Below are 57,671 nucleotides of genomic sequence, written 5' to 3' on the forward strand. Positions count from 1 at the left end.
GCCTGCCGCCGTCGCGCACGACAACCCGCTCGGGCTATGGCGACGCGTCGATGGCGCGCTGGGACACGACTGACAGCTGCCGCAGCAACGATGCCTGAGGCGTGCCGGAGGAGGGTCCGGTACGCCATCTGCAGGCGCAACGTGGAGTACCGAAGCGCAGTGCGCTTCCATCGTCATAGGTGAGGAACGATGATGGCTATCGATTCAAAAACGGTCGGTTCAACGACGGTTCCGCGCAGGCGCTACCTGATCTTGCTGATGCTGTTCGTGGTCACCACGATCAACTATGCCGATCGCGCCACCTTGTCCATCGCCGGTTCCGCGGTCCAGGATGCGCTGGGCATCGACGCGTTGCAGATGGGCTTCATTTTTTCTGCGTTCGGTTGGGCGTATGTGGCCGGGCAGATTCCCGGCGGCTGGTTGCTCGATCGCTTTGGCTCGCGGCGCGTATACGGCCTGTCGCTGCTGATCTGGTCCTTGTTCACCGCGCTGCAGGGCTTTATCGACTGGGTGCCGGTGACCTGGGCGGTCACCATGCTGTTCGTGCTGCGCTTTCTGGTCGGCATTGCCGAAGCGCCCTCGTTCCCGGGCAATAGCCGCATCGTGGCGGCCTGGTTTCCCACTGCAGAGCGCGGCCTGGCTGCGTCGATCTTCAATTCCGCGCAGTACTTCGCCACGGTGGCGTTCGCGCCGTTGATGGGCTGGCTGGTGCACGCCTGGGGCTGGGAGCATGTGTTTCTGGTGATGGGCGCGGCGGGCGTGTTGCTGGCGCTGGTGTGGCGCAAGACCATCTATGCCCCGCGCGAACATCCCCGCCTGAGCGCGCAGGAGCTGGACTACATCCAGCGCAACGGCGCGCTGGTGGACATGGAGCAGGGCAACACGCCCGGCCGCCAGCCCAAGGGCACGCAATGGCATTACGCCAAGCAGTTGTTGTGCAACCGCATGTTGCTGGGCGTGTACATCGGCCAGTACTGCATCACCACGCTGACGTATTTCTTCCTGACCTGGTTTCCGGTGTACCTGGTCAAGGAGCGCGGCATGTCGATCCTGGAGGCGGGCTTCGTGGCGTCGTTGCCGGCGGTGTGCGGTTTCATCGGCGGCGTGCTGGGTGGCTATGTGTCCGACCGCATGGTGCGGCGGGGCTACTCGCTCACCGTCGCGCGCAAGACGCCGATCGTTGTCGGCATGTTGATGTCGGTGACGATGATCGGCTGCAACTACGTGCAGGCCGAATGGATGGTGGTCGGGCTGATGGCGCTGGCCTTCTTCGGCAAGGGCATCGGCGCACTCGGCTGGGCGGTGGTGGCCGACACCTCGCCCAAGGAAATCGCCGGCCTGTCCGGTGGCCTGTTCAATACCTTCGGCAATATCGCCGGCATCACCACGCCGATCGTCATCGGCTACATCGTCTCCACCACCGGCACCTTCGAGTGGGCGCTGGTCTTCGTCGGGCTCAATGCCTTGCTGGCGGTGGTGTCCTATCTGGTGGTGGTCGGCGAAATCAAGCGCGTGGAACTCAAGGCGCCGCCCGGCGGCCCGTCCATGCCCGTGCCCGCACCCGCACCCGCACCCGCACCCGCACCGCTGTGACCGTCCTGGGAGACTTTCGATGACTATCCACACCGCACCTGCAAGCATCGGCGCCACGCCGCGCATCACCGACATCCGCGTGGTGCCTGTCGCCGGGCAGGACAGCATGCTGCTCAACCTCAGTGGCGCGCACGCGCCGTACTTCACCCGCAATGTGCTGGTGCTGCGCGATTCGTCCGGACGCACCGGCGTGGGCGAAGTGCCTGGCGGCGCGGCCATCGCCGGCTTGCTGCAGGAGGCTGCGCCGCTCATTCGCGACCGCTCCATCGCCGAGTATCAGCGCGTCCTCAATCAGGTGCGCACTGCTTTTGCCGACCGCGACAGCGCCGGCCGTGGCCTGCAGACCTTCGATCTGCGTATCACCATCCATGCGGTGACGGCCATCGAATCGGCGTTGCTGGATCTGCTCGGGCAATTCCTCGATCAACCGGTCGCCGCCTTGCTCGGCGAAGGCCAGCAACGCGACGCCGTGGATGTGCTGGGCTATCTGTTTTTCATCGGCGACCGGCGCAAGACCGCATTCGATTATCGCGACGGCAGCGGTGCCCGCGATGACTGGGAGGCTTTGCGCGACCAGGAAGCCTTGACGCCGGCATCGGTGGTGCGCCTGGCCGAAGCGGCCTACGAAAAATACGGCTTCCGCGATTTCAAGCTCAAGGGCGGCGTGCTGCGCGGCGAAGACGAGATCGAGGCCATTGTCGCGTTGCACGCGCGGTTTCCGCAGGCGCGCATCACCCTCGACCCCAATGGCGCGTGGTCGCTGGATCAGGCCATCGCCCTGTGCCGCGACATGCACGGCGTGATGGCCTATGCCGAAGATCCGTGCGGTGCGCAGGATGGGTATTCCGGGCGCGAGATCATGGCCGAATTCCGTCGCGCCACCGGCTTGCCGACCGCCACCAACATGATCGCCACCGACTGGCGGCAGATGGGCCACGCCATCCAGTTGCAGTCGGTGGATATCCCGCTGGCCGACCCGCATTTCTGGACGTTGCAGGGCTCGGTACGCGTGGCGCAACTGTGCCGCGACTGGGGTCTGACCTGGGGCTCGCATTCCAATAACCATTTCGATATTTCGCTGGCGATGTTCACCCATGTCGCAGCCGCAGCGCCTGGGCGGGTGACCGCGATCGACACGCACTGGATCTGGCAGGACGGCCAACGCCTGACCCACGACCCCTTGCAGATCGTCGGCGGCCAGATCCAGGTGCCGGCAAAGCCGGGCCTGGGTGTGGAGCTGGACATGGATGCGCTGGAGGCCGCGCATCGCACCTACCAAAGCCTGAGCCTGGGCGCGCGCGACGATGCTGCCGCCATGCAGGCGCTGATCCCCAACTGGACCTTCGACAACAAGCGGCCCTGCCTGGTGCGCTGAAGCGCCCTCATGCCTGCTGCCGGAGCGCCGGCCGCAGCGCATGGCCGCCAGTTCACCGCAGGTGGAGAACCGAGCAATGAAAAGCATGATGGCAATCAGCGGCGCCGCGCTGCTGGCGGTCGGCGCGGCCGGGCGTGCGCGTGCGCAACAACCCGATGAGGGGTTCTGGAATGGCGCGACGGCCGAAGTCACCGCACTCAACTTCTATTACAACCGCGATTTCCGCAGCGGCGACGGGCAGGGCAAGCGTGCCGAGTGGGCGCAGGGGTTCGTGGTCGATGCCCGTAGCGGCTATACCCGCGGGCCGGTCGGCGCCGGCCTGGATCTGCTGGGGATCGGCGATTTCAAGCTCGATGGCGTGCGCGCCGAAGGCGGCACCGGCCTGCTGCCCAGCAACGACGACGGTACTGCGCGACATGCGCTGATGCGGGTGGCACCCACGCTCAAACTGCGCGCCTCGCAAACCGAAGTGAAGTGGGGCAGCTTCATTCCCAACGAGCCGCTGGTGCGCGCCAGCATCACCCGCATCATGCCGGAAACATTCCAGGGCGTGATGCTGGAATCCAAGGACGTGCCCAAGCTCGATCTGCTGCTCGCGCGCTTCACCAGCGCCTGGTATCGCGATGGCGATTCGCGCGTGCCCATCACCTTGACCAACAAGAATCGCCGTTTTCTGGGCACGCCGGATTCGGATGCGTTGAATCTGCTCTCGGCAACCTACAGCGTCGTGCCCGGCACGCAACTGCGCTATCAGGGCGCGGTGATGGAAGACATCTACCGGCAGCAGCTCTATAACCTGATCCAGACGCACACCTTCGGCAAGGACCAGCTGCGTGTGGATCTGCGGTATTTCCGTACCGATGACATCGGCCAGTCGCGTGCCGGGCCGATCGACAACCGCATGTTCAGCAGCATGCTGTCCTGGCGCACGGGCGGGCACGAATTCGGCGCCGGCTATCAACGCCTGTCCGGCCCCAGCGCCATGCCCTGGCCGGGCGGCACCGACGGCAATGTCTTCAACTGGACCTTCATCAACGACTTTCTCGAACGTGGCGAGCGCAGCTGGCAGCTGCGTTACAGCATCGATGGCAAGAGCATCGGCATCCCCGGTCTCAGCGTCATGGCGCGCTACATCAGCGGCGACCATGCGCAGCCGGCCACCGATGCCGGCGAAGGCCGCGAGTGGGCCCGCGATGTCTTGACCACCTATCAATTCCAGAGCGAGCGCTTCAAGCACTTGAGCGTCATCTGGTTCAACGGCACCTTCCGCTCAAATTACCAGCGCAATGTCGATGAAAACCGCTTGATCCTGCAGTACCGCCGTCAGTTCGACAGCCCCGACCGGTAGTGCACTCCACCCCACGCCTGCAAGGTAGCCCCACGATGTCCGCAACCCAGCACCCCACCTGTTGGCTCAGCATCCGCGCCCATGCGCGCGACAACGTCGCCATCGTCGTCAACGATGACGGCGCGCCGGCCGGGGCCACCTTCCCGGATGGGCTCACCGCCATCGAACACATTCCGCAGGGCCACAAGATGGCGCTACGCGACCTGGCCGCCGGCGCGCCGGTGATCCGCCTGGGCGCGGTGATCGGCACCGCCAATGCCGACATCGCACGCGGGGCCTGGGTGAGCGAGCAATTGCTGGCGATGCCCGAAGCGCCCGATCTGGCCGCGCTGGATCTGTCGCTGCAGCCGGCACCCGTACCCGCGCCCTTGGATGGCTACACCTTCCAGGGCTATCGCAACCGTGATGGCAGTGTCGGCACGCGCAACATCCTGGGCATCATGACCAGCGTGCAGTGCGTGGTGGGCGTGCTCGGCCACGCGGTGGAGCGCATCCGCACCGAGCTGCTGCCCAAGTATCCCAATGTCGACGATGTGGTGGCGATCAATCACGTCTACGGTTGCGGCGTGGCGATCACCGCGCCGGAGGCCATCATCCCCATCCGCACGCTGCGCAATATCGGGCGCAGCCCCAACTTCGGCGGGCAGGCGCTGATCGTGGGCCTGGGCTGCGAGAAACTCGCGCCCGAGCGCCTGCTGCCGGACGATGCCAGCGCCGACGACAGCGGCGTCTACCGTCTGCAGGAAGCCAGCCTGGGCTTTGCCGACATGGTCGGTTCGATCATGGCCATGGCCGAAGAACGCCTGCGCCATCTGGACCTGCGTCGGCGCGAAACCGTGCCGGCCAGCGAGCTGGTGGTAGGCATGCAATGCGGCGGCAGCGATGCGTTTTCCGGCGTCACCGCCAACCCGGGCCTGGGCGTGGCCGCCGACCTGCTGGTACGCGCCGGTGCCACGGTGATGTTTTCGGAAAACACCGAAGTGCGCGATGGCATCCACCTGCTGGTGCCGCGCGCGGCCAATGCCGATGTCGCCAAGGCACTGGTACGCGAAATGGCCTGGTACGACGCTTACCTGGCGCGCGGTCAGGCCGACCGCAGCGCCAACACCACCCCGGGCAACAAGAAAGGCGGGCTGGCCAACATCGTGGAGAAGGCGATGGGCTCGATCGCCAAGTCCGGCTCCTCGGCGATCAACGGCGTGGTGCCGCCCGGCGAGCGGGTCAAGGGGCGCGGGCTGCAGTATTGCGCCACCCCGGCCAGCGATTTCGTCTGCGGCACCTTGCAGGTTGCGGCGGGCATGAACCTGCACGTATTCACCACCGGGCGTGGAACGCCCTACGGCCTGGGCATGGTGCCGGTGATCAAGGTGGCTACCCGCAGCGAATTGGCGCAGCGCTGGTCCGACCTGATGGACATCGATGCCGGCGGCGTGGCGACCGGCGCCAAGACGCTGGAGCAATTGGGCTGGGAGTTGTTCCGGCGCTATCTGGACGTGGCCAGCGGCCAGCGCACCTGGACCGAGCAACACCGCCTGCACAACGATCTGGCCTTGTTCAATCCGGCGCCGATCACCTAGCCCTGCCGGTTTTCCGCAGTGCTAGGTGGCGCAGCGCTCAGGGCGACTGTTGCGCCGCCGCGCAGGGGGCGATGTTTCCGAGTCGGTAGGAACGATGCGGGGCTGCACGTCTCTCGGTGTCGTGACTGCCCCCGCGCGTCGTGACGACCGTGCGCCACAGGTCGCACCCCCGGAGCATCGCGGCGCCGCAGCGCTGCCGCACCACAGCGCAACGCACCTGGCGTGGCTTCGCCCGGACCCTCACCAACCCCTCTTCCCGCAGGAGAGGGGTCAGCGTTTCCAGCAGAACAGGGGGCTAGCTTCCAGTAGAAGAGGAGCGCGCCGTTCCCTTCTCCCCCCGGGAGAAGTTGCCCTGTAGGGGCGGATGAGGGCACGTGCGCAGCCTCGTGCTCCGTCGCGCAGCCTTCAGCGGCGCACACGCACAGCCTCACCAACGCCATCGCGCGCGCGGGCGAGAGCAAGCAGACACCAGCCCATTGCAAGATGCCCAGCCCACCGGGCAACACGCCGCTACGCCAGCGGCCAACGCCTGCGCGCCGTCACCGCTCACGCCCCCATTCGCCCGGCAATGGCAGGCGCCGATACAATGCGCGTTCGTTTTCAGTGTTGACGGAGTCGCCATGTCCCAGATCATCCATACCGACCAGGCGCCTGCCGCCATCGGCCCTTACTCGCAGGCAGTGCGCGCCGGCAACACGGTGTATTTCTCCGGCCAGATCCCGCTGGATCCGGCCACCGGCGAGATCGTACCGGGCGATATCGGTGCGCAGGCGCGCCGCGCGTTCGATAACCTCAAGGCGGTGGCCGAGGCCGCCGGTGGCTCGCTCGACAAGATCGTCCGTCTGGGTCTGTACTTGACCGATCTGGGTCAGTTCGCCGCCGTCAATGCGGTGATGCAAGAGTATTTCCAGGCCCCCTTCCCGGCCCGTTCCACCATCGAAGTCTCCGGCCTGCCGAAGGGCGCCGGTTTCGAAGTGGATGCGGTGATGGTGCTCGAGTGATCCAGCGCGACTGATCCGACCCGCCGTGCCACGCGCGCGCGTCGCCACGCCGAGCCTGGCCGTCGCCGGTCAGGCCCCGCTGTCCAGCCTGCCCGGGGTCGGTCCGAAAGTGGCCGACAAGTTCGCCGCGCGCGGCATCCTGAGCGTGCAGGACCTGTGGCTGCACCTGCCGCTGCGTTACGAAGACCGCACGCGTTTGACCACCATCGCGCAGCTGCAAAGCGGCGTGCCGGCGCAGATCGAAGGGCGCGTAGAGGCGGTAGAGCGTGGCTTTCGCTTTCGACCGGTGCTGCGCGTGGCAGTGTCGGACGTGTCGCAGGGCACGCTGGTGCTGCGCTTCTTTCATTTTCGCGCCGCGCAGGTGGCGCAGTTCGCCGTCGGCACGCGTGTGCGCGTGTTCGGCACACCCAAGCCCGGCCAGCATGGCTGGGAGATCGTGCACCCCAGTTACCGTGTGCTCGCGCCGGATGAAGACGCCGGGTTGGGCGACAGCCTGGATCCGGTCTATCCGGTACTCGAAGGCGTCGGCCCGGCGACCTTGCGCAAGCTCATCGGCCAGGCGCTGGAACGTCTACCACCCGACGCCGCGCTGGAATTGCTGCCGCCGTATTGGCTGCAGGACGAGCAACTGCCATCGTTGCGCGCGGCATTGCTGACCATGCATCGCCCGCCAGTTGGTACCGATCCGCAGCAACTGCTTGCCGGAGGACATCCGGCCCAGCAGCGCCTGGCGATCGAAGAGCTGCTGGCGCATCAACTCAGCCTGCGCCGGCAACGTATCGCATTGCAGCGCTTCCACGCGCCCAGCCTGCCCGGCAACGGCACGTTGGTGCAGCAATTGCGCTGCGCCCTGCCGTTTCAGCTCACCGGCGCGCAGCAGCGGGTGTTCGAGCAGATCGCGCACGACCTTGCGCAACCCTCGCCGATGCTGCGGCTGGTGCAAGGCGATGTCGGTAGCGGCAAGACCGTGGTTGCGGCACTGGCGGCAATGCTGGCGGTGGAGCAGGGCAAGCAGGTCGCACTCGCCGCACCCACCGAATTGCTGGCCGAGCAGCACCTCACCAACCTGCGCGGTTGGCTGGAGCCCTTGGGCATCCGCATCGTCTGGCTGGCCGGCAAGGTCACCGGTAAAGCGCGTGCTGCGGCGATGGCCGAAGTCGCCTCCGGCCAGGCGCAGGTGGTGGTCGGCACGCATGCGTTGATGCAGGAGGCGGTGGTCTTCCACGATCTGGCCTTGGCCATCATCGATGAGCAACACCGCTTCGGTGTGCATCAACGGCTTGCCTTGCGCGACAAGGGCGCTGGGGCCGGCAGCGTGCCGCACCAGCTGGTGATGACGGCTACGCCCATCCCGCGCACGTTGGCGATGTCGACGTACGCGGATCTGGATGTCTCGGCCATCGACGAACTGCCACCCGGTCGCACGCCAGTGCAGACGATCGTATTGAGTGCAGAGCGCCGCCCTGAGTTGGTCGAGCGTATCCGCGCCGCTTGCGCGGAAGGGCGTCAGGCGTATTGGGTGTGCACGCTGATCGAAGAAAGCGAAGAGCCCGAGAAGGGCGCGCAAGGTCAGCAAAGCGGTCCGCCACGCATCGAGGCGCAGGCGGCCGAAGTCACCTTCGAAGCCTTGTCTGCGCAATTGCCGGGCGTACGTGTGGCGCTAGTGCATGGCCGCATGAAACCAGCCGAAAAGCAGAAGGCCATGCTGGATTTCAAGCAAGGCCGCAGCGATCTGCTGGTCGCCACCACCGTGATCGAAGTCGGCGTGGACGTGCCCAACGCCTCGCTGATGATCATCGAAAACGCCGAGCGCCTGGGTCTGGCGCAGTTGCACCAGTTGCGCGGCCGGGTCGGGCGCGGCGCGGCCGCGTCCAGTTGCGTGCTGCTGTACCAAGCGCCGTTGTCGATGATGGCGCGTCAGCGCCTGGAGACCATGCGTCAGACCAACGACGGCTTCGTGATCGCGGAAAAGGATCTGGAATTGCGTGGCCCGGGCGAATTGTTGGGCACCCGGCAAACCGGTCTGGCCAGTTTCCGCATTGCCGATTTGGCCCGTGACGCCGGGCTGCTGCCGCGCGTGCAGGTGCTGGCCGAGCGGCTGCTGGATGAAGCGCCGGAGATTGCTGACCGCGTCGTCGCGCGTTGGATCGGCGGCGCGGTGCGGTATGCGGCCGCTTGAGCGACCGGGAATCGGGATTAGGGAATCGTAAAAGCAAAGGCCGCTGCGTCCTGTGCATCCTAGATGTTCGCGTGACCGTCCGATCCTTGCGAAGATGCTGCAACGAATCCCGAATGCCCACTCCCGAATCTCATGACTGACAAGATACCGCTGCTGATCGACACCGACCCGGGCGTGGATGACGCGCTGGCGCTGCTGATGGCCTTCAACGACGCCCGCCATGAGGTGGTCGGCCTGACCATCGCTGCCGGTAACGTGGGCCTGGAGCACACCGTGCGCAACGCCTTGAAGGTCTGCGAGATCGCCGGCCGCGCGGATGTACCGGTGTACGCCGGCTGCCCGCAGCCGCTGTTGCACCCGTCGGTGGACGCGGCGCACGTGCATGGCCTCGACGGCTTCGGCGATGTCGGTCTGGCACCGGCCAAGCGCGCTGCCGAGGCCGAACATGCCGCGTTGGCCATTCTGCGGCTGTCGCACGAACATGCCGGCAAGCTGCTGCTGGTTGCGCTTGGTCCGCTGACCAATCTTGCCCTTGCGCTGACCCTGGATCCGACCCTGCCGCAGCGCGTCTGTCGGCTGGTGGTAATGGGCGGCGCGTTGACCGGGCACGGCAATATCACCGCCGCGGCCGAATTCAACATCGGCTTCGACCCGGAAGCGGCACATATCGTGTTCCGCGGATTCCCGCAGTTCGACGTCGCCGATTGGGAAGCCACCATCGCGCACGGTCTGCTGCACCGGGACGTGGAACAGTGGCTGGCTGCCGGTGCCGCCCGCGCCCGGTTCTACGAAGAAATCTCGCGCAAGACCCGTCTGTGGTCCGAAGATAGCCGCGGTGAGTACTGGTATGCCGCCGACGCGCTGGCGATGGCTTTTGCCCTGCACCCGGAAGGCGCGCAGCGGCTGGAACAGCGCCCGGTCCACATCGAACTGTCCGGCACGCATGCCCGCGGGATGACCCTGGTGGACTGGAACCGGCGGGGAGGGGCGCCCGACAACGCCAACTTGCTGCTGGCCTATGACATCCAGCAGTTTTACGGCCTGGTTGGGGCGGCCTTGGCGGCGCACTGAGGCGATCTTGCGCCGGCTGTCCTGGCGGAGCTATAATACCCGGCTTATCCAGGCAGCTCGGCGCCAAGTCCATGAAAGATAACGTGCATCCCAACTACAAAGACGTCGTCTTTCACGACGTGACGTCCGATTTCAAGATCCTGACCCGTTCCACGATGAGCTCGAAAGAGACCGTGAAGTGGGAAGATGGCCAGGAGTATCCGGTCATCAAGGTGGAAATCTCATCCGCCTCGCACCCGCACTACACCGGCAAGCACAAGGTGATCGACACCGGCGGCCGTATCGACAAGTTCCAGAAGCGCTACGCGCGCTGAACTCGCAGGACGGGCTGTACCGACAACGGCCGCGCATTGCGCGGCCGTTGTTTTTTGGGCGCCAGATGCTTCACCTATAGGCCCCTGTGTTACACATCTACGACTTCTGTCCAAGCGACGGCCAAAATGCTGCTGTGCGATAATGGTGTGATCCGAGGCGATGCCTTGGACTTCCATCACGTGCCTGCCCATGTGGGATCAGGCGCCTTCCACTGAAGGAGCGTACACAGTGTCCGATCTTGATCAGGTCACGCTCAACGCCGGCGACAAGTCGGTCGTTCTGCCGGTTCTCAAGCCCACGCTTGGCAATGATTGCGTCGATATCTCAAAGCTGACCAAAGAAACCGGTCTGTTTACTTACGACTCGGGCTTCACCGCCACCGCCAGCTGCAAGTCGGCCATCACCTACATCGATGGCGACAATGGCGTGTTGCTGTATCGCGGCTACCCGATCGAACAGTTGGCCGAGAAGTCCAGCTTCCTCGAAGTCTCGTACCTGCTGATGAACGGCGAACTGCCGACGGCGGACGAATTCAAGAAGTTCGACCACGAAGTGACGCATCACACGATGATGCACGAGTCGCTGAAGAACTTCCTCGGTGGCTTCCGCCATGACGCTCACCCGATGGCCATGCTGGCCGGTTCGGTCGCCTCGCTATCGGCGTTCTACCACGACACCCTGGACCTCAACGATCCGGAGCAGCGCCGCCAGGCCGCCATCCGTCTGATCGCCAAGGTGCCGACCCTGGCTGCTGCTGCGTACCGGTATTCGATCGGCTGGCCGATCCGCTACCCGCGCAACAACCTGAACTACGTCGACCGCTTCCTGCACATGATGTTCGAAGTGCCGAGCGAGCCACTGGAGATCAACCCGGTTGTCGCCAAGGCACTGGATCTGCTGTTCATCCTGCACGCCGATCACGAGCAGAACGCCTCGACCTCGACCGTGCGTCTGGTCGGTTCGACCGGTGCCAACCCGTATGCGTCGGTTGCTGCCGGTATCACCGCGCTGTGGGGCCCGGCACATGGCGGCGCCAACGAAGCGGTGCTGAAGATGCTCGAAGAGATCGGCACTGCCGATAACGTCGAGTCGGCCGTGGCCAAGGCCAAGGACAAGAACTCCTCGTTCCGTCTGATGGGCTTCGGTCACCGCGTCTACAAGAACTTCGACCCGCGCGCCAAGATCATCCGCGAGATGACCCACAAGGTGCTGGGCGAGCTGGGCGTCAACGACCCGTTGCTGGAAGTTGCGCTGAAGCTGGAAGAAGCCGCGTTGAAGGACGACTATTTCGTGCAGCGCAAGCTGTACCCGAACGTGGACTTCTACTCGGGCCTGATCTACAAGGCGCTGAATATTCCGGTGGAAATGTTCACCGTGATGTTCGCCATCGCGCGCACCGCAGGCTGGGTGTCGCATTGGCTGGAACAGCAGGTCGACCCGGAAATGAAGATCGGCCGTCCGCGTCAGATCTACACCGGCTACGACAAGCGCGATTACAAAGACGCCGGACAGCGCTAAGCGCCAGCTGGCAGATGCTTGAATGAACGCCCCGCAGTGCGGGGCGTTTGCATTTGGGGTGACTGAGAACAGGCGATCTGCAAGCTAAGAGCGGCCCACAAAGCTGTTGCGCAGCCGCCAGGCCGGCGTGGCCGGTGCTCGAATCGGCATGTGCCGGTCGCGATACTAGGGTTGCCTGTGCGCCGTCCACGCCCACCTGACGACTGCTCGCTAGGTTCCATTAGCCGCTGTAAGCGCGATGCGGCCGCGGCTGTCGGCGGTGGTGCTTAGCGCGAAGGCATGGCGCCGTCGCGCTTGCGCTCAGATCAAACGAACGATCTGGAGCGGCATTGCGATGCCGGCCAGGAATCTTTGGAGGCGCCGCAATGATCGCCACTCAGCGCAGCAGTGGCGAGCCATCCGGGCTGTCCTCGTCGGTCAGCAACTGTCGCACCTGCGCCGCCGATGCGCGCGGCATCGGCTTCTCGTCCAGCTGCGACAGCGGCGCTTGGCGCAACGCGTCGTAGGGCAGCACGGTGAGATCGAAGGTGAGATCCTCGGCGCTGAACAGCCACACCGGAAACTCGCCGTTGCGCTCGCGATCCAGGCGCAACCGGCGTGTACGCGATTCGGCCGGAATGCGGTGTTCTTCCAGAAACCGCTGCACCGCATCGGCATCGTCGCTGTGCAACTGTAAGTGCACCGGCGCGTTGGCATCGGCGGTACCGTCTAGCACCGGGCCGGTCAGTCGCGGCTGGAAGGCGCTGAGAAACTCCAGCGCCCGCAGCGCGGCTTCGCGGCGTTGGCGCAGGCGCGCGCCGTGGGCGGGTCCGGCGAACAAGCGCTGGTATTGGCGCAACGCATCTTCGATCTCGCGATTGCGCGGCAGTGAGGCGTCGTCGTGAATGCCGAGCCGGCTGGCGGCCTTGAGCTTGGCTTGATGGAAATCGCGGATGCCGCCTTCAGCCATCAAGCGTGCGGCTTCGTGCGCCAAACGGTGGCGACGTTCCCGGGTTCGTGTATCGGCGTGCGCGCGTGCGTGATGCATGACCAGGCTCCCCTAATGAACCTGATCTGGACTCTACAACAGCTGCATGAAGACATGGCGAATGCGTCATGCCATTGCAACGATGCGATCGCGTAGCGGTAAGCGGCCGATGCTCCAGGGTGTGTGCGCGCTAGCGACGTGCAGTGGGCCTGCACGACCAATGCCGGGAATGCGGCGGCTGCCCCCCGTATCGGCAGACATGCAGCCGGCTCTCCAGTTCGGCCCGCCATCGGCGAAGTTGGCAACGGCCAGCCCCTTTTCAATCGGTAACCAAAAAATGGGGGAACCGAACAGCTGCGCTGTCACGATTCCCCAATCCAGATTCCCGAACCCGTGTCGTCAGAAAATATCGAACGCCTTCTCGTCCTGTTGTTCCTGCAGGCCATAGTCGTAATCCTGCAGGCGGTCCAGATCTTCGTTCTTCACCCATTCGACCGCGCCATTGATGGTGGCCTGGGTCATGCCCTCGGGCGGGTCATTGGCGGCGATCGGCTTGTCCTTGAGTGCGACGCGCATGTAGTCGATCCAGATCGGCAGCGCCGCTTTGCCGCCGTACTCGCGATAGCCGAGCGAGCGGAAGTCGTCGCGCCCCACCCACACGGTGGTGACGTAGGGGCCGCCGAAGCCCGAGAACCAGGCGTCGCGGTGATCGTTGGTGGAGCCGGTCTTGCCGCCCACGTCTTCGCGCCCCAGTACCTTGGCCGCGGTGCCGGTGCCGCGCTGAACCACGTCGCGCATCATCGACACCAGCTGGTAAGCGGTGCGCGCATCGATGGCGCGTGGCGCGATCTTGGTTTCGGCGATTGCCGCCGGTGCGGTTTGTGCCGGCGTCGGCGCCGCCTCGGTTGCCGGAGCCGCAGGCGGCGTGGCTGGCGCCTGGGCGCCGAAGTTGAACCCGTCCACTACCTGGCTCACCGGCGCGGCCGTACCGCCCTGCAACGCACAGGTGCGGCAGGCCACCGCAGGCACTTCCTTGAACACCACGTTGCCGTCGCGGTCTTTCACCTCATCCACGATCCAGGTGTCCACGCGCGATCCACCATTGGCGAACACCGCGTAGCCGCGTGCCACCGATAGCGGCGTCAGCGACGCGGTGCCCAGCGACATCGACAGGTTGGGCGGCAGCTCGGCTTCCTGGAAACCGAACTGGCTGATGTATTTGCGTGCAAAATCGACGCCGATCGCGTCCAAAAGGCGTACCGACACCAGGTTGCGCGATTGCACCAGCGCTTCGCGCAAGCGCATCGGGCCACGGAAACCGCCGCCATCGTTCTGCGGCGACCAGGTCTTGCCGCGGCGGTCGCGGAACACCACCGGCGCATCGAGCACGATCGAGGCAGGGTTGAAGCCCTTCTCGAATGCGGCCGCATACACGAACGGCTTGAAGCTCGAGCCCGGCTGGCGGCGTGCCTGGGTGGCACGATTGAACTTGTTGCCGGCAAAGCTGAAACCGCCAACCAGTGCGCGCAGGGCGCCGCTATTGGCATCCAGCGAGACCAGCGCGGCCTGCCCGCGCGGCAACTGGTCGATGATCCATTCGCCCTCTTTTTCGCCAGCGCGGATGCGGGTGAGGTCGCCACGGGTCAGCAGCTTGGCCGGGGTTTTGCCGGTCCAGCTGCTAGCGCTAGCCGGCAGGGTCAGTTCGGTCTTGTCGCTCTGCACGACCGTGACCCCGCCATCGGGATTGGTGCGCGCCACGATCACCGCGCGCAGGCCGCCTTGGGTGAACGCACCCGCGAGGTGCTTGGCCAGTGCTGGCGCCTCCGCATCGGCGGCCACATCGAAGTGCTGCTCTACGCCGTGCCAGCCATGGCGATGATCGTAAACGCGCAAGCCATCGGCGATCGCTACATCCGAACCGGTCTGCAGGGTCGAATCGATGGTCGTGGTGACGTGATAGCCCTTGTTGAGCACATCGCCGCCGTACTTGGCGATCATTTCCTGGCGCACCAGTTCTGCCACGTAAGGGGCGTACACCTCCACCGGCGGCTCGTGCGGCTTGGCATGCATCGGCACCGCCTTGGCGGCATCGGCTTCGGCCTGACTGACAAAACCCAGGTCGGCCATGCGCTGCAGGACGTAGTAGTCGCGACGTTCCTGCGCACGCTCAGGGTTGCTGATCGGGTTGCCGCTGGATGGGAACTTGGGGATGCCGGCCAGCGAGGCCATCTCGTCCAGGCTCAATTCGCTCATCTTCTTGCCGTAGTAGTACTCGGCGGCGGCACCGACGCCGTAGGCGCGGTTGCCGAAGAAGCTCTTGTTGAGATACAGCTCGAAGATCTCGTCCTTGCTCAGTTCACTCTCGATCTTGCGTGCCAGCAGGATCTCGGCAAGCTTGCGGGTGTAGCTGTATTCGGAACTGAGGAAGAACTGCCGCGCCACCTGCTGGGTGATGGTCGAGCCGCCCGGCACCCGCTTGGCGTCGGTACTGGCCAGCAGCCACACCGCGCGGGCGATGCCCTTGTAGTCCACGCCCCCGTGCTCGTAGAAGCGGGCATCCTCGGTTGCCAGGAAGGCCTGCTTCAGGCGCAGCGGCACGTCCTTCATCTGGATGGGGTAGCGCCGGGTCTCGCCATAGACGGCCATCAGGCGGCCGTCGCTGGAGTAGACGTACATCGGCTCCTGCAGCTCGACCTGCTTGAGCGACTGCACGTCCGGCAACTTCGAGGAAATGGCGTAATACAGGCCGCCGGCAGCAATAGCGCCAAGCAGTGCGAGCACGACGATCGTGGCCAGGATCCAGCCCAGCCAACGGCGAATACGGGGCATGTAAGAGAGATTCCGATTGCAGATTTCTTGGTCACAGAGTATAGATGACGCCGAGTTTGGCTGGGGCCGAACTCTGGGGATCGCAGAAGACAGGCACTGGGGTCACGTCGCCGGGTCATTGCCTAGCGCGTGAAGGGCTTGTCAACTGTTAAAATTTGATTATTAATACGAGGGCGCAGACATGCGTCCAAGTGCCCGTCGGCAGGGGAGTTACCGTGGGGCTTTTACCCAAGAGTCAGTCGCCACTGATTGGTGTCGACATTAGTTCTACTGCCGTGAAGCTCTTGCAGCTATCGCGCAGCGGGAACCGTTTTCGCGTGGAACACTACGCGGTGGAACCATTACCGCCGAACGCGGTGGTCGAAAAGAACATCGTCGAAGTGGAGGCGGTGGGCGAAGCCATTCGCCGTGCCATCAACCGTTCCGGCAGCAAGGCCAAGAACGCGGCAGCTGCTGTGGCCGGGTCGGCGGTGATCACCAAGTTGATCCCGATGCCGGCCGATCTGGACGATAGCGACATGGAGGCCCAGGTCGAACTGGAAGCCACCAATTACATTCCGTACCCAATCGAGGAAGTGAATCTCGATTTCGAGGTGCTGGGCCCGATGCCGAACAGCCCGGACATGGTCCAGGTGCTGCTGGCCGCGTCGCGTTCGGAGAATGTGGAGCTGCGCCAGTCCGCGCTGGAACTCGGCGGTCTGACCGCCAAGGTGATGGATGTGGAGGCCTTTGCGGTCGAAAACGCCTTCGCCCTGGTTGCCAGCGAATTGCCGGTGGCTGCCGACGCAGTCGTGGCGCTGGTGGATATCGGCGCCACCATGACCACGTTGAGCGTGCTGCGCTCCGGTCGCAGTCTGTATAGCCGCGAACAGGTCTTCGGCGGCAAGCAGCTCACCGATGAAGTGATGCGTCGTTACGGTCTCACCTACGAAGAAGCCGGCCTTGCCAAGCGCCAGGGCGGTTTGCCGGAAAGCTATGAGGTCGAGGTGCTGGAGCCGTTCAAGGAGGCGACGGTGCAGCAGATCAGCCGGTTGCTGCAGTTCTTCTATGCGGGCAGCGAATTCAATCGCGTCGACTGCATCGTGCTGGCCGGCGGTTGCGCGGCGCTGTCGCGCCTGCCGGAGATGGTGGAAGAGCAGCTGGGCGTGACCACCGTGGTGGCCAACCCGCTTGCCCAGATGACGCTGGGTCCGAAGGTCCAGGCCCACGCGCTGGCGCTGGATGCGCCTGCATTGATGATCGCCACCGGCCTGGCCCTGAGGAGCTTTGACTGATGGCAAGAATCAATCTATTGCCCTGGCGCGCAGAGCGCCGGAAGGCGCGCGAGCGTGAGTTCTATTCGATGCTCGGCTTCGCTGCATTGGGCGGGGTGCTGTTGTCTGCATTGATCTGGTTCTATTACGACGCGCAGATCAGCGGCCAGACCGAGCGCAATGCGTTCCTGACCGCCGAGATCGACAAGGTCAAGGCGCAGAACGAAGAGATCAAGGAACTCGATAAGAAGAAGGACCGCCTGCTTGCCCGCAAGAAGGTGATCGAGGAACTGCAGGCCAACCGTTCGCAGATGGTGCACCTGTTCGATTCGCTGGTGCGCACCATTCCCGATGGCGTGGCGCTGACCAACATCAAGCAGGATGGCGACATCCTCACGCTGGAAGGTCGCTCGCAATCCAACGCGCGCGTCAGTGCGTACATGCGCAACCTGGAAAGCTCGGGCTGGATGACCAATCCGGACCTGTCGATCATCGAGGCCAAGAGCCAGGACAAGGCCGGGCAACCTGCCGCATCGTCGATGGATACCAAAACGCTGCCGTATGTGTTCACGCTCAAGGTCAAGCTGGCCAATCCGAACGAGGCTGACAAGAACGGCATCGCGCCGGGCGCAGTGGATCCGGCCGCGCCGGGCACCGCAGCACCAGGTGCAGCGCCTGCCGGTGCGACGCCTGCTGCTCCGGCAGCGGCGCCCGCGCCCGCGACGCCGCCGGCCGCTGCTCCTGCACCGACGCAGGCAGCACCGGCGCCAGCCAATCGGCCGCAGGAGGGGGCGGCGTCATGAGTAAGAAATCATTCAAGCTCAGCGATCTGGATTTCAACAACATCGGCGGTTGGCCGCAGCAGGCACGTATCGTGTTCTGCGTGGTGGTCGGCTTGTTCATCATGGTGCTGGCCTGGTTCCTGTTGATCAGCAGCAAGCGCGATGAACTCGAAGGCCTGGAAGGCACCGAATCCCAGCTGCGCACCGAGTTCGAGACCCAGCAGGGGCGCGCGGTGAATCTGGAGCCGCTCAAGCAGCAGCTCGCGCAGATGGAGCAGGTGCTGCAGCAGATGCTGCGTCAGCTGCCCAGCAAGACCGAAATGCCGGATCTGATCATCGACATCTCGCAGACCGCGTTGTCCAGCGGCCTGTCCAACGAGCTGTTCCAGCCTGGTCCGGAATCGCCGAAGGAGTTCTACGCCGAAAAGCCGATCGCTCTGCGCATGGTGGGCAGCTACCACCAGTTCGGTGCCTTCGTCAGCGGTGTGGCATCGCTGCCGCGCGTGGTGATCCTGACCATGCACGACATCAACCTCAAGCCCAAGGATCCCAAGGCCGGTATCGGCCCGCGCGGCGCGCTGGAGCTGTCCGGCACGGTCAAGACCTATCGTTATCTGGACGATGAGGAAATGGCCGAGCAGGAGAAGGCGGCGGCTAATGCTGCGAAGAAGGGCGGCCAATGACCATGAAACTGCTCAAGATCCTGTCCTGCGTGGCGCTAATTGCAGTACTGCCGGCGTGCACGCGCGGTGTGACCAGCACACCGGGCGACGCGCCGAATCTGGAAGCCTGGGTTGCCGAGGTGCGCGCGCGTCCTGCGCCGCCGCTGGAACCATTGCCGGTGATGCAGCAGTTCGAGACATTCGAATATGCAGCGCAGGCGATGCGCGACCCGTTCAGCGATGCCTGGGTCAGCGCGGAAGGTGGCAACGGCACGCGTCCGGATCCGAATCGGCGCAAGGAACCGCTGGAAGCCTTTCCGCTCGACGCCCTCGACATGGTGGGGACCATTGGCGGCGGGTCGGGCCTGATCGCATTGGTGATGGCACCTGACAAGGTGACCTACCGGGTGCGGCCGGGTGTGTATCTGGGACAGAGCGATGGCCGGGTGACCGGGGTCTATGAAGACCGCATCGAGCTGATTGAACTTGTGCCGGACGGTGCGGGTGGATGGCTTGAACGGCCGGCCGCACTCGCATTGGATGATCAATAAAGTGATAGGGGATAGCACGATGACGTTTTCCAATGCCCAGCTGCTGCGTCCGGTACGACGCCACGCGATCTTCCAGGCCTGCGCGTTGGGATTCGCGCTGGCTCTGGCGAGTGGCAGCGCATTCGCCGCGGCGGCGCTGACTCAGCCCGCGCACGATCCGGCCAAGGTCGCTCCGGCGAGCCTGGCGGTCTCCAAAATCGATTTCAAACGCGGCGAAGACGGCACTGGCCGTCTGATCCTGCAGTTCGACGGCCAGGGCGCGAGCCCGGATCTGCGGACGCAGGGCGACAGCGTGCTGGTGGACATCAGCAACGCCAGGCTGCCTGCCGAGCTGCAACGCCCGCTCAACGTCACCGACTTTGCAACGCCGGTGCAGCGCGTGGAAGTGAAGCCGTCGGGTTCCGGTTCGCAGCTGGTGTTGTCGACCAAGGGCGCCTTCGATTCGCTGGCCTACCAGACCGGCAACGAATACGTGGTGGAAATCACCCCGCGCAAGGGCCAGCCGGCGGTTGGCGGTGTGAGCCCGGCAGCAGTCACGCAGGCTGCCGCGCAGATCGCCGCGCGCGGCTACAGCGGCCGCCCGGTGACGTTCAACTTCCAGGACGTGCCGGTGCGCACCGTGCTGCAGTTGATCGCCGAGGAGTCCAACCTCAACATCGTCGCCTCCGACACCGTGCAGGGCAATGTCACATTGCGCCTGATGAACGTGCCGTGGGACCAGGCGCTGGACATCGTGTTGCGGGCCAAGGGCCTGGACAAGCGCCGCGATGGCGGCGTGGTGTGGGTCGCCCCGCAGCCGGAACTGGCCAAGTTCGAGCAGGACAAGGAAGACGCCCGCATCGCGATCGAGAACCGTGAGGACTTGATCACCGATTATGTGCAGATCAATTACCACAATGCGGCAGTCATTTTTAAGGCGCTGACCGAGGCGAAGGGGATTGGCGGCGGTGGTGGTAGTGGCGGTGGTCAGGGTGGACAAGGTGGTGCCGGGCAGCAGGACAATGGCTTCCTGTCGCCGCGCGGCCGTTTGGTTGCCGACGAGCGCACGAATACCTTGATGATCAGCGACATTCCGAAGAAGGTCGCGCAGATGCGCGAACTGATCTCACATATCGATCGCCCGGTGGATCAGGTGCTGATCGAGAGCCGGATCGTCATTGCGACCGATACGTTCGCGCGTGATTTGGGCGCCCGCTTTGGCATCACCGGCGCGACAGGTCGTGGCATTCTCAGTGGTTCGCTCGAGAGCAACACCAACTATTTGAACACTTCTGCGCAGAGGGCCAACGAGATCGCCAATGGAGGCACCAGTACCACGCTGCCTGCGCATCTGTTCCCGTCCGGACTGAATGTCAATCTCGGCGCAGGCGGTGGATTCACCACCAACACGCCTGGCGGCCTCGCCTACACCTTGCTGGGTTCCAATTTCAATCTAGATATCGAGTTGTCGGCGATGCAGCAAGAGGGACGTGGCGAAGTCGTATCGAACCCCCGCATCGTTACCGCGAATCAGCGCGAGGGCGTGATCAAGCAAGGCCGGGAGATCGGCTATGTGACCATCAGCGGCGGTGGTGCGGGCGGCGGTTCGCAGGCCAACGTACAGTTCAAGGAAGTGCTGCTTGAGCTCAAGGTGACGCCAACCATCACCAATGACAATCGGGTCTTTCTTAACATGAATGTCAAGAAGGACGAGGTTGCACGGCTCATCGATTTGCCATTGTATGGAACGGTGCCGGAGATTAATCGCCGGGAGATCAATACCGCCGTGCTGGTCGGAGATGGTGAAACCGTGGTGATCGGTGGTGTCTACGAATTCACCGATCGCGAGAGCGTCTCCAAGGTGCCGTTCCTGGGCGACATCCCGTTCCTGGGTAATTTGTTCAAAAAGCGCGGACGCAGCAAGGAAAAAGCCGAATTGCTGGTGTTCGTGACGCCGAAGGTACTGCGCGTAGCGAGCGCTACTCCGTAAGGATTGGCTGAATCGGGAATAAAAATGTTGGCAAAAATCCAGTTGGGCCTGAATAGTCGGCAATAAAAAATGTATTTTTTATGTCAGTGAGTGCGCAAAACTAACAGATCATCAAACAGGAATGAACCGTGAACAATAAATCGGATGTCTGTTCTCTTGGAGTTATGATTTTCGGTCTTTTTTTCTTCAATGCAGCCATTGCTTCGAGTAGTACTATTACGGCAACCGCGCGCAATGGACAAAGCACCCAGGGCACTGCATCCACTGCAAAAGTGTCATTGATTACCTGCATCCAGGCAACAGGTGGAGGAGAAGCTGGCACAAGCTGTGATATACAGGCGCCGGGATGGAATGGCCTCGTATCGCAAGGTGAGTCGATAGGCACGACAGGGCCAGGACTTGTCGTTCTCAACTGCAATGGATCCTACGCGGCTGCCGGTGGAGGGTTGACATGCATAGCAAAAATCGATGACACAACATGTTCGCCGGAGCAGACTATTTTAGCCTCTGCCAGAAACGGCAGCTCTTCACGTGGATTGGCGCCCATAAAGTCTGCAGCAATCGTTCAGTGCACTCAGGCTTCAGGCAGTGTAACTGGAACGACCTGCGGGATTCAGGCTCCGGGATATACTGGGCAGTTGAAGCCAGGTCAGTCGATTCCAACCAGTGGCGCAGGAACTGTGGAGCTTGCTTGCGGCGGACAGTATTCAGCGAATGGGGGTGGATTATCTTGTTCTGCGAAGGTTAGCCAGGCTTGCCCCTGATAAATGGTGGCAGGTGGTATGAGTGGTTTCTGGTAAACATGGGGGAGCTTGCGGGCTCCCCGCAGAATAATTCCGAAGCGTGGCATGTGGGAGCGTTTGCGTGGTGCGTGTCGTCAAAAGAGCCATTCCATAGAATTGCATCATTAACTGAACAGCGCGCCGGCCCGCGGTGAACCAATCGCGTTCGAATCGGTCACACTGAGCCTATGAACGCACCGCCGCTGCTACCCCCCGAAGCCGTTGCCGCGCCCGCCGAGGACCGGCTGCATCGTCAATTCACCTTGCTGCGTGAGTCGCTGGCACAGCGCATCGTTGGTCAGTCAGCGCTGGTCGAACGGCTGCTGATCGTCTTGCTGGCCGATGGTCATCTGCTGGTCGAGGGTGCGCCTGGCTTGGCCAAGACCACTGCGATCCGTGCGCTGGCCTCGCGGCTGGAGGCGGACTTTGCGCGGGTGCAGTTCACCCCGGACCTGCTGCCGGCCGATCTGACCGGTACTGAGATCTGGCGCCCGCAAGATAGCCGGTTCGAGTTCATGCCCGGGCCGATCTTCCACCCGATTTTGCTGGCCGACGAAATCAACCGCGCACCGGCCAAGGTGCAGTCCGCCTTGCTGGAAGCGATGGGCGAGCGGCAGGTCACGGTCGGCCGGCACACCTACGCGCTGCCGCAGCTGTTTCTGGTGATGGCGACGCAGAACCCGATCGAGCAGGAGGGCACGTTCCCACTGCCCGAAGCGCAACTGGATCGCTTCCTGATGCATGTACGCATCGGTTATCCGCAGGCCGACGCCGAGGCGGAGATCCTCCGGCTGGCACGTGAGGCGGCCCGCGATACGCTGGAAAAGCACGAGACCGTGCCCGACAAGATTCCGTTGGAAGATGTCTTCGCCGCGCGCCGCGTGGTGCTGGATGTGCATCTGGCGCCCCAGTTGGAACGCTATCTGATCGAAATTGTGCTGGCCTCGCGCGATGCGCAGCGTTACGACCCTGCACTGGCGCGGCGGATCGCGTGGGGCGCCAGCCCGCGTGGTTCGATTGCGCTGGAGCGCTGCGCGCGTGCGCGTGCCTGGCTGGCCGGGCGCGACTACGTCACGCCGGACGATATCCGCGCCATTGCGCCGGATGTGCTGCGGCACCGCGTGCTGCCCAGCTACGAGGCCACAGCCGAAGGCTGGGATGGCGATCGTCTGGTTGCCGCATTGCTCGAAAAGATTCCGCTGCCCTGATCGGGCAGCGTCGCTGAGGTATGCCGCCCTCTCGCCAGACACCGATGTCTTCGATGCCGTTCTCGTTCCCTGCAACCGCCCCATCGCCTGTCGCTGGCGACGGGCTGCGTCCAACGCTCGCGGAATTGATTGCGCTGCGCGGCACTGCAGTTCATCGCGGTCAACAGGGACGCGGCCGGCATGGGGTGGTGGGGCCGGTGCCTGCCGCCACGCGCGGGCGCGGTATGGAGTACGCCGAGTCGCGTGAGTACGTGGCCGGCGATGACGCGCGGCATATCGATTGGCGCGTCACCGCGCGAACCGGGCGAGCGCACACCAAGTTATTTCAGGCCGAGCGCGAGCGCTTGAATCTGATCGTGGCCGATACCTCGCCCGCACTCTTCTTCGGTACGCGCGTGCGTTACAAATCAGTGCAGGCCGCACGTGCTGGCGCCGTCGCAGCATGGTTGGCGCAGCGCCAGGGCGACCGAATCGCAGCATTGCGCGGCACCGCCAGCGAGGCGCCAGTTGCGCCGGGTTCCGGGCAGCGAGGCGTATTGCCTGTGCTGGATGCATTGGCGCGTTGGTATGCGCAGCCGCCGTCCGGCGATGCGGGGCTGGATGTCGCGCTGGATCATGCTGCGCGCCTGTTGCGCCCCGGCGCGCGCCTGACCGTACTGGCCGATGCGCGCAGTGCCGGTGCTATTTCTGCCACGCGTTGGTCGGGGCTGGCCTTGCATCACGAGGTGGTGGTGATCGTGCTGGTCGATCCGCTGGAGCTTGCACCACCGGCACGTGCACTCACCTTCGACGTGCGTGGCGAGCGCATCGCCATCGATCTCTCCACGCAGGCCGGGCGAGCACGCTGGCATGCTGAATTTGTCGCGCCACTGGATCAGTTGAGCGCGCTCTTGCAGGCACGCGGCGTGCGCCTGCATCGACTGTCCACCGACGACGCCAGCGATGCCTGGTTGGGCGGCAGCGCTGCCGTGCGGAGTCGCTGACGATGTCGCCGCAAGCGCTGCCGCTGCGTGATGTCCATCTGCCGCCGCCGCCATCGTGGTGGCCGCTGGCGCCTGGCTGGTGGTTGGTGATCGCGGTCATCGTGCTGGTACTCGGCGGCGCCTGGGTCTGGTGGTGGCGCGGTCGTCAACGGCAGCGCCGCTGGCTGGCTGCCTTCAATGCGGAATTACAGCGCGCCACCACGCCCGCACAGCGTCTGGCGGCTGTGTCGGTGCTGTTGCGGCGCGCGGCGCGCAGGGTCGATCCGCAGGCCGATCGCTTGCAGGGCGATGCGTGGTTGCAGTTTCTGGATGGTCGCAAGAGCAAGGACCACACGTTTTCACACGGCCCCGGTCGGGCCGTGTTGGAAGGCGGCTTCCAGCGTGCGCCCGCGGTGAGCGATCTGCCTGCGATAGAAGCGCTGGCGCGGCAGCGCTTTGTGACGCTGATGCGGGGCCGGCGATGAACTGGTTGCAGTGGTCGCAGTGGCAGGATGCGTTGGCGCACTGTGCCTGGCCGTGGGCATGGTGGTTGATGCCATTGCCGTTGCTGATGTGGTTCTGGCCGCAACGTCGCACCGATGCGACTGCGCTACGCGTGCCGTATGCGGAGCAGTTGCAGGCGGTAGCGCAGGCGAAAAGCGCGCCGTCGTTGCGAATGCCGCGTTGGCTGGCGTGGCTGGGTTGGTTTTTGTTGTGTGCCGCGCTGGCGCGTCCGCAGCAGCTGGGCGAAGTGATTCAGCCACCGCGCGAGGCGCGCCAGATGATGTTGGCGGTGGATCTTTCGGGGAGCATGAGCGAGCCGGACATGGTGCTCGGCGGCAAGGTGGTGGACCGACTCACTGCCGCCAAAGCCGTGCTGTCGGACTTTCTGGATCGGCGCGACGGCGACCGCGTCGGCTTGCTGGTGTTCGGCCAACGTGCGTATGCGCTGACACCATTGACCGCGGATCTGACCTCCGTGCGCGATCAATTGAGCGATAGCGTCGTGGGTTTGGCCGGGCGCGAAACCGCGATTGGGGATGCGATCGCGTTGTCGGTCAAACGCCTGCGCGAACAGAAGCAGAGCCAGCGCGTGGTGGTATTGCTCACCGATGGCGTCAACAACGCCGGCGTGCTGAATCCCTTGAAAGCCGCGGAACTGGCCAAGGCCGAAGGCGTGCGCGTACACACCATCGCGTTCGGGGGCAGTGGCAGCTACTCCTTGTTCGGCGTGCCGATTCCGGCCGGCGGCAACGACGATATCGACGAAGACGGGTTGCGCAAGATTGCGCAGCAGACCGGAGGACGTTTCTTCCGCGCCCGCGACACTGAAGAACTCGCCGGCATCTATGCCGAGTTGGATCGGCTGGAACCGGTCAAGGGGCTCGGGCCTTCGGTGCAGCCGCGCGTGGAGCGCTACTACTGGCCATTGGGCGCGGCCATCGTCATTGCGCTGGTGGCCTATGTGCTGCCGCGGAGGTGGCGATGAACGCGCTGAACGAACTGGCCGGATCGCTGCAGGCGTTACATCTCATGCGTCCGATGCTGATGTGGGCGCTACTGGCGATCGTGCCGGCGGCGGCGCTGTGGCACTGGCGTTGCCGCGATGCCGACGTCTGGCGGCAAAGCGTGGATGCGCATTTGCTGTCGAAATTATTGGTCTCCGGCGGTCGGCGCGGATGGTTGGGGTTCGTGCTTGCCGCACTGACGTATGCGTTGGCCGTGGTAGCGATGAGTGGGCCGAGTTGGCGCCAGATCGAGCGCCCGGTGTATCAATCCAGCATGCCGCTGGTGGTGGTGCTGGATCTATCGTCCAGTGCCAACGCAACCGACCTGCCGCCATCGCGTCTGCTGCAGGCGCGCGCGAAACTGGCGACGCTGCTGCGTAAACGGGCCGGTGGCGAGGTCGCATTGTTGGTCTATGCGGGCGAGAGCTTCACGGTTGCGCCGCTGACCGAAGACAGCGCCAATGTGGCCTTGTTTCTGGATGCGCTCTCGCCGTCGGTGATGCCGGTGGACGGCAAGCGTGCGGACCGGGGCATCGATGCGGCCGCTCAGTTGTTGCAGCAAGCTGGCTTCAGGCAGGGCGCAATCCTGCTCGTCAGCGATAGTGCGGATGGTTCTGCCGAAAGTGCCGCGCGCACGGCGCGTTCGCGCGGCTTCACCGTCTCTGCGCTGGGCGTTGGCGGCGAGCGCGGCGCAGCGTATCGCCTGGCCAGCGGCGAGATTGCGCAGGCCAAGCTCGACGAAGGCAGTCTGCGCGACCTGGCCGGGCAGGGCGGTGGACGGTATGCACGCATCGCGCCGGACGATGCGGATCTGCGCGCCTTGGGCGTGCTGGATCCGTCGCAACAGCCGTTGGCCGAGGAAACTGCCGAATCCGATGGCGGCAAAACCTGGCTCGACGAAGGCTATTGGTTGGTGCTGCCGGTGATGCTGCTGGCCCTGCTGGCGTTCCGTCGCCGCGCAGTGGTGGCAGTGCTGGCGATGGTCTGCGTGCTGCCGCTGGCGCAGTCCGCGCACGCGGCCGATGGCACCTTGTGGCAGCGTGCCGATCAGGTGCAGCAACAACGTCTGGATGCCGGCGTGCAGGCGTATCGCAAAGGTGATTTTGCAGCGGCACAGAAGGCCTTTGAAGCGGTGCCAACCGATGAGGGGCTGTACAACCTCGGCAACGCGCTGGCACGGCAGGGCCAGTACGACGCCGCGATCGCAGCCTACGATCGCGCGCTCAAGCAACATCCGAAGCAGCAGGATGCCATCGCCAATCGCGCGGCGGTCGATGCGGCGCGTAAGCGTCAGCAGCAGAACAACACCGATGGCAAAGGCCAGGACGGCAAAGGCCAGTCCAAGGATCAGAAACAATCTGGTCAGGATGGGAAAGGGCAACAGCAGTCGGGCCAGAATCAGCAGGACGCGAAATCCGGCCAGGGTGGGCAGAACCAGCAGAACGGTAAGAACCAGCCCTCTGATGCGCCGCCTCAGGACGGCAAGTCGCAAGAGGCGCAGTCCAAAAACGGGCAGGGCGAGCAACGCAAACAGGACACGCCGCCGCAGTCTGCCGATGCCAAGGCACAGCAGCAGGCCGATGAGGCACAGCGTCGCAAGATGCAGCAGGCCATGGCGCAGGCGGGCGACAAGCAGGCGGATGCAAGCGGCAAGCAGGAGGCCGCGGCCGCGAGCGAGACACCGGAGCAACGCGGGCAACGTCAAGCGGTGGATGCGTGGCTGCGGCGCGTGCCGGACGATCCGGGCAGCCTGCTGCGCACCAAATTCAGGCTGGAATACGAACGCAGGCAACGGGACGGACGATGATCGGCAGACACCACTTGCGTCGCGAGGCGATCGGCATGCTGGCCAGCGTTGCACTGTTGGCGTGCGCGCCGGCGGGTGCGGTGACGCGCGCGTGGCTGGATCGCGACAGCGTCAATGTCGGCGGCGTGGCGATGTTGAATATCGAAACCGATCAACGCGGCGTCGACCCGGATTACACGCCACTGCGCAGCGATTTCTCGCTGGGTGCCAAGAGCGCGAATCAGCAGATGCAGGTGACCAATGGTTCGGTGACGGTGCGCGCCTTGTTCGGTGTGGTGCTGACCCCGCGCAAGAGTGGGAAACTGATCGTACCGGCGATCCGCGTAGGCCACGAGCGCACCGAGCCGCTGCGCTTGCTGGTGGTTGGGTCGGCGAACAGTGCCGCCAGCAGTTCCGGCAGTGCTGCCGGCGCGCCGAGTGCGGTGCAGGGCAATGAAGAGGCCTTCGTCGAAACCCGGGTGGACGACCCGCAGCCCTACGTGCAGCAAAGCGTGGGCGTGGTGGTGCGGTTGTACTTCGCCAACCAACTGGCATCGGGCGAACTGGATCTTGAAGCTCCCGATGGTGCATCGATGCAGCGCGTCGGCGATGACATCAGCTCGGTCAAGGTGCTCAATGGACGCCATTACAATGTGGTGGAGCGGCGCTATCTGCTGGTGCCCGAGCGCAGCGGCCGTCTGCTGCTGCCGCCGGCGCGCTTCAACGGGCGTTCGGTGGGCGGGTTTTTCGACGATTACTTCGGGCGCGGCAACGGTGAGCTGAGTGCGCGCAGTGCCAGCATTCCACTGCAGGTGCGTGCGCAACCGGCCAACGCGCCGCAGCCGTGGCTGCCGTTGCGCAGCCTGCAGTTGCGCTACACGACCACGCCACAGCGGGCGACCGCCGGTGAGGCGGCGCAATTGGTCGTGGAAGCCAGTGCGCGCGGTGCCACCCAGGCGCAGTTTCCCGAATTGCCGACGCCCAGCGTGCCCGACGCGCAGGTCTTCGCCGAGCCTCCGCAGTTTGAGGAACGCTTCGTGGACGGCTCGCCGCAGCTGCGATTGACCCGACGCTATTCGATCGTGCCTAACCGCGCCGGTCCGTTGGTGGTTCCCGGGTTGCAGGTGGCATGGTGGGATGTGGCCGCAGGCGCAGCCAAGACTGCGTCGCTGCCCGATCTGACGCTGGATATCGCGGCGGGCAGCGGCGCGTTTGCGACACCTGTGCCGTCACCAGCCGTGAACCCGGTGCCCGATCAATCGGCGCCGACGATGGATCGCACGCTCGCCCTGCAACCGCCATCGTCTGCGCCCCCCGCATGGGGCTGGATCGCGGCCGCGATCGGGTTTGCGTTTTTGTGGGTCCTCACGCTGGTGTGGGCGTTGATGCGTCGGCGTGGTACTTCGAGCGGTAGATCAAGCGGCAATGACGGTAATGGCAGCGCTGTGCCCGTTGCTGGCAGACGCGCGACCCACGGCGTGGCTGAGTTGCGCCGTGCGCTCGATACCGGCGGCATGGATGATGTGGCGGCGGTGCTCTGCGGCATGGCCGGCGTTGCCGATATCGACGCAGTATTGGCAGCGTTGGCAGACCCCGCGCAGCGTGCAGCTGTGGCGCGCATGCAACGCGCGCGCTGGGGCGGCGATGGCGATGTGACCGGCGCGCGCACCGCCTTGCGCGAGGCATTTGCCAAGGGGCCGCGTTGGCGGCATGCGAGCGCGGCCGAGCCGGAGGTGCTGGCGCCGTTGTATCCGCCTGCGCCTTGATTGACGGCGGCTTGGAGCGACCGAGACATTGCTGTGCAGCTCTCGCGTGGCTCCAGCCGGTGTGACGCATGGTCTGCAACGAACGGTACTTCGATTTTTTGGGAGCAATCTGCACTCGCATGGCAGCTGCCGGCTACGTTTTCATTGGCCGCTTTGACGCGCTTTGGGAGGGTGACACTGCCTTGCAGCGCTGATAACGCGTTGTGTTGGAATGCGCGTGATCTGCCAATGGTGTGGCGCAGAGGAAGGAGCATTGCGCTGGGGCTTTCTGCAGCGCCCTTGCCCGCCCACCATCGCAGGACTCGCTGCAAATCCGCCCATGTAAGCCCCTTGGCGGCATCCATGCCGCCAAGGGGCTTACATGGGCGGCGAGGGCATCTCTCACCCGACACACCAGGCTTTCGACTTGAGGCATCTGACGACATAGACGCGCCGCTACGAGATTCCCGTTGTCTCGTGAGGTGCCGAACAGTCAGGTCGATTGCCCGCTCCAACGCCTGCATCACCCAACATCAATAGGAACGCTTACCCGCAGCAGGTGCCCAGGGGCACCCCGGGTAGGTGGCCGCATCGATGGCGTTTGTTAAGCTCCGGTCTTTGTGTCCACCAAGGCTCGACCAGATGACAGCATCCCCAGCCACGCGCCGCCCGGGCCTGCCCCTGCATTGGAAGATGGGCATTGGCTTCGCCGTTGGCCTGTTGTTGGGTCTGGCTGTCTACTACCTGGCCGGCAGCGACGCCGATTGGGTGCGTCTGGTGACCAAATACGTCACCACGCCGTTTTCGCAGATTTTCCTCAATCTGATCTTCATGCTGATCGTGCCGTTGCTGTTTTCGGCGCTGGTCATGGGCATCTCTGAGATGGGCGACATCCGCGCGCTCGGGCGGGTGGGGTGGCGCACTTTGGGCTATACCGTGGTGCTGTCCGGTGTGGCGGTGCTGCTGGGGCTGGTGCTGGTCAACGTGCTCAAGCCCGGTGCGGGCGTGGACCCGCAACTGGCCAATCAGCTGATCCAGGAAAACGCCGAGCGGACGCGCGAAATCATTTCCAGCTCCGGCACCCAGCCGCAGGGCATGGACATGCTGTTGTCGATCGTGCCCAGCAACGTGATTGCGGCAGCCTCCAGTAATGGCGCGATCTTGTCGCTGATGTTTTTTGCGGTGATGTTCGGTGTGGGCATGGTGCTGACCGCCGATGAAAAAGTCGCCACGCTGCGGCGCGGCATCGAGGGCATCTTCGAAATTTCGATGACCTTGATCGGGCTGGTGATCCGCCTGGCGCCGTATGCGGTGGCCTGCTTCATGTTCAACCTGGCGGCGTTGTTCGGCTTCGATCTGCTGATCCGCCTGGGTGCATACGTGGGTGTGGTAGTGCTGGCGCTGGGCCTGCACATGGTGGTGAGTTACGGGCTGGCGGTGAAATTCGCCGGGCGCTCGCCGCTGGGCTTCTTCCGCCAGACCCAGGAAGCGACGGTGATGGCGTTCTCGACCGCCTCCAGCAACGCGACCCTGCCCACCGCCTTGCGCGTGGCCGACGAGATGGGTCTGCCGCCGAGGGTGTCGCGTTTTGTGCTGACCGTGGGTGCCACCGCCAACCAGAACGGCACGGCGCTCTTCGAAGGCGTGACGGTGATCTTCCTGGCGCAGTTCTTCAATGTGGATCTGAGCCTGGGCCAGCAATTCATGGTGATGCTGGTCTGCATCCTGGGCGGAATTGGTACCGCCGGCGTGCCGTCCGGCTCGCTGCCGGTGGTGGCGCTGATCTGCGCGATGGTCGGAGTCAACCCGGTCGGCATCGGCATGATCCTGGGCGTCAATCACTTCCTGGACATGTGCCGTACGGCGCTGAACGTGACAGGGGATCTGGCGCTGACGACGTTGGTGGCCAAGGGCGAGGAATAGGGAATCGGGAATCGTTAAAGCAGGCTGTTGCGGGCGTTTAGTGTGAGGGTAAGCCTTGCCACACCGGTGCGGTGGTTGGGCGCGCGGGTAATCGCATCGACCCATCGGCAACACTGCATCCGATTCTCCATTCCCGACTCGCGATGCACGTAACGCGCTGTGTGGGAGAATAAGCGGCTCCGCTTCCAGCGGTGTCCCCTTCCGCTTCCATAGACGCCCATGACCCAGCCCACCCGCCGCCAGCTGGCCAACGCCATCCGTTTTCTCGCCGCAGATGCGGTCGAAGCCGCCAAGTCCGGCCATCCCGGCATGCCCATGGGCATGGCCGATATCGCCGAAGTGCTGTGGAACGATTATTTCCGGCACAACCCGAACAACCCGCAGTGGTTCAACCGCGACCGGTTCGTGCTGTCCAACGGCCACGGCTCGATGCTGCAGTACGCGCTGCTGCACCTGTCCGGCTACGACCTGCCGATCGAGCAGCTCAAGCAGTTCCGTCAGTTGCACAGCAAGACCGCCGGCCACCCCGAGCGCAGCGAAACTCCGGGCGTGGAGACCACCACCGGCCCGCTGGGGCAGGGCTTTGCCAACGCCGTGGGCTTCGCACTGGCCGAAAAGTTGCTGGCGCAGCGCTACAACCGGCCTGAGCTGGAAATCGTCGACCACCGCACCTGGGTGTTCATGGGCGATGGCTGCCTGATGGAAGGCATTTCGCACGAAGCCGCCTCGCTGGCCGGGACCTGGGGCCTGGGCAAGCTGGTGGCGTTCTGGGACAACAACCAGATCTCCATCGACGGCAACACCGCCGGCTGGTTCAGCGACGACACCCCGGCGCGTTTCGAGGCCTATGGCTGGCACGTGATCCGCGATGTCGACGGGCATGACGCCGACAAGATCAAGGCGGCGATTGAAGCGGCGCTGGAAAACAGCGACAAGCCGACCCTGATCTGCTGCCGCACCAAGATCGGCTTCGGTGCACCCACCAAGGCCGGCAAGGAATCCTCGCACGGCGCGCCGCTGGGCAAGGAAGAACTGGAAGGCGCCCGCAAGGCGCTGGAGTGGCCGTACGGCCCGTTCGAAATTCCCGAAGAGATCTACGCCGGCTGGCGCGCAGGTGGCACCGGCACGCTGCGTCAGGCCGAGTGGGAGCAGCTGTTCGACAAGTATGGCAAGCAGTACGCCAGTGAAGCCGACGAACTGACCCGTCGCTCGCACGCCGAGCTGCCGGCCGACTTCATCGCCCAGGCCGATGCCTACATCGCCAAGGCGCAGGAAGACGGCCAGACCATCGCCTCGCGCAAGGCCTCGCAGCTGGCGATCGAAGCGTTCGCGCCGCTGCTGCCCGAGTTGATCGGCGGTTCGGCCGATCTGGCGCATTCCAACCTGACCTTGTGGAAGGCCAGCAAGTCGGTGGCCACCGACGACCCGGATGCCAACTACGTCTACTACGGCGTGCGCGAGTTCGGCATGACCGCCATCGCCAATGGCCTGGCGCTGCATGGCGGCTTCATTCCATTCGATGCCACCTTCCTGGTGTTCAGCGACTACGCGCGCAACGGCGTGCGCATGAGCGCGTTGAATCCGGCCCATGCCATCCACGTGTACACCCACGACTCGATCGGTCTGGGCGAGGACGGCCCGACCCATCAGCCGGTGGAGCACCTGGCCTCGCTGCGCTACATCCCCAACAACGATGTGTGGCGCCCGGGCGATGCGGTGGAATCGGCGGTGAGCTGGAAGGCCGCCATCACCCGCAAGGACGGCCCGAGCTGCCTGGTGTTCAGCCGCCAGAACCTGCAGCACCAGCCGCGCAGCGCCGAGCAGCTCAAGCTGATCGAACGTGGTGGCTACGTGCTGGCCGAGGCCGAAGGCGGCACGCCGGACGTGATCCTGATCGCCACCGGTTCGGAAGTGGGTCTTGCGGTGGAAGCCAAGCAGACGCTGGATGCGGCCGGGCTGAAGACGCGCGTGGTGTCGATGCCGTCCACCGACGTGTTCGATCGCCAGGACGCGGCGTATCGCGAGTCGGTGTTGCCGAACGCGGTACGCAAGCGCGTGGCGGTGGAAGCGGGCGTGACCGGCTTCTGGCGCAAGTACGTCGGCCTGGATGGCGATGTGGTCGGTATGGATACCTTCGGTGCGTCGGCCCCGGCCGATCAGCTGTACGCGTACTTCAAGATCACCGCCGAGCACGTGGTGCAGGCGGCCAAGGCGCTGTAAAGAGACAGCGCTGTTGATAAGAAAAACGCCGGCAAATGCCGGCGTTTTTTGTTGCCGCTGAACTGGCGTCCTGTGCTCAATGCATGCAGTGCTACGCACTGCGGGTCGGGGCCATCGTGACGGTGGGGCCGCGCAACGCGGATGTGGTCGGTTTGCAGGTGCGTGATACGGCGATGTGCACCAAGACGTCTTGGAAAGGCCAGTGGTGGGAGAGGCGTCCACCAACGCTGTGGCGCTCGCTTGGAGGGCTTCCTGCTGGTTGCCTATTTAAAATGTGAATCATTCCCATTAAAATGGTGCGCTGCCGCGGTTTCGTGGCACGTCCTTCCCCCTGTTGACCGCCGCCTCCGCGTGGCGGCTTGCCCTCGACTGTCTGCGCCGGAGCTGTGATGAACCGTCCTACCGTAATGCGTCTTCTTCCCATTGGGCTGCGCCCGCGCGCGCTATCGCATGCGGTGTTCGCCGCGCTGTGCACGGTGTCGGCAGGCCAGGCCATGGCCGAAACCCCGGGCGGCGAAGCCGAAGTCACCACCCTGGACCGGCTGAACGTGCAGGGCGAGCAGGTCAAGGGCTATACGGTGGAAAAGACCACGGCCGGTACGCGCATGAACCTGTCGCTGCGCGAGATCCCGCAGTCGGTCAGCGTGGTCACGCGCGAGCGCATGGACGACCAGAACCTGCAGAGCATCACCGATGTGCTCAACAACGTCTCCGGCATCTCGGTGGCGCAGAGCGACAGCGAGCGGCTGGAGTTCTACGCGCGCGGTTTCTACATCGACAACTATCAGTTCGATGGCATTCCGGCGTACATGGAGCAGGCCTGGAGTTATGGCGACTCGGCGCTGGACGTGGCGCTGTACGACCGCGTGGAAGTGGTGCGCGGCGCCACCGGCCTGTTGACCGGCTCGGGCAACCCGTCGGCCTCGATCAACCTGGTGCGCAAGCATGCGGTGAGCCGCGACTTCACCGGCACCGTGTCGGTGGGCGGTGGCGACTTCAACAAGACCCGCAGCGTGGCCGATGTCACCGTGCCGCTGAGCCCTGAAGGCACCGTGCGCGCGCGCGCGGTCGGCGTGTATCAGGACGGCGAATCGGACATGGACCGCTACAACCTGCGCAAGAAGATCGGCTCGGCGATCATCGATGCCGACCTGACCGACAGCACCTTGCTGAGCGTGGGTTACGAATACCAGAAGAAGGAATCGGACGACGTCACCTGGGGCGGCTTCCCGCTGTTCTACAGCGATGGCACGCGTACCAACTACGACCGTTCGTTCAATCCGGCGGCCGATTGGACGTTCTGGGACACGCGTCTGCAGCGTACCTTCGCCAGTCTGCAACAGAGTTTCGACAACGGTTGGACCCTTAAGGCCAACGTGAGCCATGAGAAGACCGAAGCGTCCAATCACCTGTTCTATCCGTACTACACGATCTTCGGTTTCGACCGCACCACTGGCGCTGGCGTGGTGCCGTATTCGGGCAACTACCTGACCGAGCGCAAGGCCGATGGCGCCGATGTCTACGCCGAAGGCCCGTTCCAGTTGTTCGGCCGCGAGCATCAACTGGTGGCCGGCGCCAGCTACAACCGCCGCGAGTACGTCAACAACGGGACCTTCGATTTCCCGGCGCCGCTGGACAGCTACCTCGGCTGGAACGGCGCCTACCCGGAGCCCAACTGGAGCCCGCGCACGGTGCAGAGCGACGGCACCATCAAGCAGAAGGCCGCCTACGTGGCCGCACGCTTCTCGCTGGCCGATCCGCTGACGCTGCTGGTAGGCGCGCGTTATACCGATTGGCAGATCGATGGCCGCAACGTCGATGCGGCGCAGGGGCTTGTCCCGTTCTCCGATAGCCAGACCGAAGTCACGCCGTACGCCGGTCTGGTCTATGACATCAACGACGTGTGGTCGACCTACGTCAGCTACACCGAAATCTTCAATCCGCAGACCTTGCGCGATGCCAATGGCGGCTACCTCGACCCGCTGAGCGGCAAGGGCTACGAAGCCGGCGTCAAGGCAGCGTGGTTCGACGACCAGCTCAATGCCTCGCTGGCGCTGTTCCGCATCGAGCAGGACAACCTGGGCGTGGCCACCGGCGGCTTTGTGCCGGGCAGCAGCGAGTCGGCGTACCAAGCAGCCAACGGCGTGGTCAGCGAAGGCTTCGATTTCGAGCTTTCCGGCCGTGTGACCGCTGGCTGGAATGCGACCTTCGGTGCCTCGCACTACACCGCCCGCGATGACAGCGGCACGTCGATCAATACGCATCTGCCGCGCACCACCATCAAGCTGTTCAACAGCTACACCCCGCAGGGGGCGTGGAGCGACTTGACCGTGGGTGGCGGTGTCAACTGGCAGAACCGTTCGTACTACGTGGACCCGGTATACGGCACGTTCCAGCAGAGTGCCTACGCCTTGGTCAGTGCTTTCGCACGCTACCGTCTTTCGCCGCAGTTCTCGGTGCAGCTCAATGTCGACAACCTGCTCGACAAGCGCTACTACGCGCAGTTCAACGGTGGCTATGGCGCATGGGGCGCCTCGCGCAACGGCATGCTGACCTTCAACTACGCGTTCTGAGCGAGGGCGACGTCAGCTGGTGTGACGTTCGATCCTGCCGAAGTGACACAGGCACCTGCAAGGGTGCCTGTGTTTTTTGTGTGTCTGTCGATCTGTCATGCAGTGCGCAGCTGCGTGCGGCAGCGTCCAGGCAATGCCGCACGGCGTGCGACGCCGCTGTTCGTGGCCGCTGTCATGAAGTCCGTGAGCGCGTTGCGACACTCAGGCGCATTCGATCCTTCGACCGAAACGCGGCACGCCCGCTCAAGGCAGTAACGGCTGCAACTGCGGCGCCATCACTTCTGCCACCCAGTCCATGAAGGCGCGTACGCGCTGCGGCAGATGGCGGCGTTGCGCATAGAGCAACGTGACCGGCATCGGCTCGGGTGCCAGCTCGGCCAGCACTTCGATCAGGGCACCGCTGTCCAGATGCGGGCGTAACGGGCTGGCCGGCGCCTGGATGATGCCTAGCCCGGCCAACGCGGCCGCCAGGTACGCATCGCCATTGTTTACCGTCACCGGGCCGTGCATCGGCAACACCTGATAGCTCTGCCCGTCGCGATATTCGAAGCCGGGCGAGCGTTGCCCGAGCGTCGGTACGTAATGCACCAGATCGTGCTGCACCAGATCGTCCAGGCGCGTCGGCATGCCGCGGCGGGCAAGATAATCGGCGCTGGCGCAGCTGACGATGCCAAACGCGCCCAGCGGGCGTGCGACCAGGCTGGTGTCTTCCAGCGTGCCCACGCGCAGCACGCAGTCGAATCCCTCACGCACCACATCCACGCGGCGGTCGGTGCCGCTGATTTCCACTTCCAGCTGTGGGTGTCGTGCCAGAAATGCGGGTAAGGCGGGGATCACGAAGTTGCGCGCGATGCCGGCGGACATGTCCACGCGCAGGCGACCGCGCAGCTGCCCATGCTCGCGCTGAAACATCGCGTGCAACTCGTCCATGTCGTCGAGCAGGTCGCGGCTGCGCTGATAGAACGCCGCGCCGTCGCCGGTGAGTTGTACACGCCGTGTGGTGCGATGCAGGAGCTGGGTGCCGAGCGACGCCTCGAGCCGCTGCACGGCGGTGGAGACGCTGGCCTTGGGCAAGCCGAGCGTCTCGGCGGCGCGGGTGAAACTGCCCAGCTCGGCAACGCGCAGGAAGGCGCGCAACGACTCCGTGGTGTCCATCGATTGGTCGATTATCTTGAACGGTGCAATCAGCGTGAGCCGATTTATGCAGCGCGGCAAGCGCAATAGGCTGGACCACACCCACTTATGGAGCGTGCCGATGTCGACCACCACCACACCCATCACCTTGATCACCGGCGGTAGTCGTGGCCTGGGCCGCAATGCCGCGCTTGCGCTCGCTGCCGAAGGCAACGATCTCGTGCTGACCTACCGCAGCCAGGCCGGCGAAGCCGCCGCCGTGGTGGCCGAGATCCAGGCGCTGGGCCGTCGCGCGCATGCGTTGCCGCTGGATGTGGCGCAGGCCGATACCTTCCCCGCATTCGTCGCGCAGCTGAGGGACGTGCTGGCCGATTGGGGGCGTTCGCAGTTCGATGCGCTGGTCAACAACGCCGGTACCGGATTGCATGCGGCCATTGCCGACACCACGCCCGCGCAGTTCGATGCGCTGGTCGATATCCATCTCAAGGGGCCGTACTTTCTGACCCAGGCGCTGCTGCCGCTGATCGCCGATGGCGGACGCATCCTCAACGTGTCCAGCGGTCTTGCACGTTTTGCGCTGCCTGGCTCGTCGGCCTACGCGATGATGAAGGGCGGGGTGGAAGTGTTCACCCGCTATCTGGCCAAGGAACTGGGCGCACGCGGCATCCGTGCCAATACGCTGGCGCCGGGCGCCATCGAAACCGACTTCAATGGCGGCAGCGTCCGCGACAACGCGCAGGTCAACGCGATGGTGTCCTCGGTCACCGCATTGGGCCGCCCCGGGCTGCCGGACGATATCGGACCGGTCGTGGCGGCGTTGCTCGCGCCGGGCACCGGTTGGATCAATGCGCAGCGTATCGAGGTATCGGGTGGGATGTTGATCTGATCTGATCTGATCTGTCAGGCAGTACGGCGATGCGGCTGTAAGGCATCGCCGCCTGCAGGTCACCGCTCGATCGTGGGCACGATGACAGTGCGTTGCTACGCATGCCGCAGGTTGCGGCGTCGCCTCACTGCAGGGGCTGATCGCCATGCAGGACGGGATAGGGGTTCAACGCCTCGCCCTTCCACCACTGCTTTTCCGGACCCAGACGATGGATCTCGAAGTGCAGATGCGGTGCGGCCGGATCGGCGTTGCCGGTGCTGCCGACGTAGCCGATGACCTGGCCACGTTTGATGGATTGTTTTTCGGCCAGGCCATCGGCGTAGCGTTGCAGATGCGCGTAGTAATAGCAGTACGTACCGCCAGGCTCGAACTGATACACGGTCAGGCCGCCGCGGTCGCTGGTGAAGAGCTTTTCCACCGTGCCGTCGGCAACTGCCACAACCGGTGTGCCGGTTGGGGCAAGAATGTCGATGGCATCGTGCACGCGGCCTTCGCTGCGCGCATCGGTGAAGGTGTCCTGCAACTGGTTGGCACCGATACCCTGCACCGGAATCAACAGGGCGCTGCCTGGTGCCGCGCCATCAGCAGTTGGCGCTGGTGTCGACGCCACCGGCGTGTTGGTTGGCGCCGCGTGGGTTACTGGCGCTGCGGCAACCGGTGGTGTCGGAGCAGGCGCTGCCGACGGTGCGGCACCTGCGGCATTGCTGTCTGCCGCCATTGCTGAAGTACTGGACGGCTGCTCCACTTTTGCTTCCGGCGCAGTGCGTTCCAGCCACCAATAACCGGCTGCACCCAGGACGGCGCCCACCAAAAAGGTCATCAGCAGTTTCATGCTTACTCCTGCATCACCACCGGTACCGACGGGCCGACCACGCTGGCCAGATTGACCACGTCCCAATTGGTCAGACGCACGCAACCGTGCGATTCGGTCTTGCCGACATGGCCGGGCTCCGGCGTACCGTGCAGGCCGTAATGCGGTTTGGACAGGTCGATCCACACGCGGCCAACCGGGTTGTTCGGGCCAGACGGCAACGTCGCCTTTTGATCGCCCTTTTTCGCGTCCCAGAACAGCTTGGGGTTGTACTTGAACACCGGGTCGCGCGAGATGCCCAGGATCTTCCAGCGGCCGATCGGCAGTGGATCGTGCTTGCTGCCCGATGACACCGGAAACTGCGCATAGACCTTGCCGTCGGCATCGAACAGGCGCAGCGTCGAGTCGGATTTGTCCACGACCAGCTTGGCAGGCTTGGCCAGCGGGGTGACGCCGTCGATGTTGGGAACCTGGATCGCGTTGCCGGCCTTGCTCATGTCCACGCCGGGGTTGAGTTGGCGCAGCAGCGCCGGGTCGGCATGGAAGCGCTCGCCCAGGGATTCATCCACCGAGACGTAGCCGAGCGAATGCAGCTTGGCCTGTTCGGCCGGGCCCTTGGGAATCGCCTGGAACGGGCCGGCAACGTCGGCATCGGTGAGCGTGTAGTGCACCAGCGCCGGTGTGCTGTCGGCCTGCAATGCCTGCCAGGTGGCGTCGTCCAGTTCGCCGGTCACCTTGATGTTGTGTGCGGCCTGGAATCCGGAGACCGCGCGCTTCTGATTCGAGCCACGTTCGCCATCGATCTGGCCCGGGGAGAAATGCGCGCGGTCCAGCAGCACCTGCGCATGCAGATCCGAGCGTGGGCCGGTGGCGACGGCTTTTGCGGCCGGCGTTGCGGTCGGCGCAGATGCGGCAGCAGGCGCAGGTTGCTGTGCCTGTGCCAGCGCAGACAACGAAGCGCTCAACGACAGGGCGAGCAAACAGATGCGAGCGTAAGAGCGAGGGGGCATGTGTAGATCCGCAAAGAGGCAAGCACGCACAGTGCCGCAGCGGCCTGCGTTTGCTGCGTGAAATGGCTGCACCCGGACTGACTGAGGCGCGATGGCGCTGCGGTCCTTGGTCGATGAGGGCGATGCGTTTCCGGGCTACGCGGCTGTCTGCACGACACCGCCGCGTTGCACGGGGGTGTCGTGCAGGTTCGCTTGCGAGACCTTGCACCATGGATCGGAGGCCGATCGCCTGCGTCATGCGCAGACAATCGACCGATGACCTGTGCGCCCACGTGCGCGAGCACCCACCTGACCGCCTACCGCACTGGCCTGGTGGTCAGTAGGTATAGCCCACTGTCAGCAGGTACACCCGCCCGGTCTGCACGTAGGCGCCATCGGCGCCGGGATCGTAGGCCATGTAGCGATCGGACTTGCCCTGGGTTTCGTAGAACGTGGCGGCGTTGAGCAGGTTCTTGGCCGATACGCCCACGTCGACGTGGTGCGGCAGGTGATAGGTGGCGTTGAAATCCAGCGACTTGACCGGCTGCAGATAGTAATTGAGCCGGTCGGTGGTCAGCCCCAGCAATTGCAGGCCGGTGTAGTTGTAGCTCAGGTCGGCGCGCAGGTGCGCATCGTCGTAGAACAGATCCAGGTTGTAGATATGCTCCGGCGCACGCGGCAACCAGGTTTTTTCCGGTTGGTCGGCCCGTTTGCTGTCCGCTTCGCTGCGCTGCAAGGTGAGGTTGGCGGTGACGCCAAGGTTGCTCCAGATGCCCGGCAAGTCCTGCAGGCGCTTGCTGCCGGCCAGCTCCAGCCCGTACAGCGTGGCGGTGCCGCCGTTTTGCGGCATGGTCACCGGCACGCCGTTCTCGAAGGTGGTGCCGGTCGGCACCAGGCCGCCGAGTGTGTTGTCGTTGCTGGTCGCCGATTGCGAGGTGTAGATGAAGCCGGTAATGCGCTTGTAGTAGGTCGAGGCGCTGAGCACGCCGCCGTTGTGGTCGTAGAACTCGGCCGACAGATCGGCGTTGTCGGCCTTGCTAGGCTGCAGATCGGGATTGGGTTTGGAAATGCCCACTACGCGCTGGGTGTCGTCGATGGAGTACACCGTCTCGCCGGAAATCAGGCCAAAGGCCGGACGGCTGAAACTGCGGCGCAGCGAGGCGCGGTAGACGGTGAGATCGTCGGGCCGATAGTTGATGCTGATACCGGGCAGGACTTGCCCATAGGTGCTGCCGGTGCCGACGAAACCGCCGCTGGTGCCGTCGCCGCTGGACTGCCAGGAATCGGCCGCGTAGCGGGTCAACTCGTAGCGCACGCCGGGCAGGATGCTGACCTGGCCCATGTGCAGCGCGGCCATCGCGTAGCCAGAATAGATCGCTTCGGTGCTGGAGGTGGTGTTGGCGTTGTAATCGTTGGCGGTGTAGATGCCTGCGCCGTTGGGGTCGTCGACGTATTTGTAGGGCAAGGCTTGCGCGCGCATCCAGTTGCGGTCCAACAGTTTGAACGGACCTGCGTAGTGCCCATCGAAGGCGTTGGAGGTGAGGCGGCCGGGGATGGCGCTCAGCGGGGGGCCGCCAGCAGTGGGGAACGCGTAATTGGAGCCGCCAAAATATGGTCCGTTGGTCACGAAGTTGCCGTCCTTGTGGAAGAACGGGTGGTCGTACGCAGCGCGGTCGGAGTGATCGGCAGACAGGCCGACCTTGACGCTGTCCAGCACATCGCCATCGACCTGGTAGGTGATATCGGTGTGCGCGTTGACGCGATTGTCGTGACTGCCGGCATCGTGGCCTTGCACTTTCCACAGCAGCGACGAATCCAGGTTGTAGAAGAAGTCCTTCAACGCCGCCGAGCTGGGGCCGATGCTGGGGTAGGTCGGGTCGCTGAGGTCGAAGGCGAAGCTGCCTGGGGTATAGCCATACAGACTGGCCGAGACATAATCCGGCCGGCTACGCGTGCCACGCCCGACCGAAGCCCCGTAGTTCAATCGCAGACGGTCCAGCGTGGTCTGGCCGCCAAGCTGCAAAGTCGCCAGTTTCTCGTCGATGTCGTGGGTATTGAAGTAGCCGCCGCGCACCGCCGTGGGTTGGTTGCGATAGCTTTCCAGGCGTGCGCTGGATTGATCCTGTTGCCCGGTGACGCCATAGCTGCCGTAGATGGCGCGTGCATAGAGCGCACTGTTGTCGCCTTGCCAATCGAGCGAGAGGTTGCCGCCATAGCGTTCGATCTGGCTGGTGTACAGGCTGTATTTGTAGCGCGTGCTGATCAGCGGGCCGACAGCGCGTAGATCGGTTGCGTTGGCCAGTGCGGGGTCGGCCGGAATGTATTTGCTGTTGGGCGCCGGTGCCTGCGCCATGTTGTTGTTCTTGCCGTAATAGGCCGATGCGTACAGGCCAAAGGCATGGTCGCTGCCGAATTTCCAGGCGATCTCCTGCTGGAACGTGCCGCCGGTGTCCTTGCCGCCCAGATGCGAGGCCAGCGCGTTGAGCTGGCCTTGCGCGGTGCTCTTGGCATAAAACTCCTGGTCGAAATCGAACGCGTTGGGCGTGCGCATATCGATCGCACCGCCGATGGCGTCACCGGGCATGTCGGGTGTGGGCGACTTGGACACCTGCACCGACTGGATGCCGAACGGCGCCAGCATGTTCAAGGAGATCGCGCGCGTCGACGAGTCGGTTTCCGGCATGCCGAACCCGTTGAGCGTGTATGCGTTATAGCTGGCGTCCATGCCGCGGATGCTGACGTAAGCGTTCTCGCCGGTGGTGGCCTGGCCAAGATGCATGTCGCTGTAGGACGACAGCCCCGGCATATGCGCCACCACATCGGCAATGCCGCCGGAGGGGATGGCATCGATTTGCTGCTTGCTCATCACGCTGTTGACGCTATTGGACAGACGCTGTTCGTTGAGCGAGCCCGGCGCCGCGGCCTGCGTGGCTTGCACGTTGACCGAGTCCAGCGTGGTGGTGGTCATCTCGGCAGCGCACGCAAACGAGGGTGCGGAAAGCACCACTGCAATGGCGCAGCTCAAACGGTGGAAGGGGCGGGGAAACTGCATGCTGGGGGCTCGCGTGATGGGAAAGGGAGGACCGAACCCGGTCAACGGGCATAGACCGCCGACGCCTTCCATTGCGATGGGTCTGATGCGTGGGGTGGCTTGCGCTAGCGCGCGTGGTGCTGCGCTCAGTGATGCAGGTCCACGTTGTCGCAACGCACGCCCGGACGTTGCGGATTGCAATGTGCAACCGCATCGCCATCGAAGCGCACCACGTAGCCGTTGTCGGCCGGCTCGTTGGGCGGGAAGTCGGTGCTGAGCAATTGCGCGCCGCTGGCCAGCATGGCGTCGCGCCGGGACGTGTCGTTGTGCTGCGCTTCTTTCAAGTCGGCATCGGTACGCGTACGCACCAGATAGCCGGCCTTGACCAGCTTCTTGATTTCATCGGCAGGTCCGTCGTTGCGTTCGATGAAGGCGGCATCGTCTTCGCCAGGCACTGCATTGGTAAAGCACACGCGGCCGCGCAGCGATGGGTGGCCGGGCAGGTAGCTGGCGCCGGCAACACGTTGGTCGAGCAGAAACACCACCTTGCCGCGCGCCTGGGCCAACGACGGCCAGCCATGCGCGAGCACGCCAGCATTGAGCGTGCGCGCGCTGCCACGCACTTGATCGGGGCTGATGTATTCACCGGGTTGGAATACCGAACGTAATTCGGCATCCAGCGCGTCCATCGCCTTCGCATCGAACGGTTCGGGTTGCACGGTGGGAAACGCCAACTGGATTGGCGACTGCTTGGTTTCGAGCAGGATGAAGATCGGTACATGGTCCGGGTGCTGCTTCGACCAGGTGCGGATTTCCTGCAGGCAGGCAATCAACGGTTGGCAGTTGCTGTGCTGGTCCAGATCCTGCACATGCATGACCTTGAAGCCGGGTCTGTCCATCACCCCAATGGGCGCGCTCGCAGGTGCGGCCGGCAGACCGGCCTTGGCGATCTGCGCAACGATGGCCGGGTGCGCGTAACGCCCGCCCTGTGCATCGGCGAAGACGTCCAGTTCGAGTTGGCGGACGCCATCGTCGAGTTGCTGGGTCAATGCGGGATGGCGGTAATCCAGCGCGGCAAACAGTGCTGGGTTGAGTTGCTTCAGCAATGCCGCTTCGCTGGGCGCAAAGCCAGCGTGGTAGCTGTTGTGGCTACCGATGTACTGCAGATCGGTGAGGCGCGGCGCAGCCTGCGCAACAAGACTGCTCAGCAATAACAAGGTAAAAATGGCGGTGCGCGGGGTATTTCTTCGCTTTGCACGCATCAACTTCGTTTTGCGATTGACACCTGACGTAACAGCAGTAAACGCGTGAAAAAGAGGCATGCAGCACAGCCAGAAAGCGATGAGGTTGCCATCATCGCGGCCCAGTTTGACGCATATCTTTCCGCTGTGTGTCCGTGATGCGTCAGGCCTTGCCGCTGTGTGTTGGTGTCGTTTGCAAATCGCGACACTTTTTATGAAACTGCGGTCTGTCGCAGCGCATGGGTCAGGAGCCGCGCCTGCAGGCGATCGCCCAGGCTGTTTGGCGCATCGAGTGCCATGCGTTGCAGGCAGGCCACATCGGTGGCGTCCGATGCCTCGCGTGCGAGCAGTGCATGACACACAGTGGCGATTTTTCCGCCAGTGCTGGAGGTTGCGCGTTTGAGCCAGCCCAATGCGGGCAGCAGACGCTGCTCTATCTCGGTGAAATCACTGCCGAGCGGGTAATCGGGCAGGCTGCCGTCGCGCCGAAATGGCGCCAGCGCCTGTTCGAGTGCCTGTGGTGTGTTGCGTTGCGCACGTACCGGCAATACCGGCGCTGTGCGTAGCTTGCGCGATTGTTTGGCCTGGGCAAGCAGGTCGTGCTGGAAGCGGACATCGCAGATGGCGGCCATTTCCAGCACGCAGTCCTGATCGGTCTTGTGGCGCAGGTCGGCGATACCGTATTCGGTGATGTACAGATCGCGCAGGTGGCGCGCAATAGTGGTGTGGCCGTAGTTCCAGCGCACGTTGCTGGCCGTGTTTGCGCCCGCCTCGCGGGTGGCGCGCAGCATCAAGGTGCTACGTGCCTGCGGCAACGCATGTGCCATCGCCACGAAGTTGTATTGCCCGCCAACGCCGGACACGATGGGGCCATCCTCCAGTCCATCGGATACCGCTGCACCCAGCGCTGTCGCCATCATGCAGGAGTTGAAGAAGCGTGCATCCTTGCGCTTCAACCGGCCCAACGCTTCGTTGCCATCGTAGAGCTGATTGATCTCGCTGATGCGACGCATGCCGATCGCCGCGCGTGTCGGCGCATCCAGATCGCGCAGCCATTGATAAAACGCAGGCGAGCCGAGGTAGAACGCGCCGTGCAGAAATTCGCCCTCGTCCGCCAGGCGTGCGTAGTCGGCTGCGTCGGCGCTGCCATCGGCGATGCGCTGCATCAGTGGCAGATCGTCGTGCACCTTGCGACGGATCACTCCGCTATCCACCAGTTGCTTGAAGCCTTCGTTGAGCATTTCGCTGCAGCCGTACAAGCCGATGGCGAACGGCTCCAGGCCGCCGCTGGCCTGCACGGCCGGGTGGCGTTCCAGTGCCGGATCCAGTGCATGCAGCACGCGGCGATAGGTCGCGTTATCGGTATGTCGCAGCACCAACGCATGGCTCAGCGCGTCGGCGAGCGTGCCGATGCCGATCTGCAAGGTGCCGCCATCGCGCACCAGCGTGCTGGCATACAGGCCGATGGCGTAGTCGATACTATTCACCGGCTGTCGCGGCAAACCGAACAGGTGTGGTGAGGGGCCCGGTAGATCGATGATGAGATCGAAGAACGCGGCATCCACTGCTGCGGTCCCACCCAGCCACGGCAGTTGAGGATCCACTTCCGCCACCAGCATCGGCCGCGGCAAGCCGAGCGCCTGCACCGCATCCAGCGTGTCGTGGGTGATGTCGTTGTTGCACGATAACGACAGCCGCGTGCCGCCGGGTTCGCGCGCCACTTTTTGCACGATCAGATTGGGCGCACGTTGCGCCACCGCTGCGGCGGCGTGCGTGTAGTTCAGACTCGTGTAGTCGGCCTGGGCCTGGGTGGAATGCAATAGCCCGCCGGACTGCATGTAGAACTCTTCCACTTGCACATGCGCGGGCAGGGCGTCGTGCAGCATGGCGTCGACATACGCAAGGCGCGGAAAATCGTCACCGAAATGGCGGGCGATGAACGGTGCGGCAAAGCGTGCTTCGAGTCCGGCACCCGGCTTGGGCGGGTTGAGCGATAACGCCGTGTAAAGGGCCAGTGGCCGCGACGGCATGTCCTTGAGTTGCGCATACAGCGCGTTCAACAGCCGGTGCGGCTTGCCGATGCCCAGCGGTGCGCCGACGCGCAGCGGGCCGTCGATACATTGCAGGATGTGCGAAACCGCGGTGCTCAACTCAGTGACATGTGTGCTCATGCGCGAGAGCGTAGCCGAAAGCGTTGTCGTGCATGCACCGACAGCTGTCAGGCCAGGCCTGACACCGCGCAACGAATTGCTACTGCAGAAATTACAACTCGGTAACACACGGCTCATGGTCACTTAATCGAACCAGCCCAGCATGCGCTGCATGATCCTCACCGCGCCTTCCCGGTTGTACTCCCGCCCTGCATTTGCCAGTGCCAGCCTGATCGAGGTTGGGCACGCACAGCGCCAGGAGGCGGAACGCTTTATCGCTGCGGTCTATCTGCGGCGCTACGGCGCGCAGTTGCGCAGCTTTCTGCCGCAGCTGCTGGTTTACCGCGATGCGGACTGCGCACTGATGGCGGCAGTGGGGATGCGGCTCGGCAGTGCTGGTAGCTTGTTCGTAGAGCAGTATCTCGACGAACCTGCCGAGTCGGCGCTGGCTGCCCGCATGGCTGCGCCGGTGGCGCGCTCCGGGCTTGCCGAGGTGGGTAACTTTGCGGCGATCAGTTCCGGCAGTGCACGCGCACTGATTCCGCAAATGACCCACGCGCTGCACAACGCCGGCGTGCGCTGGGTGTTGTTCGCCGCGACTCGTGGCCTGCGCAATACTTTCGATCGGCTACAGCTAGGGACGGTGGTGCTGGCGCCTGCCGTGCAGTCACGCCTTCGCGACGATGACACCGACTGGGGCAGCTATTACGCCACCCAACCGCAGGTGGTCTGCGGAGACGTCGCCGCCGGACATGCATTTTTGCTGGAGCGGCAGGCGCTGCGTACCCAGGCCGCACGCCCGGGCATCGAAACGCTGCCGTACCTGATGGGAGTGGGCGCATGAGCACACGATTTGCCCAATTGCTCGCTGAGCCGCACGGGCCTGCACCGCGGGTGCTGAGCGCCACCGGCAGCCTGGACGCGCAGACCTTGGCCGACGCGGTCGCGCGGTCGGCAGCACGCCTGCAGACCGCGGGCCTGACGCGAGTGGCCAGTCGGCTGGACAACGGTCCGGACTGGTTGATCCTGGACCTGGCGCTACGTCTGATCGACGCCGTGCACGTGCCATTACCGACGTTCTTCTCCGATGCCCAGGGACTGCACGCGCTGACCTCCAGTGGCGCGCAATGTGTGGTGACCGATGCCGCCGCCGCCGCGCCGCCCGGCACCAGCGGTCCGCTCCCAGCGCTGCAGCAGGATGCGCTGCGCTTTTGGCGGGTGAGTGCGGTCGTCGAGCCGCCCGCACTGCCGGATCCCACTGCCTGCATCACCTACACCTCCGGCACCACCGGTCGCCCCAAGGGCGTGTGCCTGTCGGCCGACAGCTTGCTCACGGTGGCGGCGTCGCTGGTGGATGCCTCGGCTGCTATCGCACCGCGTCGGCATCTTTGCCTGATGCCGTTGTCCACCTTGCTGGAGAACGTGGCCGGGCTTTACGCGACCTTGTTGTCCGGTGCGCAGGTGGCATTGCCGTCGCTGGCGCAGATCGGTTACACCGGCGCCAGCGGGCTGGATGTGCCTACGCTGCTGCGCTGCCTGCACCACTATCAACCCGAGAGCGTCATCCTGGTGCCGCAGTTGCTGCTCGCCCTGGTCAGTGCTGCCGAACAAGGCGTGGCTCTGCCGGCATCGTTGCGCTATATCGCCGTCGGTGGCGGGCACATCGGCCCGAGTTTGCTCGCGCGTGCAGCGGCGTCGGGGCTGCCGGTGTTCGAAGGCTACGGTCTGACCGAATGCGGCTCGGTGGTCTGTCTCAACCGGCCGGGCGCAGCGCGTGCCGGCAGTGTCGGCCAACCCTTGGCGCACGCGCAGGTGCAGATCGTCGATGGCGAAATTCAAGTCGATGGCGTGCAGGCACTTGGGTATCTGGGTGAGGACGCGCCACCGCCAGGGCCGGTGCGCACCGGCGATCTGGGGCATGTGGATCAAGACGGTTTCGTGCATATCACCGGGCGTCGCAAACATGTCTTCATCACCGCGTTCGGCCGCAACGTCTCGCCCGAATGGGTAGAAAGCGAGTTGCTGCAGCATCCGCTGCTTGCACAGGCGGTGGTGTGGGGCGAGGCACAGGCCGACAACGTCGCGGTGCTATGGCCGCGCCGGCCCGACAGCGATGACGCCGCGCTCGCCAAGGCGCTCGCCGAGGTCAATGCCGGCTTACCCGACTACGCACGCGTGGCGCGCTTCGTCCGGGCCGATGCACCTTTCAGCGCACGCGAAGGCCTGCTCACGGCCAACGGGCGGCCCCGCCGCGACGCGATCCTCGCGCGCTATCAATCTGCCGTCGATCGCAGTTATCGGTCGCCGCCTACCGTCGTCTCTCAAGGAATTTTTCCATGACGTTTTATGCATCCCTGCTGGCACAGACCCAGGCCGAACGCGAGCGCATGACCCAGGTGCCGATCATCCAGGCGGCACTGGCCGGCAACATCGCCCGCGCCGACTACGTTGCATTTCTCGGCCAGGCCTATCACCACGTGCGGCATACCGTGCCGTTGCTGATGGCCTGCGGTGCACGCCTGCCGGCGCGGCTGGAATGGCTGCGCGAGGCCATCGGTGAATACATCGAGGAGGAGATGGGGCACCAGGAATGGATCCTGGACGATCTGGTGGCGTGCGGGCAGGCGCGCGAAGCGACCGTGCTCGCCGGCCCGTCGCTTGCCACCGAGTTGTTGGTCAGCTACGCCTACGACACCATCCAGCGCGGCAACCCCGTCGGCTTCTTCGGCATGGTGCTGGTGCTGGAAGGCACCAGCGTGGCGTTGGCCACGCGTGCGGCCAACAGCATTGCGCAGTCGCTGGAATTGCCACGCAATGCCTTCATCTATCTGTTGTCGCATGGCGATCTGGATATCGAGCATGCCGGGTTCTTCGAGAAGCTGATGAACCGGCTCGATGACCCACTCGACCAGCAGGCAGTGGTGCATGCGGCCAAGCGTTTCTATGTGCTGTACGGCGATCTGTTTCGCACCCTGCGCAGTGAAGGCGCGCGTCTGGCGGAGGCGGCGTAATGGATCTCCACGGCAAGTGCATCATCCTGACCGGCGCCACGGGTGGCATCGGCAGCGCACTCTGTGCCGGCCTGGTCGAGGCAGGTGCAACCATCGTTGCAGTGGGACGGACAGAGGAGACCTTACGGCGGCTGGCTGCCGCGCATTCGGCTGGGCGCGTGGTGCCGGTGGTGGCGGATCTGGCCAGCGAATCAGGCCGTGCCGTGTTGCTGGCACGTACGCATGAGATGCGCCCGGCACCGTCGGTGCTGGTGCTTGCGCATGCACAAAGCCACTTCGGATTGCTGCAGGACCAAGACCCGACGGATCTGGCCGCATTGGTGCATCTGAATCTCACCGTGCCGATGCTGCTGGTGCAGGCGCTGTTGCCGGCCTTCGCGCGCCAGCCGGATGCAGCGATGGTGGCGGTCGGTTCCACCTTCGGCAGCATCGGTTTTGCCGGGTTTGCCGGCTACAGCGCCAGCAAGTTCGGTCTGCGTGGTCTGTTCGAAGCACTGGCGCGCGAGCATGCCGGTGGCAGCGTGCGTTTTCAGTATCTATCGCCGCGTGCCACGGCCACTGCGTTCAATCCTGCGGCGGTGGATGCGCTCCATGCGGAGCTGGGGACAGCGGTAGATCGTGCCGAGGACGTGGCCGCAGCGCTCTTGCAATCCATCGTGCGCGGCGATGCACGGCGTCAGTTGGGGTGGCCGGAAAAGCTGTTTGCCAGGCTCAACGGACTACTGCCCGAACTGGTGGACTGCGCCTTGCGCAAACAGCTTCACCTCATCCGTCGCCATGCGCGGCCCAGCGGCACCGCCGCCACACAGGAGTTTTCGCATGAACCGTAGTTGCCGTAAGTTGCGCATCTTCAGTGCGCTGGGATTGTGCATGATCGCCGGCACCGGGTGGGCGGCCGGTCTGTCGCCGCAGGTGGCGCAGCTGCAGGACCGCTGGGCGGTGATTACCTATCAACTGCCAAAACCGCAGCGGGTTGTCGCATTGGAAGCACTTGCACAGCAGTCCGATCAGGTATGCCATGCCTTGCCTGACGATGCAGATGCGTTGATCTGGGACGGCATCGTGCGCTCGAGTCTGGCTGGAGAAAAAGGTGGCCTGGGGGCGTTGGCGCAGGTCAAACGTGCGCGCAACGATTTCGAAGAAGCGATCAAGCGCGTACCGCGCGCGCTCGAGGGCGCGGCCTACACCAGCCTGGGGGCGTTGTATTACCAGGTGCCAGGTTGGCCAATCGGCTTTGGCGACGATGCCAAGGCGCGCACGTTGCTCTATCAGGGCTTGGCGATCGACCCTGACGGACTGGACAGCAATTACTTCGTCGGTGACTTCCTGCGCGACCAGAAGGACTGGGCTGGGGCAGCAAAAGCGTTCGAAAAGGCCGCTGCCGCAGCACCACGTCAGGGCCGGCAAGTTGCCGACGCCGGCCGACGCAAGGAAATTGCCGCCAAGCTGGCAGATGTGCGGGCGCAGCTTGCCAAGCAGTGAGCAGACTTACAGACTGGCTCGCATGCGCATTCTGCTGGTTGAAGACGATCTCTCACTGGGCGAGGGCATCCGCACCGCATTGCGGCGCGCCGCCTATGCAGTGGACTGGGTGCATGACGGCGTCAGTGCGTTGATGGCGCTACAGGAGCAGACCATGGATCTGGTCATCTTGGATTTGGGATTGCCGCGCATGGATGGCATCGAGGTCATTCGCACCGCACGTGCGCGTGCAGTGGACACGCCGATTCTGGTACTCAGCGCACGTGAGCGTGCAGCCGACCGCGCGCTTGGCCTGGATGTCGGTGCAGACGATTATCTGGGCAAGCCCTTCGACACCACCGAACTGTTGGCGCGCACGCGGGCCTTGTTGCGCCGCTCCGCCGGGCGCGCGCAGCCGGCACTGCAGGCCGGTGCGCTACGGTTGGATCCGGCCGGCATGTCGGTGCGCTGGCATGGCCGCGATCTGGATCTGACCCGTCGTGAATTCGCACTGTTGTGGCTGCTGATGGAGCAGCGTGGCCGGCCGATCGGTCGCGAACGCATCCAGCAACATCTCTATGGGTGGGACGAGGATGTCGCCAGCAATGCGGTGGACGTGCATGTGCACCAGTTGCGTCGCAAACTGTCGGCAGCCGTGATCCGCACCGTTCGCGGCATTGGTTACGCGCTGGACGAACAGGCCGCACAGGCGGCCGCGGCTCCGCCACAGGCACCGCAATGAACTCGATTCGGCGTGTGTTGTTGCTGGCCTTGCTGGGCCTGTTGTCGTTGCTGATGCTGGCCGCTGCCGGTTTCAGCTATCGGGCGGGACTGCAGGAGGCCGGCGAGATGTTCGATGCACGCCTCGTGCAATCGGCACGCGTGCTGCTTTCGTTGGTGGATCAACCCCTGGACGATCTGCGAGCAGGCGAGCCGATCGTGATCCGCGGATGGCATGGGCAAGCGCAAGGCGTGGGCGAAGCATTGGCGTTCAACGACGGCCATGCCTACGAAACCAAACTGGCATTCCAGGTGCGCAACGCCGCCGGTGCGCTGCTCTTGCGTTCTGACAGCGCACCGGCGCAACCACTGGCACCGCTGCGTGCCGGCTATGCAGACGTACAACGTGCCGATGGCCAGTGGCGCACGTTCACCCTGCGCTCGCCGGGCGGGCGCTGGTTCCAATCGGCCGAACGCGCCGATATTCGTGAGGAGCTTGCCGAAGACATCGCGCTGGGAACCTTGTTGCCACTGCTGATGGCGTTGCCATTGATGGGGCTGCTGATCTGGGCCGTGGTGAACTGGGCAATGCGCTCGCTGGTACGTGTCTCCGACGAGATCGGCGAGCGCGACCCCAAGCGCTTGCAGCCGCTGCAGCCGCAGCATATGCCACGCGAGGTGCACGGCCTGGTGCGCGCGGTCAACGGATTGATGGACCGTGTACAGGATGGCCTGGAACGGGAACGTCGCTTCATCGCCGATGCTGCGCATGAGCTGCGGACACCGATCGCGGCACTCAAAGTGCATGCGGCCAACCTGCGCCTTGCTGCCAATGCAGAGGAACGCGATGAGTCGCAGCAGCAACTCGATGCCAACGTGCTCCGCATCGAACGCATGATCGCCCAGCTGCTGGCCCTGAGCAGGGTCGAAGCGGTGGCTGCGCTGCCACAGCGCAGCGTGAGCCTGGACACTCTGGTACGCAGCGAGTCCGAAGATGTGCTGGCGCTGGCGGCGCAGCGCCAGCAGACCGTGGAGCTGGCACTGCAGCCGGTGATGGTCATCGCCGATGAAACCGCGTTGTCGTTGCTGCTGCGCAACCTGCTGGAGAATGCCGTGCGCTACACACCGGCGGGTGGCCGCATCCGGGTCAGCACGCAGCACATACCGCTGCCGACCCTGGTGGTGGAAGATTCCGGTCCCGGCATCCCGGAAGCGGCGCGCGCACGCGTGTTCCATCGTTTCCATCGCGAACTGGGCACCGGTGTGGAGGGCAGTGGGCTGGGTTTATCGATCGTGCACGATATCGTCGTGGCACATGCTGCGCGCGTGCAGCTGGATGCGTCGCCCACGTTGGGTGGCTTGCGCGTCAGCGTGCAATTTGCCGGCAACCCGATCAGCTGACAGACGATCCGTCGGCGAGGGCGGCATCATACCGACGAACTGCGCTTGACATCGAATCCGTTTACGCGCGTAATCGATAAAAATTACGGGTGTAATCGCATGTCGATCAGTGAAGCCGAAGCAGTGGTGATGCAGGTGCTCTGGGATGGCGCACCGCGCACGGCAGAAGAGGTGATTGCCGCGTTGGCGCACACCGGCTGGGCCGAGCCCACCATCAAGACCTTGCTCAACCGGCTGCTCACCAAATGCGCCGTTGCGGCAGAAAAACACGGCCGCAAATATCACTACGCGCCGCTGCTGGCGCGCGAGCAATGGGTGCAGCAGCAGAGCGAAGGATTGCTGCAGCGGCTGTTCGGCGGGCGGGTTGCGCCACTGGTGGCGCACTTCAGCGAACGCGGGAAACTCAGCGCATCGGACATTGCCGAATTGAAGCGCCTGCTCAAGGAGTTGGACGATGCACCTTGACCTGCCATTGCTGTTGCGTGTCACGCTGTATAGCAGTGTCGCGTTACTGATTTGTCTGGTGCTGCGTCGCGCACTGCGTGCCTGGCTGGGCGCAACAGCGGCGTATGCGCTCTGGGCCGCTGTGCCGCTCGCAGTGTTGGCAGCTTGCATGCCGCGGCCGCCGATAGCGACAGCATTGCCAAAGATGCCGGCATTGGTCGCGATGCCGCTCACCCTGCAAGGGAGCGAACACGCATGGTCCGGACAGCTGCTCGCTATCTGGTTAAGCGGTGCAGTTTCGATGGCCGTGGCGCTTTGGTGGCGCCAACGGCGATTCGTGCGTAGCCTGGGCGTATTGCATGTGCTCGACGGCGGAGTATGGGCGGCAACGCACGATGTGGGGTTGCCGGTGTCGCTGGGTATCTGGCGCCCGCGCATCGTGCTGCCGATGGACTTCGACACGCGCTACACCGCCGCAGAGCGCAGCTTGATCCTGGCGCACGAGCGCCTGCATCTGCGCCGTGGCGATCTGTATGCCAATCTGCTGGCCGCACTGTTGCTGTGCATCGGCTGGTGTAATCCGTTGATGCATCTGGCATGGCGCGCGTTCCGGCTGGATCAGGAACTGGCGTGCGACGCGGACGTACTGACGCGCTACCCGGGCAAGCGCCGCAGCTATGCCACCGCAATGCTCAAGACCCAGTGCGGGGCAGCCTGGATGCCGACCAACTGCCATTGGAACGCGCCGCATGCACTCACCCAACGCGTGGCTGCCTTGTTGGGGCCTGCGGTGGACGTGCCGCGCGCGCGGTGGAACCTGCGTCTGGTGGTTGTATTGGCGGTGATGGTCAGCGGCGCCTGTTGGGCTTTCCAGCCTGCGCAGCTGCAGGGCAGGCAGGTCCCTGGCAATGCGCTGGACGTCCACACCATGCAGCCGCCCAAGTATCCGCCTGACGCGGTCGCTGCTGGCCTGGCGGGATTTGTCGAACTGCAGATCGCGGTGAGCCCAACTGGAACACCCGAGCACATCGCGATAGTACGCAGCACCCCTGCTGGCGTGTTCGATCAGAGCGTGCTCGACACAGCACGCCACTGGCGCTTCACACCTGCGCTGGAGAATGGCAAGGCGGTCGCGTCCGAGGTGCGCGTGCCGGTAAGGTTTGAATTGGATCCACCGGATGTGGCGCCGGCACCTGCAGATATGGATGCCGATACCGACGCGGCTGGAATGCAACGGACTGCCACACAGTCCGAGCGCGTTGCCAGCTGTGTCTCTGCGGAATGCGCGCCACGGGGCACGTCGCGATGAGCGGCCGTCTGGTCTGCAGCGTCGCACTGGCGCTGGCTGTGAGCAGCTGTGCCACCCATCAGGTCGTGGAGCAGGAGCGTAGCCAACGCGAGGATTCCGTGGATCAACGCATGCTGCCCTCGCAGCCGGATGGCGCTGGCACTGCAGGCATCGCGTCCTACACGCTGGCGCCAACGCAGCGCTTTCGCATGCCGCGGGCGCTGCACAGCGAAGCGCCGGTACTGCCCGCCGATTCGCCGCGGCAGACCTTGGCGCCGACCACCGTCTGCGCCCATCTCATCCTGAGCGCGGAGGGCACGGTGCAGCGCGTCGACCCGATGTCCGACCGCGACGAATGCGCCGCGGGACTACTGCCGGACAACGCCGATCTGATGCAAGCGGTGCGCACCACCGCGCAGCGATGGCAGTTCGTCCCAGCCGCGCTGTGCACCTATGCACCAGGTGTTGCGCAACCGGCCGCGCCGGATGACTGCACCGACGCTGCGCGGATCGAGCCGGTACCGGTGACGCTGTCGTTCGCGTTTACCTTCGAGGTGCGGCAAGGCAAGGTGAGTGTGCGGACCGGGAAGGTCGCACGATCGCTGTAGCAGCCGTTGCGCGGCGTGCCGTGAAGGTGTGTTTGAAGGTGGCGACTTGAGGCCAGCCAGCTCACGCTTAGCGCGTGCCACTGCAAAGTCGGGCAGTGAACTGAGTGATTGACGAGACGGACACAGGCGTCACCGCTTGCATCGATGCCCGGATGACAATGCAGTCACCGCAAACGCCATACCCGCGCTTACATCACCTTCAATCCAGCACATGCACGCTGTCGGCAATGCGCTGTACTTCATCGGGGTTGTGGCTGACGTAGAGCATCGGCAGGCGAATCTCGTCGCGTACGCGCTGCAGGTACGGGATCAATTCTTCGCGGCGTGCCTGATCCAGCGCCGACAGCGGTTCGTCGAACAGCAGGATCGCCGGTTGCGCCAGCAGGGCGCGGCCAATCGCCACGCGCTGCGCCTCACCACCAGACAGGTTGCGTGGCCGGCGTTGCAACAGCGGCGCGATACCGAGCAAGGCCACCACATCGTCGAAGCCGAATGGCGCCGTGCCGCGCGCATGCCGGCCGTAGCGCAGGTTGCGGCGCACATCCAGATGCGGAAACAGTCGCGCATCCTGGAACACGTAACCGATCCGACGTTTGTGCGTGGGAAGGTCGATGCCTTGCCCGGCGTCGTACAGGCAGCGCCCATCGATACGAATATGCCCGGCATGCGGGTGCACCAAGCCGGCAATCGCATTGAGCACGGTGGTCTTGCCCGCGCCGGACGGACCCACCAGTGCGACCACGCGCGCATCGTCGTGGATGCGGATGTGGCGGTCGAATGTGCCGCGTTGTAGGTGCAGATCGATATCCAGCATCAATCCTCCTCGCGCGGATGCGGCCGGCGTACCAGCCATTCGGATAGCAGCAGCGCTGCCAGCGAAATCGCCAGCGCCACGCCGGCCAGTCGCCAGATGCCCGATTCCATACCCGGTACCTGCATCAGCCCGTAAATGGCCGACGACAAGGTCTGCGTTTCGCCAGGGATGTTCGACACGAAGGTGATCGTTGCGCCGAACTCACCCAATGCCTTGGCGAACGCGAGCACCACCCCGGCGACCAGACCCGGCCAGGCCAGCGGCAAGGTGATGCTGAAAAATACCCGCCACGGCCCTGCGCCTAGCGTGGCGGCGGCAGCCTCCAGGCGCCGATCAGTGGCTTCGATGGACAGACGAATCGCGCGCACCATCAGCGGGAATCCCATCACCGCGCACGCGAGCGCCGCGCCGGTCCAACGGAACGCGAACTGGATGCCGAAGTGTTCCAGCAACCAGCTGCCCACCGGCCCCTGCGTGCCCAGCACCACCAATAGCGCATAGCCGGTGACCACCGGCGGCATCACCAATGGCAGGTGCAGTAGCGCATCCAGCAAGGCTTTGCCCGGAAAGCGCCGCCGCGCCAGCAGCCAGCCGCAGGCAATGCCCGGCGGCAGGCTGGCAAGCGCCGCGACGATGGCGACCTTGAGACTCAGGCCGATCGCGGTCAGCTCTTCCGTGGTGAACATCGACAAGCGGTGTGCCTCAATCCTTCAACGAAAAACCACGGCGCGCAAAGATCGCCTTGGCCGGCGTGCTTCCCAGCCAGGTCACGAATGCGGCAGTGGCGGGGTTGCGGCTGTTCTTCAATGCCGCAACCGGATACACGATGGCGTCATGGCTGTCGTCGGGGAAGGTGGCGACCACGCGCACCTTGGCATCGGCGCGTGCGTCTGAGCCATACGCGATGCCCAGCGGCGCTTCGCCGCGCGAGACCAGCATCAGCGCTGCGCGCACGCTTTCCGATTCGGCAAGGCGGTTGCTGACGCTGTCCCACTGGCCGAGCTTGCGCAACGCAGCGGCGGCGTATTTGCCGGCCGGCACGCTGGCGGTCTGGCCAACGGCCAGGCGCCCGTTCTCGCCAAGTGCTTTGGCAATGGCGCCAGGCGTGCGCAGGTTCACGTGGAGTGTGCTGTTCGCCGGTGCGACCAATACCAGCGTGTTGCCGAGCAGGTTGTGCCGCTGCGCGGGCAGCACCAGGCCACGCTGCTGCAGATAGTCCATCCACTCCAGGTCGGCCGAAAAAAACACGTCCGCCGGCGCGCCTTGTTCGATCTGGCGTGCCAGCGCAGAACTCGCCGCATACGACACCCGCACGGGCGTGTCAGTTGCCTTCTCGTATGCGACCGCGGCTTCATCCATCGATTCTTTCAAGCTGGCGGCCGCAAACACCGTGACTGGTGCGGTCTGCGCACTCGCCAGCATGGGGAGTGCCAGCATCAGCACGCACACCGCGCGCTGCCAGAAACCGATCGTGCGCATGGGAAGCTCCTCACCAGGTGGGCTCTGATCATAGCGGCTACGCGATGCGCACCGCGTGGCGAGGCTGTACCCCCGCTACAGAACCACTCCGTTGCAGCGGCCGGCTTGAAGATTGGTTTGCAACGCCGGACGGATCAACTTGGGCTCGGGCAAGCTGGCGTCGCGCGCCTGCCGCTGCGCCACGAAGGTCTCGACATCCACGCCGTCGCGCACGTGGATATTGCTGCGCCGCTGTTCGCCAATGCTGGTCTGATGTGCCACCGCCCGCCCGCCCGGGCCGTAGTCGTGGCAAACGAAAACGCGGGTGCTGTCCGGCAGCGCGTACAGGCGCTGGATCGACGCAAACAACTTGCGCGCATCGCCGCCGGGGAAATCGCAACGCGCCGTGCCCGCATCCGGCATGAACAACGAATCGCCAGGAAACAGCGCATCGCCGATCAGATACGCAATGCTGTCGCTGGTGTGGCCGGGCACTGCGATGACGCGTGCTTGGATATCTCCCAGCA

47 protein-coding genes and 1 other RNA gene (2 of these 48 running past the window's edge) are annotated in these 57,671 nt (G+C 64.4%); 36 read left to right on the forward strand and 12 right to left on the reverse strand.

Annotated features, from left to right (window positions below):
• The 11 genes from M0D43_RS16060 to M0D43_RS16110 all read left to right on the forward strand — a co-directional run.
• A protein-coding gene (locus M0D43_RS16060; RefSeq protein ID WP_252162194.1) for an aldehyde dehydrogenase (NADP(+)) crosses the window boundary here: on the forward strand, positions 1-73 show its 3' end. It extends 1,508 nt beyond the left edge of the window; only the last 73 of its 1,581 coding nucleotides appear in the window; its start codon lies off the left edge, out of view; it ends in the stop codon at positions 71-73.
• A gap of 116 nt (positions 74-189) precedes the next feature.
• Positions 190-1,593 (forward strand): MFS transporter, encoded by a 1,404-nt coding sequence (locus tag M0D43_RS16065; RefSeq protein WP_252162195.1) that lies wholly within the window; start codon positions 190-192, stop codon positions 1,591-1,593.
• A gap of 19 nt (positions 1,594-1,612) precedes the next feature.
• Positions 1,613-2,968, forward strand: a complete 1,356-nt coding sequence (gene gudD / locus M0D43_RS16070) for a glucarate dehydratase (RefSeq protein ID WP_252162196.1) — start codon at positions 1,613-1,615, stop codon at positions 2,966-2,968.
• Positions 2,969-3,044: 76 nt separating this feature from the next.
• The gene (locus M0D43_RS16075) at positions 3,045-4,316 is read left to right on the forward strand and encodes an OprD family porin (protein ID WP_252162197.1); all 1,272 of its coding nucleotides are present in this window, start codon (positions 3,045-3,047) and stop codon (positions 4,314-4,316) included.
• 35 nt (positions 4,317-4,351) lie between these two features.
• Positions 4,352-5,893, forward strand: coding sequence for a galactarate dehydratase (garD, locus tag M0D43_RS16080; RefSeq protein ID WP_252162198.1), 1,542 nt, complete (start codon positions 4,352-4,354; stop codon positions 5,891-5,893).
• 620 nt (positions 5,894-6,513) lie between these two features.
• Positions 6,514-6,894 carry a RidA family protein gene (locus M0D43_RS16085; protein WP_007967636.1) on the forward strand — a complete coding sequence of 127 codons (381 nt, stop codon included), beginning with the start codon at positions 6,514-6,516 and terminating at the stop codon, positions 6,892-6,894.
• 25 nt (positions 6,895-6,919) lie between these two features.
• Positions 6,920-9,073, forward strand: a complete 2,154-nt coding sequence (gene recG, locus M0D43_RS16090; protein ID WP_252162199.1) for an ATP-dependent DNA helicase RecG — start codon at positions 6,920-6,922, stop codon at positions 9,071-9,073.
• Positions 9,074-9,205: 132 nt separating this feature from the next.
• Positions 9,206-10,144 carry a nucleoside hydrolase gene (locus tag M0D43_RS16095; protein WP_252162200.1) on the forward strand — a complete coding sequence of 313 codons (939 nt, stop codon included), beginning with the start codon at positions 9,206-9,208 and terminating at the stop codon, positions 10,142-10,144.
• Positions 10,145-10,215: 71 nt separating this feature from the next.
• On the forward strand, positions 10,216-10,458 hold the full coding sequence (locus tag M0D43_RS16100) for a type B 50S ribosomal protein L31 (protein WP_101361973.1): 243 nt from the start codon (positions 10,216-10,218) through the stop codon (positions 10,456-10,458).
• Positions 10,459-10,687: 229 nt separating this feature from the next.
• Entirely contained in the window at positions 10,688-11,977 is a 1,290-nt protein-coding gene (locus M0D43_RS16105) for a citrate synthase (RefSeq protein WP_010377097.1), read from the forward strand.
• A gap of 148 nt (positions 11,978-12,125) precedes the next feature.
• A non-coding RNA gene (locus M0D43_RS16110) (sX9 sRNA) lies at positions 12,126-12,203 on the forward strand.
• A 150-nt stretch (positions 12,204-12,353) separates the two neighbouring features.
• Here the strand turns inward: M0D43_RS16110 and M0D43_RS16115 are convergent.
• Together M0D43_RS16115 and M0D43_RS16120 are read right to left on the reverse strand one after the other, a co-directional pair.
• Entirely contained in the window at positions 12,354-13,004 is a 651-nt protein-coding gene (locus M0D43_RS16115; RefSeq protein WP_252162201.1) for a hypothetical protein, read from the reverse strand.
• 339 nt (positions 13,005-13,343) lie between these two features.
• Positions 13,344-15,773 carry a penicillin-binding protein 1A gene (locus M0D43_RS16120; protein ID WP_252162202.1) on the reverse strand — a complete coding sequence of 810 codons (2,430 nt, stop codon included), beginning with the start codon at positions 15,771-15,773 and terminating at the stop codon, positions 13,344-13,346.
• A gap of 215 nt (positions 15,774-15,988) precedes the next feature.
• On the opposite strand from M0D43_RS16120, the gene M0D43_RS16125 reads away from it, so the two are divergent.
• The 14 genes from M0D43_RS16125 to fhuE all read left to right on the forward strand — a co-directional run bounded on the left by M0D43_RS16125 (position 15,989) and on the right by fhuE (position 35,697).
• Positions 15,989-17,047: a pilus assembly protein PilM gene (locus M0D43_RS16125; RefSeq protein WP_039409920.1), complete on the forward strand. Its 1,059-nt coding sequence runs from the start codon at positions 15,989-15,991 to the stop codon at positions 17,045-17,047.
• Entirely contained in the window at positions 17,047-17,829 is a 783-nt protein-coding gene (locus tag M0D43_RS16130) for a PilN domain-containing protein (RefSeq protein WP_101361969.1), read from the forward strand. The genes M0D43_RS16125 and M0D43_RS16130 overlap by 1 nt, the downstream gene beginning before the upstream one ends.
• On the forward strand, positions 17,826-18,491 hold the full coding sequence (locus M0D43_RS16135) for a type IV pilus inner membrane component PilO (protein ID WP_101361968.1): 666 nt from the start codon (positions 17,826-17,828) through the stop codon (positions 18,489-18,491). The genes M0D43_RS16130 and M0D43_RS16135 overlap by 4 nt, the downstream gene beginning before the upstream one ends.
• Positions 18,488-19,021 (forward strand): pilus assembly protein PilP, encoded by a 534-nt coding sequence (locus tag M0D43_RS16140; protein ID WP_007974439.1) that lies wholly within the window; start codon positions 18,488-18,490, stop codon positions 19,019-19,021. The genes M0D43_RS16135 and M0D43_RS16140 overlap by 4 nt, the downstream gene beginning before the upstream one ends.
• Positions 19,022-19,040: 19 nt before the next feature.
• On the forward strand, positions 19,041-20,990 hold the full coding sequence (locus M0D43_RS16145) for a type IV pilus secretin PilQ (RefSeq protein WP_260807360.1): 1,950 nt from the start codon (positions 19,041-19,043) through the stop codon (positions 20,988-20,990).
• Positions 20,991-21,960: 970 nt separating this feature from the next.
• The gene (locus M0D43_RS16150; RefSeq protein WP_260807362.1) at positions 21,961-22,980 is read left to right on the forward strand and encodes an AAA family ATPase; all 1,020 of its coding nucleotides are present in this window, start codon (positions 21,961-21,963) and stop codon (positions 22,978-22,980) included.
• Between the two features lie 20 nt (positions 22,981-23,000).
• Positions 23,001-23,963, forward strand: a complete 963-nt coding sequence (locus M0D43_RS16155; protein WP_252162204.1) for a DUF58 domain-containing protein — start codon at positions 23,001-23,003, stop codon at positions 23,961-23,963.
• Positions 23,964-23,965: 2 nt separating this feature from the next.
• Complete coding sequence (locus M0D43_RS16160; protein WP_252162205.1) at positions 23,966-24,427, forward strand: DUF4381 domain-containing protein; 462 nt, start codon at positions 23,966-23,968, stop codon at positions 24,425-24,427.
• Complete coding sequence (locus M0D43_RS16165) at positions 24,424-25,431, forward strand: vWA domain-containing protein (protein ID WP_252162206.1); 1,008 nt, start codon at positions 24,424-24,426, stop codon at positions 25,429-25,431. Before M0D43_RS16160 ends, M0D43_RS16165 begins: the two co-directional genes overlap by 4 nt.
• A complete protein-coding gene (locus tag M0D43_RS16170; protein ID WP_260807363.1) occupies positions 25,428-27,257 on the forward strand; it encodes a VWA domain-containing protein in 1,830 nt (609 codons plus the stop codon). The genes M0D43_RS16165 and M0D43_RS16170 overlap by 4 nt, the downstream gene beginning before the upstream one ends.
• On the forward strand, positions 27,254-29,002 hold the full coding sequence (locus tag M0D43_RS16175) for a BatD family protein (RefSeq protein ID WP_260807364.1): 1,749 nt from the start codon (positions 27,254-27,256) through the stop codon (positions 29,000-29,002). The genes M0D43_RS16170 and M0D43_RS16175 overlap by 4 nt, the downstream gene beginning before the upstream one ends.
• A gap of 621 nt (positions 29,003-29,623) precedes the next feature.
• Positions 29,624-30,904, forward strand: a complete 1,281-nt coding sequence (locus M0D43_RS16180) for a dicarboxylate/amino acid:cation symporter (protein WP_252162207.1) — start codon at positions 29,624-29,626, stop codon at positions 30,902-30,904.
• A 219-nt stretch (positions 30,905-31,123) separates the two neighbouring features.
• Positions 31,124-33,124 carry a transketolase gene (gene tkt / locus M0D43_RS16185; RefSeq protein ID WP_252162208.1) on the forward strand — a complete coding sequence of 667 codons (2,001 nt, stop codon included), beginning with the start codon at positions 31,124-31,126 and terminating at the stop codon, positions 33,122-33,124.
• A 389-nt stretch (positions 33,125-33,513) separates the two neighbouring features.
• Positions 33,514-35,697, forward strand: coding sequence for a ferric-rhodotorulic acid/ferric-coprogen receptor FhuE (gene fhuE, locus M0D43_RS16190; RefSeq protein ID WP_252162209.1), 2,184 nt, complete (start codon positions 33,514-33,516; stop codon positions 35,695-35,697).
• A 243-nt stretch (positions 35,698-35,940) separates the two neighbouring features.
• Here fhuE and M0D43_RS16195 read toward each other — a convergent pair whose 3' ends face one another.
• Positions 35,941-36,918 carry a LysR family transcriptional regulator gene (locus M0D43_RS16195; RefSeq protein ID WP_252165090.1) on the reverse strand — a complete coding sequence of 326 codons (978 nt, stop codon included), beginning with the start codon at positions 36,916-36,918 and terminating at the stop codon, positions 35,941-35,943.
• A gap of 34 nt (positions 36,919-36,952) precedes the next feature.
• Here M0D43_RS16195 and M0D43_RS16200 point away from each other — a divergent pair, with 34 nt between their 5' ends.
• Entirely contained in the window at positions 36,953-37,717 is a 765-nt protein-coding gene (locus M0D43_RS16200; RefSeq protein WP_252162210.1) for an SDR family NAD(P)-dependent oxidoreductase, read from the forward strand.
• 124 nt (positions 37,718-37,841) lie between these two features.
• Here the strand turns inward: M0D43_RS16200 and M0D43_RS16205 are convergent, their stop codons facing one another.
• From M0D43_RS16205 to M0D43_RS16225, 5 genes are all read right to left on the reverse strand, one after another.
• Positions 37,842-38,549, reverse strand: coding sequence for a M23 family metallopeptidase (locus M0D43_RS16205; protein WP_252162211.1), 708 nt, complete (start codon positions 38,547-38,549; stop codon positions 37,842-37,844).
• A 2-nt stretch (positions 38,550-38,551) separates the two neighbouring features.
• On the reverse strand, positions 38,552-39,481 hold the full coding sequence (locus M0D43_RS16210) for a L,D-transpeptidase family protein (RefSeq protein ID WP_252165091.1): 930 nt from the start codon (positions 39,479-39,481) through the stop codon (positions 38,552-38,554).
• Positions 39,482-39,854: 373 nt separating this feature from the next.
• A complete protein-coding gene (locus M0D43_RS16215) occupies positions 39,855-42,569 on the reverse strand; it encodes a TonB-dependent receptor (protein ID WP_252162212.1) in 2,715 nt (904 codons plus the stop codon).
• Between the two features lie 125 nt (positions 42,570-42,694).
• Positions 42,695-43,870: a phosphatidylinositol-specific phospholipase C1-like protein gene (locus M0D43_RS16220; protein WP_252162213.1), complete on the reverse strand. Its 1,176-nt coding sequence runs from the start codon at positions 43,868-43,870 to the stop codon at positions 42,695-42,697.
• Positions 43,871-44,001: 131 nt separating this feature from the next.
• A complete protein-coding gene (locus M0D43_RS16225; RefSeq protein ID WP_252162214.1) occupies positions 44,002-45,960 on the reverse strand; it encodes an acetyl-CoA hydrolase/transferase C-terminal domain-containing protein in 1,959 nt (652 codons plus the stop codon).
• A 175-nt stretch (positions 45,961-46,135) separates the two neighbouring features.
• Between M0D43_RS16225 and M0D43_RS16230 the strand changes: the two genes are divergently transcribed.
• From M0D43_RS16230 to M0D43_RS16275, 10 genes are all read left to right on the forward strand, one after another.
• The gene (locus M0D43_RS16230; protein ID WP_252165092.1) at positions 46,136-46,783 is read left to right on the forward strand and encodes a thermostable hemolysin; all 648 of its coding nucleotides are present in this window, start codon (positions 46,136-46,138) and stop codon (positions 46,781-46,783) included.
• Positions 46,780-48,279, forward strand: a complete 1,500-nt coding sequence (locus tag M0D43_RS16235; RefSeq protein WP_252162215.1) for an AMP-binding protein — start codon at positions 46,780-46,782, stop codon at positions 48,277-48,279. Before M0D43_RS16230 ends, M0D43_RS16235 begins: the two co-directional genes overlap by 4 nt.
• Entirely contained in the window at positions 48,276-48,950 is a 675-nt protein-coding gene (locus M0D43_RS16240; protein ID WP_252162216.1) for an iron-containing redox enzyme family protein, read from the forward strand. The genes M0D43_RS16235 and M0D43_RS16240 overlap by 4 nt, the downstream gene beginning before the upstream one ends.
• Complete coding sequence (locus tag M0D43_RS16245; protein ID WP_252162217.1) at positions 48,950-49,780, forward strand: SDR family oxidoreductase; 831 nt, start codon at positions 48,950-48,952, stop codon at positions 49,778-49,780. Before M0D43_RS16240 ends, M0D43_RS16245 begins: the two co-directional genes overlap by 1 nt.
• Positions 49,770-50,432, forward strand: a complete 663-nt coding sequence (locus tag M0D43_RS16250) for a tetratricopeptide repeat protein (RefSeq protein WP_252162218.1) — start codon at positions 49,770-49,772, stop codon at positions 50,430-50,432. Before M0D43_RS16245 ends, M0D43_RS16250 begins: the two co-directional genes overlap by 11 nt.
• Before the next feature lie 22 nt (positions 50,433-50,454).
• Positions 50,455-51,153, forward strand: a complete 699-nt coding sequence (locus M0D43_RS16255; protein WP_252162219.1) for a response regulator — start codon at positions 50,455-50,457, stop codon at positions 51,151-51,153.
• A gap of 17 nt (positions 51,154-51,170) precedes the next feature.
• On the forward strand, positions 51,171-52,532 hold the full coding sequence (locus M0D43_RS16260) for an ATP-binding protein (protein WP_252165093.1): 1,362 nt from the start codon (positions 51,171-51,173) through the stop codon (positions 52,530-52,532).
• Between the two features lie 99 nt (positions 52,533-52,631).
• The gene (locus M0D43_RS16265; RefSeq protein WP_252162220.1) at positions 52,632-52,997 is read left to right on the forward strand and encodes a BlaI/MecI/CopY family transcriptional regulator; all 366 of its coding nucleotides are present in this window, start codon (positions 52,632-52,634) and stop codon (positions 52,995-52,997) included.
• Complete coding sequence (locus M0D43_RS16270) at positions 52,987-54,285, forward strand: TonB family protein (RefSeq protein ID WP_252162221.1); 1,299 nt, start codon at positions 52,987-52,989, stop codon at positions 54,283-54,285. Before M0D43_RS16265 ends, M0D43_RS16270 begins: the two co-directional genes overlap by 11 nt.
• Entirely contained in the window at positions 54,282-54,872 is a 591-nt protein-coding gene (locus M0D43_RS16275; protein WP_252162222.1) for a hypothetical protein, read from the forward strand. Before M0D43_RS16270 ends, M0D43_RS16275 begins: the two co-directional genes overlap by 4 nt.
• A gap of 199 nt (positions 54,873-55,071) precedes the next feature.
• Here the strand turns inward: M0D43_RS16275 and modC are convergent, their stop codons facing one another.
• From modC to M0D43_RS16295, 4 genes are all read right to left on the reverse strand, one after another.
• Positions 55,072-55,686: a molybdenum ABC transporter ATP-binding protein gene (gene modC, locus M0D43_RS16280; protein ID WP_101361943.1), complete on the reverse strand. Its 615-nt coding sequence runs from the start codon at positions 55,684-55,686 to the stop codon at positions 55,072-55,074.
• A complete protein-coding gene (gene modB, locus M0D43_RS16285; protein WP_252165094.1) occupies positions 55,686-56,372 on the reverse strand; it encodes a molybdate ABC transporter permease subunit in 687 nt (228 codons plus the stop codon). The genes modC and modB overlap by 1 nt, the downstream gene beginning before the upstream one ends.
• A gap of 16 nt (positions 56,373-56,388) precedes the next feature.
• On the reverse strand, positions 56,389-57,165 hold the full coding sequence (gene modA / locus M0D43_RS16290) for a molybdate ABC transporter substrate-binding protein (RefSeq protein ID WP_252162223.1): 777 nt from the start codon (positions 57,163-57,165) through the stop codon (positions 56,389-56,391).
• A gap of 75 nt (positions 57,166-57,240) precedes the next feature.
• Positions 57,241-57,671: the 3' portion of an MBL fold metallo-hydrolase gene (locus M0D43_RS16295; protein WP_260807366.1), read on the reverse strand. It continues 394 nt past the right edge of the window; 431 of the gene's 825 nt are visible here — the last part of the coding sequence; its start codon lies beyond the right edge, outside the window; it ends in the stop codon at positions 57,241-57,243.

It is taken from the genome of Xanthomonas prunicola (assembly GCF_025266575.1).
Classification (GTDB): domain Bacteria; phylum Pseudomonadota; class Gammaproteobacteria; order Xanthomonadales; family Xanthomonadaceae; genus Xanthomonas; species Xanthomonas prunicola.

What these genes read in the sequence shown, in the direction of transcription:
- M0D43_RS16065 (WP_252162195.1), top strand. Translation starts at nt 190, where the DNA reads ATGATGGCTATCGATTCAAAAACGGTCGGTTCAACGACGGTTCCGCGC.
- gudD (WP_252162196.1), top strand. Translation starts at nt 1,613, where the DNA reads ATGACTATCCACACCGCACCTGCAAGCATCGGCGCCACGCCGCGCATC.
- M0D43_RS16075 (WP_252162197.1), top strand. Translation starts at nt 3,045, where the DNA reads ATGAAAAGCATGATGGCAATCAGCGGCGCCGCGCTGCTGGCGGTCGGC.
- garD (WP_252162198.1), top strand. Translation starts at nt 4,352, where the DNA reads ATGTCCGCAACCCAGCACCCCACCTGTTGGCTCAGCATCCGCGCCCAT.
- M0D43_RS16085 (WP_007967636.1), top strand. Translation starts at nt 6,514, where the DNA reads ATGTCCCAGATCATCCATACCGACCAGGCGCCTGCCGCCATCGGCCCT.
- M0D43_RS16095 (WP_252162200.1), top strand. Translation starts at nt 9,206, where the DNA reads ATGACTGACAAGATACCGCTGCTGATCGACACCGACCCGGGCGTGGAT.
- M0D43_RS16100 (WP_101361973.1), top strand. Translation starts at nt 10,216, where the DNA reads ATGAAAGATAACGTGCATCCCAACTACAAAGACGTCGTCTTTCACGAC.
- M0D43_RS16115 (WP_252162201.1), bottom strand. Translation starts at nt 13,004, where the DNA reads ATGCATCACGCACGCGCGCACGCCGATACACGAACCCGGGAACGTCGC.
- M0D43_RS16120 (WP_252162202.1), bottom strand. Translation starts at nt 15,773, where the DNA reads ATGCCCCGTATTCGCCGTTGGCTGGGCTGGATCCTGGCCACGATCGTC.
- M0D43_RS16130 (WP_101361969.1), top strand. Translation starts at nt 17,047, where the DNA reads ATGGCAAGAATCAATCTATTGCCCTGGCGCGCAGAGCGCCGGAAGGCG.
- M0D43_RS16135 (WP_101361968.1), top strand. Translation starts at nt 17,826, where the DNA reads ATGAGTAAGAAATCATTCAAGCTCAGCGATCTGGATTTCAACAACATC.
- M0D43_RS16140 (WP_007974439.1), top strand. Translation starts at nt 18,488, where the DNA reads ATGACCATGAAACTGCTCAAGATCCTGTCCTGCGTGGCGCTAATTGCA.
- M0D43_RS16145 (WP_260807360.1), top strand. Translation starts at nt 19,041, where the DNA reads ATGACGTTTTCCAATGCCCAGCTGCTGCGTCCGGTACGACGCCACGCG.
- M0D43_RS16150 (WP_260807362.1), top strand. Translation starts at nt 21,961, where the DNA reads ATGAACGCACCGCCGCTGCTACCCCCCGAAGCCGTTGCCGCGCCCGCC.
- M0D43_RS16155 (WP_252162204.1), top strand. Translation starts at nt 23,001, where the DNA reads ATGCCGCCCTCTCGCCAGACACCGATGTCTTCGATGCCGTTCTCGTTC.
- M0D43_RS16160 (WP_252162205.1), top strand. Translation starts at nt 23,966, where the DNA reads ATGTCGCCGCAAGCGCTGCCGCTGCGTGATGTCCATCTGCCGCCGCCG.
- M0D43_RS16165 (WP_252162206.1), top strand. Translation starts at nt 24,424, where the DNA reads ATGAACTGGTTGCAGTGGTCGCAGTGGCAGGATGCGTTGGCGCACTGT.
- M0D43_RS16170 (WP_260807363.1), top strand. Translation starts at nt 25,428, where the DNA reads ATGAACGCGCTGAACGAACTGGCCGGATCGCTGCAGGCGTTACATCTC.
- M0D43_RS16175 (WP_260807364.1), top strand. Translation starts at nt 27,254, where the DNA reads ATGATCGGCAGACACCACTTGCGTCGCGAGGCGATCGGCATGCTGGCC.
- M0D43_RS16180 (WP_252162207.1), top strand. Translation starts at nt 29,624, where the DNA reads ATGACAGCATCCCCAGCCACGCGCCGCCCGGGCCTGCCCCTGCATTGG.
- tkt (WP_252162208.1), top strand. Translation starts at nt 31,124, where the DNA reads ATGACCCAGCCCACCCGCCGCCAGCTGGCCAACGCCATCCGTTTTCTC.
- fhuE (WP_252162209.1), top strand. Translation starts at nt 33,514, where the DNA reads ATGAACCGTCCTACCGTAATGCGTCTTCTTCCCATTGGGCTGCGCCCG.
- M0D43_RS16200 (WP_252162210.1), top strand. Translation starts at nt 36,953, where the DNA reads ATGTCGACCACCACCACACCCATCACCTTGATCACCGGCGGTAGTCGT.
- M0D43_RS16205 (WP_252162211.1), bottom strand. Translation starts at nt 38,549, where the DNA reads ATGAAACTGCTGATGACCTTTTTGGTGGGCGCCGTCCTGGGTGCAGCC.
- M0D43_RS16215 (WP_252162212.1), bottom strand. Translation starts at nt 42,569, where the DNA reads ATGCAGTTTCCCCGCCCCTTCCACCGTTTGAGCTGCGCCATTGCAGTG.
- M0D43_RS16220 (WP_252162213.1), bottom strand. Translation starts at nt 43,870, where the DNA reads ATGCCTCTTTTTCACGCGTTTACTGCTGTTACGTCAGGTGTCAATCGC.
- M0D43_RS16225 (WP_252162214.1), bottom strand. Translation starts at nt 45,960, where the DNA reads ATGAGCACACATGTCACTGAGTTGAGCACCGCGGTTTCGCACATCCTG.
- M0D43_RS16235 (WP_252162215.1), top strand. Translation starts at nt 46,780, where the DNA reads ATGAGCACACGATTTGCCCAATTGCTCGCTGAGCCGCACGGGCCTGCA.
- M0D43_RS16240 (WP_252162216.1), top strand. Translation starts at nt 48,276, where the DNA reads ATGACGTTTTATGCATCCCTGCTGGCACAGACCCAGGCCGAACGCGAG.
- M0D43_RS16245 (WP_252162217.1), top strand. Translation starts at nt 48,950, where the DNA reads ATGGATCTCCACGGCAAGTGCATCATCCTGACCGGCGCCACGGGTGGC.
- M0D43_RS16250 (WP_252162218.1), top strand. Translation starts at nt 49,770, where the DNA reads ATGAACCGTAGTTGCCGTAAGTTGCGCATCTTCAGTGCGCTGGGATTG.
- M0D43_RS16255 (WP_252162219.1), top strand. Translation starts at nt 50,455, where the DNA reads ATGCGCATTCTGCTGGTTGAAGACGATCTCTCACTGGGCGAGGGCATC.
- M0D43_RS16265 (WP_252162220.1), top strand. Translation starts at nt 52,632, where the DNA reads ATGTCGATCAGTGAAGCCGAAGCAGTGGTGATGCAGGTGCTCTGGGAT.
- M0D43_RS16270 (WP_252162221.1), top strand. Translation starts at nt 52,987, where the DNA reads ATGCACCTTGACCTGCCATTGCTGTTGCGTGTCACGCTGTATAGCAGT.
- M0D43_RS16275 (WP_252162222.1), top strand. Translation starts at nt 54,282, where the DNA reads ATGAGCGGCCGTCTGGTCTGCAGCGTCGCACTGGCGCTGGCTGTGAGC.
- modC (WP_101361943.1), bottom strand. Translation starts at nt 55,686, where the DNA reads ATGCTGGATATCGATCTGCACCTACAACGCGGCACATTCGACCGCCAC.
- modB (WP_252165094.1), bottom strand. Translation starts at nt 56,372, where the DNA reads ATGTTCACCACGGAAGAGCTGACCGCGATCGGCCTGAGTCTCAAGGTC.
- modA (WP_252162223.1), bottom strand. Translation starts at nt 57,165, where the DNA reads ATGCGCACGATCGGTTTCTGGCAGCGCGCGGTGTGCGTGCTGATGCTG.